Consider the following 57671-nt stretch of genomic DNA (forward strand, 5'->3'; position numbering starts at 1 on the left):
TGCAAGTCACGCGAGATCGAGACGGCGTGCCGCCGGCCTTCGTGCGTGTTTCCGGGCATCTGCCCGAATCTCAACACCAACCACACGCCGCTGATCAATCTGTATCGACGCGCCCGTGCTCTGCCGGGCATCAAGAAGATCCTGATCGGCTCGGGCGTGCGGTATGACCTGGCGGTCGAGTCGCCGGAGTATGTGAAGGAGCTGGTTCAGCATCACGTCGGCGGTTATCTGAAGATCGCGCCCGAGGCGATCGGCGAAGGGCCGCTGTCGAAGATGATGAAGCCCGGTGTCGGCACGTATTACCGCTTCAAGGAGCTGTTCGAGAAGTTTTCCAGGGAAGCGGGCAAGGAGCAGTACCTGATCCCGTACTTCATCGCCGCGCATCCGGGCACGACCGACGAGGACATGCTCGAGCTGGCGCTGTGGTTGAAGCAGAACGGCTATCGCGCCGACCAGGTGCAGGCGTTCCTGCCATCGCCGATGGCGACGGCGACGGCGATGTGGCACTCGGGCAAGAATCCGTTGAGGAAGGTGACTCACGGCAGTGAGGAAGTGCACATCCCGAAGGGATTGAAGGTGCGACGGCTGCACAAGGCGTTCCTGCGGTGGCATGACGCGAACAACTGGCCGATTCTTCGCGACGCGCTCCGACGCATGGGACGAGCTGATCTGATCGGGCCCGGCAAGCAACATTTGATTCCGGCCTGGCAGCCGCTCGGCACGGGCGATGCGCACGAAGGGCGGCGCTCGAAACATTCGCCGAGCCCGGGCCAAACCAGCGTGCCAGGACGCACCAATCAGAGACATGAGTCGGCACGCGCCGGCGCAAGCAATGCGAAGGACAGGCGCGGCTTGCCGGCGGCTGCTTCGAATGCGAACCGTCCGAACGCGCCGCAGGCTGCATTCAACGCGAAGCGCGCGGGCGCGTCGCAGGCAGCGCCAAGCAAAGGCGCGGCTGGCAAGCCGCTGAAGTTCCGAACGCAGCACACCGGCTTGAAAGGCGTGCGCCTGCCTCGCTCCAAATAAGAAAGACCTTTTATTCCCCGTGTGGCGGCGTTATGCGCGGCCCTCGATAAAAAAAGGCCCACCAGAGGTGGGCCGATTGCAGGGGCTGGGTCGAGAAACTGAAACTTAGAAAGCGTGCGTCAGCTGTACCGCGCCCCACAGGGCGTCGCGGGAAGCGGGGCCGTCGCGCAATTCAGCGGTTTGATAGTGCAGGGCGTAGCTGAGCTGCGTCTGGTCCAGGATCTGCGTAACCACGCCAATCCACGCCTCGGCTAGCAGCGGCTGCACCTCACCCGAGGTGTAGCGGACCTCGCTATCGCGAAACTGGCCCTGCAAAAACGCGTTGTAAGCACGAGCTTTGACGCGAGCGCCGGCGAACACATACAGCTCACGGCCACCGCGATAACTCTCGCTCGGCACCGGCGCGGCCATGTAGTCGGTCAGCTCCGGCGCGAAACTCCACCAGGGCGAGTTGAAACGACCGGCTCGCACCGAAATCGAAGCGCTGGTCTCGGTGAGGAAGCCGACGCTTCCCTGCACCGTGGTCTTCACATCGATCTGACCGCTCGGATCGGCGATCCAGAGTTGCTGGCGGGCGAGGGTGTAGCGCGCCGTCGGCTCGCCGCCCGCGGAGATCTGATGATCATACCCAAGCGGTCGTTCCGAACCGACCAGCTCGTGGACGGCGCTATGCAAGCTTTCCGACACCGACAGGCCGAGCACGCCGATGGTCAGGCTGCTGGTCCAGGCGCCGCGATCGTCCGCGTCCACCGTCACCCGGCCGTTGGAAACGAACAGCAGGCTGGCATACGGCCGGTCATCCGGTTGCACTTCGCGGACCAGCGTGTTCTTGGGCGTGAACGCCAACAGGCCGATCTGCCGCGCGTGATGAACGTTCGTTTGCTCGCCGTTGAACGCCAATCGGTCCAGACGAGCCAATAAGGGATCGAGTGACAACAAGCCGTCGCGAGCCCGTTCGCCCGAGATCGTGATGCCCAGGCCGCCGGTGTAATCGCGGTCCTGGTTGCCGCCGGCGAAGAGGTCGTTATCGATCTGCACTCGCACTGCATCAACGCCCTCGAGCCAACCGATGCGCTGATTGGACACGACGACTTCGGCAATCGCGTCTTCGATATCACTTACCGACGCGGCCACCGTTTCGTCGGTCACCGCCAGCACCGGCGTAATTTCCAGCGAAGACAGCTCATCGGCCCGCGCTTCATTGCCAGTAACTGCCAATGCAGCGGTGCCTAACGCCGCGAGGACTGCCCATCGCAGCTGTGCTGCCCATCCTGTCTTGTCCGTTGTCGCCATAACCTTAACCTTCCGACTCGCGCTGCGTTTACTGTCACGCCGCCGCTACCTGTTGCTGTTGTTCCGTGGTGCTACTGTCCTCCAAAGCCGCAGCCTCGATAAACGCGGTGAAGGGAATGACATTCATGAATCGCTGGTCATGAATCACACCTGCCGCTTCCTTCTCACTACTCATGCGGCAACCCCACCGTCGCTTCGTTATTGCAATCACACTGCTGCAAGTGCACTAATCTGCTTGTGATGCACAGAAATTAGCGGGGCGGCGTGAGCATGCTGTTGGCCCAGCCGTGAACGCGCCGTGAAAAATCAAACCGACTGATTGGTGCCGGGGGCGAATGGGATTTCGCTCGCTTATGGAGCGATGCCTGCTGGGCAATGGAATCTTTCCTGGGGGGAAAGAAAGATGGATAAGTTCACCTGCATGGTGGCGTTGGCGAGAGTGGTCGAATTGGGGAGCTTCGCCGAGGCGGCGCGCCGGATGGGAGTTTCTGCGCCGATGGTGACCAAGTACATCGGGCACCTGGAACAGGAACTCGGCTCGCGCCTGCTGAATCGATCGACGCATTCCCTGAGCCTCACCGACGTCGGACAGCTTTATCACCAGCGTTGCGTCCAGATTCTGGAAGATATCGAGGAGGCGGAAGCGGTGGCCGGCGCCAACAGCGCGGTGCCCCGCGGCTCATTGAAGATCTGCGTTTCCGGAGCCTTCGACCTGTCGCATGTCGGACCGGTGCTGCTGGAATACTCGGCGCGCCACGGCGATGTGCGGCTGGAGGTGACGGTCAGTAATCATTTCGTGGATCTGGTGGAGGAAGGCTTCGATCTGGCGGTACGCGCCAGTAGCCATCTGCGCACCAATCTCACGACGCGCAAGCTCGCCACCTCGCGCTTGGTGGCGTGTGCATCGCCGGCGTATCTGAAAAAGAATCCGCAGCCGGAGATCCCGGAGAACCTGCTCCATCACAACTGTCTCGCATTCACCGATACCGCGCCGACGTCGCAGCAATGGCGCTTCGAGCGCGATGGGCGCAATTCGATGGTGCAGGCGTTGGGAACGTTGCGCGCGACCAGCAATGAGTTGCTCAAGCAAGCCGCGCTGCGCGGCCAAGGCGTGGTCCTGCAGCCGACCTTCAATGTTTATCAGGAGCTGCGCGCGGGGACGTTGCAACAGGTGCTGGCCGAGTACGACGCAGGCTCGCTGGGGATCTATTTGATCTATCCGCAGCGTCGGTATCTGGCGACCAAGGTGCGAAGCTTTATCGAGCTGTTGGATGGACGCTGGGGTACGGACCCGGAAGCGGATCCGTTCTGGAACGGCAGCGGCGCCTAGCCGCTGCGCTCCAGTTCCCATTGTCCCCACGGCACGCCCCGGCGCACATGGACACCGAAGCCAGCGTGTTCGAAATGTCGCGCCAGCCGCGAGCGATACCAGCTCGCGCGGCGTAGAGTGATGTTGCTATCGCTCGTGTCGCGATCGGCGTTGTCGCGCCAGTCTTCTTGCGTCGGCGCATGAAAGTACAAGGCGCCGCGTGACAAACGCGCAAGATTCGCCATTGCTTGCGCGCTTTCCCGGTCAGACAAGTACTGCATCACGTCATAACAAACGATCAGATCGAAGCGGCCGCGCGGCCGATAGTCGGCGAGCGATTCGTTCACCCAGCCATGTTCCTGGCAGAGGTGCTCACTCACCTCCAGCCCGATATACGTAGCCTCGGGAAAGGCGTCGAGCAGTGGCGCGCGCAACCACCCAAGTCCGCAGCCCGCATCGAGAATCCGCTTCACCGGCAACTCCAGCTGCTTGACCAGCGCGGCCACCATGCCGGCGCGTCTGGCCATCTCGTCACGGGTTGTAACCCGCGTCTGCGGATTCATATAGAAGCGCTGATAGAAGCGGGCGTCGAAGCGGTTGGACATCTGATCGATGGACCTGGCTGGCGTCGGCGGGAGTTTACTTGGCTTGCGGGTCGTTCTTGATAGTCGTACGCCCGACCCCACCTAGTCCGCTATGCCCTACCTGGAACTCAACCATGGCCTTTCGTAACCCGCCGTCGTGGATGTGGGCCGAAGCCTGCGAAATGTTGGAACGCGCGCAACAACTGCAGCGCCAGTTCTTTCGTTTCGGCAGCACGGTGGCAGCTCAGCCACGCTGGGAACCGCCCATCGACATCCTCGCTTATGGCAACGAGGTTCATGTCGCCGTGGCGTTGCCCGGTGTTGCCCCCGACCGCATCGAGGTCCGCACCGACAGCGGACTGTTGATCGTCAGTGCCACGCGCGCATTGCCGGTGACCAGTCACCACACCGCGGTCCATCGGCTGGAAATTCCATACGGAAGTTTCGAGCGGCGCATCGCGCTGCCTGAAGGACATTATCAATTGCTGGAGCAGGCATATACCAACGGTTGCCTGCTTCTGCGGCTGGCACATCGCTAATTGGCGGGGAGCCTCATTCACATGACCGACGCAAATCGCAAAGATTCTCAGCAGCCACAAAGCAGCGGCGCCGATACGCACACCATCACCGATGACATGCTGGTCATCGTGCCGGTGCGCAACCTGGTGCTGTTCCCTGGCACCGTGGTGCCCGTGGCCATCAATCGCGACCGCTCGCTCGCGGCCGCGCAGGAAGCCGTGCGTAACAATCGCAAGGTCGGCTTCCTGTTACAGCATGATCCCGATCTACAGGCGCCCACCGGCAGCGATCTGTATGCGACCGGCACGGTCGCGAACATCGTGCGCTATGTAACGGGCGCCGACGGCACGCATCACCTGGTCGTCCAGGGTGAGCGCCGCTTCCGTGTGCTCGACTGGCAGAACGGTCTGCCTTACATGGTCGCGCGCGTGGAATATCTGCCGGATCCGAGCAACGTCGGCAGCGACGTTGAAGCTCGCGCGCTCAACTTGAAGCGCCTCGCGGCCGAGGCCATCAGCCTGTTGCCGCAAGCGCCGGCGGAGCTCTCCAATGCCATCCAGTCGGTCGAATCGGCTTCGACGCTGGCCGATCTGGTCGCAAGCTTCATGGATGTGAAGCCGGCGGAGAAGCAGGAACTCCTCGAAACGCTCGATCTGAAGGTGCGCCTGGAGCGCGTCAGCGCCTTGTTACAAAAGCGCATCGAAGTGTTGCGGCTCCAGCGTCAGCTGGAAGAAAAGACGCGCGACGCGATCGACGAGCGTCACAAAGAAGTCCTGTTGCGCGAACAGCTGCGCCAGATCCGCAAGGAGCTGGGCGAAGAAGGCGAGGCCGGCGAAGAGATCGCCGAGCTGCGGGAAGCCATCGAGAAGGCCGGCATGCCGGAAGAGGCCAAGGAGCAGGCCGAGAAAGAGTTGAAGCGGCTGGAGCGCATGAGCGACGCCAGCGCCGAGTACTCGATGCTGCGCACCTGGCTGGATTGGATGATCCAGCTGCCCTGGTCGAAGCTGGATAAGGAGTCGATCGAGATCGAGCATGCCCGCAAGGTGCTCGACGAGGACCACTTCGGCCTGGACAAGATCAAGCGACGCATCGTCGAGTACCTCGCCGTGCGCAAGCTCAATCCGCAAGGTCGCAGCCCGATCCTGTGCTTCGTCGGCCCGCCGGGCGTGGGTAAGACGTCGCTGGGTCAGAGCATCGCGCGCTCGCTGGGCGTGAAGTTCGCGCGCGTCAGCCTGGGTGGCGTGCATGACGAGGCCGAGATTCGCGGCCACCGTCGCACGTACATCGGAGCGCTCCCGGGCAACATCATTCAGGCGATCCGCAAGGCAGGCACGCGCAACTCGGTGCTGATGCTGGACGAGATCGACAAGCTCGGCGCCGGCATCCAGGGCGATCCGTCGGCGGCGTTGTTGGAAGTGCTCGATCCGGAGCAGAACAACACGTTCCGCGACAATTACCTGGGCGTGCCGTTCGATCTGTCGAAAGTGGTGTTCATCGCCACGGCGAACATGCTCGACACCATCCCCGGCCCGTTGCGCGATCGTATGGAAGTGATCGAGCTCACCGGCTACACCGAGGATGAGAAGGTGGAGATCGCCAAGCGCTACCTGATGCGCCGTCAGCTCGAAGCGAACGGCTTGAAGCCCGAGCAGGCGTCGATCACGGACGACGCGCTTCGCCAGATCGCGCGGGATCACACTCGCGAGGCTGGCGTGCGTAGCTTCGAGCGCATGATCGGCTCGGTACTGCGTAACGTAGCGGTAAAGATCGCGGAAGGCACGATTACTCAACAGACCGTCGATGTCGACGATCTGGCGGGCATTCTCGGCGCCCCGCGTTTCGAGAACGAAGTGGCGATGCGCGTCAGCGTGCCGGGCGTGGCCACGGGCCTGGCGTGGACGCCGGTGGGTGGCGACATCCTGTTCATCGAGTCGACGCGTGTACCGGGCAACGGCAAGCTCATTCTCACCGGCCAGCTCGGCGACGTGATGAAGGAGAGCGCGCAGGCAGCGTTGTCACTGCTGAAGTCGCAAGCAGCGCGACTCGGCATCGATACGACGGTCTTCGACAAGAGCGACGTGCACATTCACGTGCCCGCGGGCGCAATCCCGAAGGATGGCCCGAGCGCCGGCGTGTCTATGTTCACGTCACTGGTCTCGCTGTTCACCAACAAGACGGTGCGCAGTGACCTGGCGATGACCGGCGAGATCAGCCTGCGAGGCCTGGTGTTGCCGATCGGCGGCGTGAAGGAGAAGACGGTAGCTGCGCATCGCGCGGGCATCCGCAAGGTGCTGCTGCCGGCGCGCAATCGCAAGGATCTGGAGGATGTGCCGAAGAGTGTGCGCGACGAAGTCGAGTTCGTGTTCTGCGAACGTGTCGACGACGTGGTCCGCGAAGCGCTCGACATCAAGTTGAACGTAGCTCAGGTCAACGCAGCGGCCTGATTCGATGAGCAGATTCCAATGAGCACGCCGAGGGTGGGTCCTCCACCCTCGGCCCTGAACCCGTCCTGAACTCCTGGCACGCGGCGTGCAGACCAATCAGCATGAATCGCATTGCAAGATTGGCGCGAAGGGAGTAATCAGTGAGTCATGTTCCGCACTCAACCGAGTGAGATGCGCAACTTCAGCGCGTTCCAGCGTCGCCTTCCGCGAGCTGCGCAGGTCTTCATTATTCCTTCTTTATCGGCGCCGCCGATCTTTACAGCTCGACGCCATCGTCAGGCGCACCCGCATGGCGCACATGTGTACGGAACATGTTCGGCCATAGCGCAGTCTTTGAGAGTAGGGTTGTCGGCAATCGCCCCAAGGCGCGAGGGGTGCGATGAGAAGCAGCGAAACCCTCAGCAACTCCGAGCGAGGTACCGGAGTATGCTGGTTACGAATCGGGACAGTGTGAACTGCGTGCAAGAGCATGCTGTCGTAACAGGTATATAGATCCCGCGAGCCCTGACATTTCATGGCTCGCTGATTGGAGGGCGGTTCGATGACGTCAGACAGCCCCAGAGGAAGTTCGCAACGCGGCGAGAACTTCGTCGAGGCCTTGAGCGCCTACAGCCGATTCCATCGTGCCCAACACTGGTCGGGCACGTTTGGTGAGTTCCTTCGCACCGTTGTCCCAGGCAATACGCGGCAACTGGCCCGTAGCAGCCATGAATATCTATGGGACATGCTCAATTGGTTCGGCAAAACCTCTCCCGGCGCCAACGGCAGTAACACCGGCAACGGCAATGGCGCCGCGAACGGCAATGCCAACAGCGAAGGCGCCGGCTCCAAGGAGCTGTTCAAGCGCGAGCTGTTCGGCATCGATGAGCCGCTCGGCCGCATCGTCGATTATTTCAAGGCGGCCGCCGCCGGCTCCGATGTCGGCAGACGCTTGTTACTGCTGCTAGGCCCGCCGTCCGGTGGCAAGTCCACCATGGCCATCCTGTTGAAGCGCGGTCTCGAGGAATACAGCCACACCGATGAAGGGGCTATGTATGCCTTGCAGGGCTCGCCGATGCATGAGTCGCCACTGAATCTCATTCCCGCAAGTTTGCGCGGCGAGTTCCGAGATACGTATGGCGTGGAGATCAAAGGTGAGCTGAGTCCGTGGGCACGCGATCGTCTGGAGCGCGAGTTCGAAGGCGACTTCCTGCGCATGCCCGTCGAGCGCATCTTCCTTTCAGAAGCGTCGCGCGTGGGCGTCGGCACTTATGCGCCACACGATCCGACCACCGCGGACCTCGCGGACCTGGTCGGCTCCGTTGATCTGTCCAAAGTGGCTCAATACGGTGACGAAGGCGATCCGCGTGCGTGGTCGTGGTCGGGCGCGGTGTATGCCGCCAGCCGCGGCGTGCTCGAGATGATCGAAATCCTGAAGGTGAAGCGCGAGTTCCTGTATCTGCTGTTGACGCTCACCCAGGAAAAGAACGTCAAGGTGTCGCGCTTCCCGCTGATCTATCTGGACGAGACCATCCTCGCGCACACCAACCTGGCGGAATTCCACAAGTTCCTGCAGGAGAAGGAGAACGAGGCGCTGCTCGACCGCATGGTCATCGTCAAGGTGCCTTACACACTGTCGTACTTCGAGGAATCGCGGATCTACAACAAGCTGGTGTCCGCGGCGCCCGCGTTTCGCGATGTGCATCTGGATCCGCACGCACTCAAGCTAGCCGCGGTGTTCGCGGTGCTGACGCGCCTTTACAAGCCCGAGCGTGAAGGCCTGGACCTGTCGAAGAAGCTGCGTCTGTACGCGGGCGAGAGCGTGGAAGGCTTCCCGGAGACAGAGATCACACGGCTGCGTGCCGAAGCGCCCGAAGAAGGCCTGACAGGTGTCAGTCCCCGCTTTATCGTGAATTCGATTTCCAACGCCATCACGCGCACCGACAAGAAGAGCCTGACCAGCATGGAAGTGCTGCTCGCGCTCAAGGACTCGATCGAAACCGATGCGCGCATGGATGCGAAGGCGAAGAAGTTGTGGATCGATTATCTGGTGCTGGCGCGCAAGGACTTCTACAACCGCTGGGTGAAGGAAGACGTGCACCGCGCGCTGTTCGCTTCGTTCGAGGACGAAGCCCAGCAGTTGCTGGATAAGTATCTGGATGAAGTGGAGGCCTCGCTCGATCACCGCGAAGTCACCGATCCGATCACCGGCGAGTCGCGTCCGGCCGACGAGCGCTTCCTGCGCTCGGTCGAGGACAAGATCAAGGTATCGGAATCGGGCAAGCTGACATTCCGTCAGGAAGTGGTGCGCAAGGCCATGGTGGCGTACAAGGCTGGTGAGAAATTCACCCTCAACAGCCACTCGCGCATGCGCGAGGCCATCGAGCAGTACTTGTTCGAGGAGCGGCGTGACGTGTTGCGCCTGGTGACATCGGCGGCGCGGCCGGACGACGAAGCCCGTAAGAAAATTTCCGCGGTTCAGGACCGCCTGACTTCGGAGTACGGTTACGACGATCACAGCGCCAAGGAAGCGCTGAGTTACGTGACGACTTTGCTCGCCCAAGAGTAGTCCAGGAAGTGAACCGGACGGCGTTCTGAGGAGTAGTCTTTATCTAAAGGCCCATCCATGACGCACTCTCCAGGAGTACTGTAGCTGCAAGGTCGAATGAGACGGGGGTTGCGAGCAACATGAGCGACATCCCAACGGGAAGTGATTCTGGCAATCGCACCCCGGGCGAGGCCGGTTGGTACGACCTCTTCTCGCGCGGCGCGCGAGACTGGCTGCGTCACAACGACAAGGTGCGCGACGCCGTGCGGCAGCATCTGCCTCAGATCGTGGCCGGCGCCGACGTGCTCACGGGTGGTGCAAGCACCGTGCGCGTGCCGGTGAAGATGCTGGAGCACTATCGTTTCCGGTTGCGCAATTCCAACGAGCAACAAGGCGTCGGGCAAGGCCAGGCCAAGCCCGGCGATCGCATCGGCCGGCCACAGCAGGACAGCGAGAATCAACGCGGTCAGGGCGGCAATGAAGACGGCGGCGTGCAATACACGCTGGAGTTCCGCATCGACGACATCGTCGACTGGCTGTGGGAAGAGATGAAGCTGCCGAATCTCGAGGCCAAAGCCGGACGCGCCAAGGAAGATGACTGGACGCGCGAAGGCTGGGACCGGCGCGGCGCGCGCTCACGGCTCGATCGTCGGCGCTCCATGAAGGAATCCATCAAGCGTCGTGGCGTGCAATCCGCCAGCGGCGCCGAGTCGCCTTCATTCACCGATGACGATCTGCGCTATCGCCAGCTCGCGAAGCGCGAGCAGCCGGCCATGCAAGCGGTCGTCGTGCTGTTGCTCGACGTCTCGGGCAGCATGGGCGAGCGCGAGCGGCAGATCTCCAAGACGTTTTTCTTCTGGGCCATTCAGGGCCTGCGCCGGCAGTATCGGCATCTGGAGCTGGTGTTCGTCGCGCATACCTCCGAAGCCTGGGAGTTCGAAGAGGACGAGTTCTTCAAGGTCACCGGCACCGGCGGCACGGTCGCCTCGGCCGGCCTGAAGAAAGTGCGTCAGATCATCGACGAGCGTTACAGCCCGAGCCAGTACAACATTTATTTGTTCTACGCCTCCGACGGCGAGAACTTCCCGTCCGATCAACCGCAGGCGCAGGCCGCCCTGGAAGAGGTGTCCGGCGACTGCAATTACAGCGGCTTCCTGGAAGTCGCACCGTTGGCCGGCTCCGCGCCGGATAGCGAAATCGGCAGGCTGTTCGTCGACCTGTCACGGGATGACGATAGCGTCGGCGCGTATCGGGTCAGCGGCACCGATGACATCTGGAATGCCGTTCGGCATTTCTTCACCCACGCTTCGCAGGGGTCCTGAGTCGCTCATGCCTGAACCGATGCACACAGAAGATTGGCAATCCCACATCTCGCGCATCGAACAGCTGGCTCGTGCGCAGGGATTGAAATACCACCCCGTCGAATTCGAGGTGGTGCCGGAAAGCTTCATGACCGAGATCGCGATCTACGGTCTGCCGGTGCGCATGCCGCACTGGTCTTTCGGAGTTCGCTACATCTATCAGCTGATCCAGCATCGCATGGGGCTGTCACGGCTGTTCGAAGTCGTGTTCCCCGGCAATCCGGGTCGCGCGTATCTCGCGAAGAGCAATAGCGCGGCGGAAAACGTGCTGGTGACTGCGCACGTGCTCGGTCATGCGGACTTTTCCGCGAACAACATGTTGTTCCGTCGCAGCCAGGATCAGGTCGGCGAACACATCGTCGAACAGGCAGCGGCGCATGCGCGCCAGATTGCCATGGCCATCGAGGAGCATGGCCTGGAACGCGTGGAGCTCGTGCTCGACGCGGCGTTGTCGCTGGAACAACACATCGATATCGATCAGGGTCTGCGTCGCCCCCGTTATCCTGAAACCATTGCAGAGCGCGGCCTGCCGGTGAACGATGAGTTCGCGAAACGGTTTGCTTCGCTCGGTCCGGACACGGTGCGCCCGACCCACAGCGGCCCGGCGAAGAAAGCCCCCATCCCGCCGCATCCCGAAAGCGATCTGCTGTGGTTCATCGCGCAGTACGCGCCGGAGATGGAGCCTTGGGAGCGGGACATCTTCCTCGCGGTCCGCGAAGAGTCGTTTTATTTCTATCCCGTGTTCGCCTGCCAGATCATGAACGAAGGCTGGGCTTCGTACTGGCACGCGCGACTGTTACGCGAGGCGGACTTCCTGCCCTCGGCGGCTTACGTGGACGCGATCAAATGTCACTCGGATGTCGTACGCCCGACCGCGAGCGGCGACAACGTGGCGCTCGCGACCAATCCGTATCACCTGGGCTTCTCCATCTGGGAAAAGATCGTCGAGGCACAGGGCCTCGAAGCCGCTCGCCGGATCATGGCCGAAGACGACGACTTCTCGTTCGTGCGCAACCATCTCACTCATGACCTGGCCACGGAATTGAAGCTGTTCCGCTTCAAGGGCCCGGCCACCGGCACGCTGACCGTGCAGGAAATGGATCTGCCGATGCTTCACGAGGCGTTGCTGCATCCGAAGTACGGCTTCGGCGCGCCGCGAGTGAGCGCGTCTCGCATTCATGTGGATGGCAAGCTCGAGCTGGTGCACGACCATGTCACCGACGGCCGCGGCCTCGATCCGGAACGTGCCAGGAAAGTGCTGGAATACGTCGCGAAAGTGTGGCGACGCCCGGTGACCATGGCCACCGTCGACAACGATCAACGCAGTGTCGAGATTTCCGTTTCGCCCGGCCTGACGCCGAGCTTCACTCGCTGAGGAGTGGCGGCGACTTCAGGCCGCGGAAGCTGACAGGAACCGCGCCTTGTAATCCTGCACGAACGCTTCGAGAGAGCGCGGCGGACGGCCGGTCACGTCCTGAACGACGGTATTGGGCGGGACATTGAGCATGTTGGACGCGCACGCGTCCCAATATTCCAGCTTCGCTTCAATCATCACCGGCGACAGACCCTTACCCTGCAGCCACCCACGGGCTTCGTTGGCAGTGATGTCATGGTAGCGGACCGGTTTGCCGAGAATATGACTGAGCCTGTCAGCGATTTGCGGAAAGCTAAGCGACTCCGAGCCGGTCACCGTATAGATGCGTCCCGCATGCGAAGGATCTTTCAAAGCAGCGACCGCGACGGCGGCCACGTCCCGTGCGTCGACCCAGCTCCAGGCATTGGAGCGGAACGGGCCGGCAATCAGCCCTTGCTGGGCGATCGTGGGCGCGAATTCGAACAACAGCTGGAGCATGTAAGCGGGGCGCAGCCGGGTCACGGCAACGTCCGGACAAGCGGCCACGCCGCTTTCGGCCTGGCCCAGCCAGCGGAGCATGCGGGCACAACACATCTGCGGATTGGCGCCGACGCCGGACAGCTGAACGAAGCGTTTGACGCCGGCCGCCTTGGCGGCATTGGCCATTTTCAGATGGGCTTCGGCGATGTGTGGGGAATAGCCCGAGGCCAGGAAGGCAGCCTCGACACCCTCGAAGGCGCGCTGCAGACTGCTCGGGTCATCCGGATCGGGGCGGACTGCCTCGATATTCGAGGCCTTGATCGGCAGATCGACGGGTTCCTGCAATAGGGCACGGACCGCCACGGGCTGATTGGCTAGCTCGGCGAGCACTGCTCGGCCTACATGGCCCGTTACGTCCGTCACCAGAAACATCGTTCAATCCCCCAGTAGCAGGTCTTGATCAAGGGTTGCGAAATTGGGCGATACATTAAGCAAGCTTCGGATTGCGGTAAACCACCGCGAGAGCAAAAACTTCGTGCGTTACGGTCATCAATGGAGAGCCTACAATGCGCCCACGTCACGGTTCCGTGACTGCAGGGAAAGAATTCTTTGAATGAACAATTTCAGTGACATCGTAGCCTTCGTGCGTGTCGTTGAAGCCCACAGCTTCGTCGCCGCCGCACAGACGCTAGGTATGTCCCCTTCGGCGATAAGCAAGGCGGTCAGCCGCCTCGAGGAACGCCTGGGGGCGCGCCTACTCAATCGCACTACCCGTTCGCTGAGTTTGACCGACTTGGGGACCGGCTTCTATGAGCGTTGTCGTGAAGCGCTCGGCCAGCTCGACCAGGCGGAAAACGAGGTCTCGGAATCTCGGGGTGTTCCGCGTGGCAAACTTCGCGTGGACGTGCCCATTTCCCTGGGCCGCAAGATCATCGTGCCGGCGCTGCCGCGGTTCATCGAACAGAATCCCGAGCTGACGGTGCAGATGAGCATGAACGATCGGGTGATCGACCTGGTGCAGGAGGGCATCGACGCGGCCCTGCGGGTCGGCAATCTCAGCGACTCCAGCTTGATCGCGCGGCGTGTCGGCAACTTGCGCGGCGTTACCTGCGCCTCGCCTGAATATATCGAGCGCATGGGCGGTCCGCCGAAATCGCCGGAGGATCTCAAGCCCGAGCAATGCATCGCCATGTTCCGCCCGGGCAGCAATCAGATTCGTGACTGGATGTTCCGGAAGGAGGGGGTCGACCTCACCATCATTCCGGCGGCGCCATTGTCGTTCAGCGATCCCGAATCCGCCGTGGCCGCGGCCGTGAGCGGCGCGGGCTTCGTTCGCACGCTGGACTTCACGGCCGAAGCGCAAATCGCGTCGGGATTGTTACAACCGGTGTTGGAAGATTGGAACGACGGTGCATGGTGGCCGGTCTCCGTGGTCTATCCACAGCATCGGCAGCCGACGGCGAAGATTCGCGCCTTCATTGAATTCGTGAGCGGCCTGTTCCCGCAGGTCACGCCCGATCGAGTGCCGCTCAATGGCGCCGATGCAGCTCCAGCTCGTATCACACGTATGGCGGCCGCCGCGCCGCCCTGACCTCAGACATGCCAGAAGTTCTCATCCGCCATGCAATGGCGGCAATTCTTTTCCTGTTCTCATCGACTTCGTTGGCGCAAGACCTGAAGAAAGTCGACTTCGAGGCGCCCGCGGCTGATGCGTGCGCGTTCGAGAATCTGACGCTCCCGAAAGATTTGCGCGTTTATGCGGCGGGCGCCTATTCCGGCCGGCGACTGGGCTATGCGCTCGATGAGAGCGGACACGAAGCGACTCGTTTCGACATCACCGTGAACAGCCCTTCGCAATCGGTCGCGCTGCTGCTGGGGGCCTACGAGCCGAGCGTTTGGAATATCAGTTGGAGCAAAGGCACCCGAATCGTCGCGGTGATGATCTCCGGTTACCACCACCAGGCGGTCGTCGGCCTGGAAGAGTCGGTCCCGGTCTTGAAGAGCAGCTACGACAATCCGGGTCCCTGCGGATATTTCTATGTGAGCGGTGCGCAGAGCGGTTCGGTCAACCCCATCGCCCGCAAGCTTTTCCAACAGCCGGTCAATCAGATTTTTCCCGGCTACAGCGACGGCACGATATTGGTCGGCGATTCGTTGTCGATCGACTCGGAGCTGCTGACTTCGCCGTGGTCTGGGCAAGCGGCTATCGATAGCGCCGTCGCGAAAGGTTTGCTTCGTCCAGCCACGCCCGCCGATACGGAGGCCTGGGCTCTGCTCACGACAGCAAGATCCCGGCCCGGGCTGGACAAAGCCTATGTCGTGCTCGCGCCCTTCACTTATCCGAGCGGCCTTTCCGGCGCGGATCCAGCGACCTTCTTCATTCTCCGAAACGTCCCTCGGCCCTCGGGCAACCCCGGTCAGTCCGCCGTTTATGATTTCAATTCGCTGACGTGCAGCGGGCCGCGGTGTGTGCGCTGACTGTGCGCGACGTCATCCGAGCTGAAATTTCATCCATTGAACCCTGCGACGCGCTCGAGCGGGCGCATCGTGACGATGCGTTGGCGTGGATCGACTCCGGTGCGGACCTGTGCCGAATTCACAAGCCGGCGACGCCGCCCAAGCATCTTGTTTCGTACTTCGTCCTGGTGGACGGCGATCATGTACTGCTCGTGGATCACAAGAACGCGCGACTCTGGCTCCCCACCGGCGGACACGTCGAGCCGGGCGAGCATCCGCGAGTCACTGTGATACGGGAGTTGGCGGAAGAGCTCGGACTGGAGCTAACGGAAGCTGTCGGCGCTCCCTTGATGCTGACCGTTGCCGACACCGTGGGCATCACAGCGGGGCATACCGATGTATCGCTGTGGTACGTCCTGAACGGAGATCGCCACGCCCCTCTCAATTTCGATACCGAGGAGTTTTACTCGATAAAGTGGTTTCACTTCGATGAAGCGCCGACCTTCCGAAGCGACCCGCATCTGTCACGGTTCTTGGGAAAGCTGGCTGGACGAAGATGAGTCGCAGGAACAAAAGTCATCGCCTTCCTGGCGCTTGCAGTGCCGCTGCCGGCATCGGCATGCGACTGCGAACCACAGAGCGGACCACTTGCAGCCCGGGCAAAGGCCAACTAGCCGTCACTCCTTTGGCGCGAAGTCATACTGCCCGCCGCGCTCCAGCGCGCGTCGATAGGCAGGGCGTGCGTGGATCTTTTGTAGAAAAGCATAGAGCCGCGGTCGGGTCTGATCCAAGCCGCCGCGCACCGCGGCTGCTTCCAGCGGGAAGCTCAGCTGGATATCGGCGGCGGTGAATTCATTACCCACGAACCATTCGCTGCGCCCGAGCTCGCCTTCCAGATAATCCAGGTGCAGCTGTAACTGCGGCGTAATAAACGTCTGCTTCACCTTCTGCGCGATCCCCCGCGCTACCGGACGGATGAAAAACGGCATCGGCCCGCCCTCGATTCGATCGAACACTAACTTTAGTAAGAGCCACGGCATGGCCGAGCCCTCGGCGTAGTGCATCCAGTACCCGTAGCGCAATCGCTCCTCGGAGCCCGCGGGCGGCGCCAATTTTCCGGCACCGTAACGTTCCACCAGATACTCGAGAATCAATCCAGACTCGGCAATGGTGCGTCCGTCGTCGGTAATCACCGGCGATTTACCTAGCGGATGGACCTTCTTCAGCTCCGGCGGCGCCAGCATGGTCCGGGCATCGCGCTGATAACGCTGAATTTCATAGGGCACGCCCAACTCTTCCAGCAACCACAACACTCGTTGCGAGCGTGAGTTGTTCAGGTGATGCACCACAATCATTCGGAGTAACTCCGTTACCTGCGACGTAATTGCCGCCGTGCCCTGATTGTCGCAATTCTGCAGCGACTGGATGCACTTAACGCGTATGTGACAGGGGTCTTTTGATGACGGCATATCGAAATAACCGATCGATTCGAGCGCGATTCCTGATCCGACTTCATCAATGTCGTGCGCTCAACCCGATTTCTCCTCTTGCGTCCGATGCCTAAAGTTGCGCCCCAGTCAGGCAGTGCCGCTGCCACACAGATCTGTCTTGAAGGTTTTAAGGGAGTCTCGAATGAACAATACAACTCGTGACAGCCAGCCCGCCGGTCGTTTTGTGACCGTTGTGTTGCCAGCGCTCGCCGCTGCCGTGCTGACGCTGCTGCTGCAGGGCTGCAGCAGTGAAGCGCAGACGCAAGCTGCCGCTCCGCTGCCGCAGGTTTCCGTCGCTGCCGCACTCGAGCGCGACGTGCAGGAATGGGATGAATTCACCGGCCGCCTCGAAGCGGTGGAATCGGTGGAGATTCGTCCGCGCGTCACTGGATATATCGAAAGCGTGAACTTCACCGAAGGCAGCATCGTAAAAAAGGGCGAGCTGCTGTTCGTGATCGATCCGCGTCCGTACCGCGCCGATCTGTCGAAGGCGGAAGCCGAGCTGGCTCGCGCCGTCGCCCGTGCAGAATTGAGCAATACCGATGTGGTGCGCAGTGAGAAGCTGCTCGGCGTGAAGGCCGTCTCTCGCGAAGAGTATGACCAGCGTCTCAACGCGCAGCGTGAATCGCAGGCCAACGTCGAAGCTGCTCGCGCCGCCGTGACCGCTGCGAAGTTGAATCTGGAATTCACTCGCGTGACGGCGCCGATCACCGGCCGCGTCAGCCGCGCTGTCGTCACTGCGGGCAACCTGGTGACGGGCGGTTCGACTCAGGCGACGCTGCTGACGACGCTGGTGTCGATCGATCCGATCTACGTGACCTTCGAAGGCGACGAGCAGGTGTATCTGAAGTACACCGAACTGGCGCGTCGCGGCGATCGTCCGAGCTCGCGCGACGCCGCCAACCCCGTGTTGATGGCGCTGGCGAACGAGCAGGGATTTCCGCACAAGGGCGCGATGACGTTCGTCGATAACCAGGTCGATCCGCGCACCGGCACGATCCGCGCCCGCGCTTCGTTCGAGAACAAGGACGGCTATCTCACGCCGGGCTTGTTTGCCCGAGTGAAGTTGCTGGGTCACAGCTCGCACAAGACCGTGCTGGTCGACGATCGCGCCATCGGCACCGATCAGAGCCAGAAGTTCGTTTACGTGGTCGATGGCGAGAACAAAGTCTCCTATCGCAGCGTGAAGGTCGGCCGGCTCACCGACGGCCTGCGCATCGTCGAAGACGGTCTGGCGCCCGGCGAGAACGTGGTCGTCAACGGCCTGCAGCGTGTGCATCCGGGCGTGATCGTCGCTCCCGAAAAGGTGGCGATGGATGCGCGGCTGAACGACAACGCGATGCTCGCGTCGACCAAGCCTTAAGTAATCAATCAAGTATTGCCTGGACCTGTTTGGCCGCGGCGCCTCTGGCGCCGCGGCTGTAGGGGACGCTTTCGCCCCCGTTTTGTGGGGAACACGCTATGAAATTCGCTCGCTTCTTCATCGATAGACCGATCTTTGCCGCGGTCGTCTCGATCGTCATCTTCCTGGTCGGCGCCATTGCGATGTGGCAGCTGCCGATCAGCCAGTATCCGGAAGTCGTGCCGCCGACCGTGGTGGTCAACGCCTCTTATCCGGGCGCCAATCCCAAGGTGATCGCGGAAACCGTCGCCGCGCCGCTGGAGCAGGAGATCAATGGCGTCGAGAACATGCTCTACATGTCCTCACAGGCCATGAGCGACGGTCAGATGACCCTGACTGTCACGTTCCGTCTCGGCACCAACATCGACACAGCACAGGTGCAGGTCCAGAACCGCGTGGCGCAGGCATTGCCACGCCTGCCTGAAGACGTGCGACGCGTCGGTGTCACGACGCTGAAGGCGTCGCCCGACTTGTTGATGGTCGTGCACCTCACTTCGCCCGATGGCCGTTACGACACCGTGTATCTGCGCAACTATGCGACGCTGCAGATTCGTGACGTGCTGGCTCGTCTGCCTGGCATGGGCGACGTGCGATTGTTCGGCTCGGGCGATTACTCCATGCGCGTGTGGCTCGATCCGGAGCGTATCGCGAGCCGCGGCTTGACCGCGGGCGATGTAGTCAACGCGATTCGCGAACAGAACGTCCAGGTCGCCGCTGGCGTGATCGGCGCGGATCCCGCGCCGGCGAACGTCGACTATCAGTTGAACGTCACCGCGTCCGGACGCTTGATCACCGAAGAACAGTTCGGCGACATCATCGTCAAGACGCTGCCCGACGGCTCCGTCACGACGCTCAAAGACGTGGCGCGCATCGAGCTCGATGCCGCCCAATATTCGTTGCGCAGCCTGTTGGGGAACAAGTCCGCCGTCGCGATTCCGGTCTCCCAGTCCCCGGGCGCCAACGCGCTCGAGCTGTCCGATGCCGTGCGCGCCACCATGAAGGAGCTGAGCAAGAACTTCCCTGAAGGCGTCAGCTACGAAATCGTGTACGACCCGACGATCTTCGTCCGCGACTCGATCAAGGCCGTGATCAAGACATTGCTGGAAGCGCTGGCGTTGGTCGTCATCGTCGTGATCGTGTTCCTGCAGACCTGGCGCGCCTCGATCATTCCGCTGCTGGCCGTGCCCGTCTCCATCATCGGCACGTTCGCGCTGATGCTCGCCTTCGGCTTCTCCATCAACGCGCTGTCGTTGTTCGGTCTGGTGCTGGCCATCGGTATCGTGGTCGACGATGCGATCGTGGTGGTCGAAAACGTCGAGCGCAATATCGAAAGCGGACTGTCGCCGTTGGAAGCGACCTACAAAGCCATGGATGAGGTCAGCGGTCCCATCATCGCGATTGCCCTGGTGCTGGTCGCGGTGTTCGTGCCGATCGCCTTCATCACCGGCCTGACCGGCGAGTTCTACAAGCAGTTCGCGTTGACCATCGCGATCTCCACGGTGATCTCTGCGATCAACTCGCTCACGCTGAGCCCGGCGCTGGCGTCGCTGCTGCTGAAGCCGCACGGTGCGAAACCGGACGCGCTGACGCGTGGCATGGACAAAGTGCTCGGCCGCTTCTTCCGGGCGTTCAACAACTTCTTCCATCGCTCCGGCGACAAGTATGTCGGCGGCGTGCGTGGCGTGCTCCGTCACAAGAGCATGACGATGGGTGTGTTCGCGCTGTTGCTGGTGGCAACCTGGGGCCTGTTCCAGGTCACGCCCAAGGGCTTCATCCCGGTGCAGGACAAGCAGTACCTGATCACGCTGATTCAGCTGCCGAACGCGGCGTCGTTGAATCGCACGGAACAAATCGTGCGTGAGGTGGGTGAGATCGGCATGAAGGTGCCCGGCGTGCACAACGCGGTGCAATTCCCCGGCTTGTCGGTGGCCGGTTTCACCAACAGCTCCAACTCAGCCATCGTGTTCTTCGCGCTGGACGATTTCGACAAGCGCAAGTCGCCGGAGCTGTCGGGCTTCGCCATTGCGCAGCAGTTGAACGGCGCGCTGAGCTCGATCAAGGAAGCGCAGATCGTGACGTTCCCGCCGCCGCCGGTGAACGGCCTCGGCACGCTCGGTGGCTTCAAGCTGCAGCTCGAGGATCGCGCTGACTTGGGCTACGACGAGTTGTACAAAGCAACGCAGGCGGTGATCGCCAAGGCGCGTCAGGCGCCCGAGCTCACCGGTGTGTTCTCGAACTACGAAGTGAACGTGCCGCAAATCCTCGCCGACGTGAATCGCGTCAAGGCGAAGGAGCACGGCGTGCCGCTCAACAATGTGTTCGAGACGCTGCAGGTGTATCTCGCGTCCCAGTACGTGAACGACTTCAATCGCTTCGGCCGCACCTACAAAGTGATCGCGCAGGCGGACTACGACTACCGCGCGAAGGCTGAAGACATTCTGCGATTGAAGACGCGTAACGAAGCGGGCGAGATGGTTCCGCTCGGCTCCGTCGTGCAGGTGTCGCAGACCTACGGCCCGGACCGCGTGTTCCGTTACAACGGCTATCTGACTGCCGACATCAACGGCGGCCCGGCGCCCGGCTATTCGACTGGCCAGGCGAAGGCGGTGATGGAGCGCATCCTCGCCGAGAATCTGCCGAACGGCGTGAAGTATGAGTGGACCGATCTCACCTATCAGGAAATCCTGGTCGGCAACAGCTCGGTGTTCGTCTTCCCGCTGTGCGTGCTGCTGGTCGTGCTGGTGCTCGCCGCACTGTATGAGAGCTGGACGCTGCCGCTGGCCATCGTCGCCATCGTGCCGATGGCGCTGCTGTCCGCGATCTTCGGTGTGTGGATCACCGGCGGCGACAACAACATCTTCACGCAGATCGCGCTGTTCGTGCTCGTGGGTCTGGCGAGCAAGAACGCGATTCTGATCGTCGAGTTCGCCAAAGACCGCGAGAAGGCCGGCGTCGATCCGTATAACGCCGCGCTGGAAGCCGCGCGTCTGCGACTGCGGCCCATCCTGATGACCTCGATCGCGTTCATCATGGGTGTGGTGCCGCTGGTGCTCGCGTCGGGAGCGGGTGCGGAGATGCGTCACGCCATCGGCATCGCCGTGTTCTCCGGCATGCTCGGAGTGACCTTCTTCGGCCTGTTCCTGACACCAGTGTTCTACGTCCTGCTGCGCGCGGCCGTCGTCAAGAAATTCCGTGCCGGCAACAAATCAGAGGCCATCGAAGGAGCGGCCCATCATGCGTAACCTGAAACAAGTAGCGTTGAGTGTGAGCAAGAAGTTGTCCGTTCTCGCGGTGAGCGCCGTACTCGCCGCCTGCGCGGTCGGGCCGGACTATCAACGGCCCGAGACAAAGTCTCCCGATGAGTTCGTGAGCACCGACGCGACGCAGTTCGCGACGGCCGATGTCGAGGGCGATTTCTGGAAGGCGTTCAACGATGAGCAGTTGAACTCGCTCATCGAAGAGGCGCTGGCCGCAAACCACGACATTCGCATCGCGACTGCCCGCCTGCGAGAAGCGCGCGCGATTCGTGGCGAGGCTCAGTTGGACTTCGCACCGACCGTGACCGCTTCGGCCGGTCAGACCGAATCGCGAGGCAGTTCGCGCCAGGCTCTCGGCTTTGCCCGTGACCAGGACTACTACGATGCGGGCTTCGACGCGTTCTGGGAGTTGGACTTCTTCGGTCGCATCCGTCGCAACGTCGAAGCGAACACGGCGTTGGTGCAGGCTGCAGAGGCGGGCGTGTACAGCACGCAAGTGAGCATCACTGCTGAAGTCGCCCGCAACTACTTCGAGTTGCGTGGCTCGCAGCAGCGGCTCGAGGTTGCTCAGCGTAACGCCGAGAACCAGCGCGAAACTTTGCGAATCACCACCGCTCGGCTCGATGCGGGCCGTGGCACGCAGCTCGACACATCACGCGCGCAAGCTCAGTTGTCCGCGACGCTGGCGACGATTCCGGATTTCGAATCGGACATCACTCGCAGCATCCTGCGTCTGGGCGTGCTGACCGGCAAGTCGCCCGAAGCGCTGTTCCCACAGCTCTCGGCGGTGCAGAAGCTGCCCACGCTGCCGACGACTCAAAACATCGGCACGCCGGAACTGCTGCTGCGTCGTCGCCCCGACATCATGGTTGCGGAACGTCAGCTGGCCTCGGCGACGGCGCAGATCGGTGTTGCGGTCGGCGACCTGTTCCCGCGTATCTCGTTCGTCGGACGCTGGGGCTTCGACGCCATCGACAGCGGCGACCTCGGCAAAGGCAGCAGCGAAAGTTACGCCTTCGGCCCGAGCATTCAATGGGCCGCGTTCGACCTCGGCCGCGTGCGTCAGCAGATCAAACAGCGCGAAGCTGCTACGGATCGTGCATTGGCCGTGTACCAACAAACAGTGCTTCAGGCGTTGGAGGAGACTGACGCGAGCATGACCGCGTACGTGAAGGCCAAGGTGAAGCAAGCTCACCTGCAAGACAGCACCACCGCTTCGCTCGAAGCCGTAACTCTGGCTCGCGCCCGTTACGAAAGCGGCGTCGCCGACTTCCTCACCGTCCTCGACGCGGAACGCAGCGCGCTAACGGCGGAAGATCAGCTGGCGCTGAGTGAAACACAGACAGCGACGGCGCTGCTGGCGACATACAAGGCGCTCGGCGGCGGCTTCCGGCCGTTGGATGCCAAGGCGTCGTTGTAAAGGCGACGCCTCTCGAAGTCCCGCTCTGCCCATGAGAGGCAGAGCGCGATCGAGCCATCTCAGCGTCGAGGTTGCCAGCAAATTCGGGATATTCTTGCTTGCCCTTAACCACATTTCCGTAAACCGGCAGTACTGGTCTTAGTAGTATTATTCAGTGCTAGCATGCCGATGTCGTCACTACCGTCGCTAATCGGGGGTTACTGAATGAGCAAAAAAACTGTCGCTGCTTCGGTCAATCGACAACAGCTCCTTGCCCCGTATGACGCAATCAAGGGTGTGCAAGCGGAGGCCCGAGAGCGCATGGAGCGGGTAAATCGCATCTTGCGCGAATCCAGAAACGCAGTTGCAGCAAAACGAGCTGCCGACCAGCGCCGCTAGTTTTCTGTGGGGTCCATGATGGCCCCGGCTCTGGTCAATGGCATCATATGCCGGAGCTCTACACCGCAAGCGATATCACACGAATAAGTGGCGCAGCGGGCGCCGACGCGACTCGCGAGCATGGTCGCAGCCCGTTTAGAAAAGATTACGGTCGCCTGCTGCATGCACCTTCCTTTCGACGCCTCCAAGGCAAGACGCAGTTATTTCCAGGAACCGAATCGGATTTTTTCCGCAATCGACTGACACACTCGCTGGAGGTGGCGCAGATTGCGGGCGGCATAGCGCAGCGACTGAACGCGAGCAACGCGCAGGACTATCAGATCGACCTCGATCTGGTGCAATTCGCCGGCCTGGCTCACGACTTGGGCCATCCTCCGTTCGGACACAACGGTGAACGGGCGCTCGACGAACTGATGCGCGAGTTCGGAGGCTTCGAAAGCAACGCCCAGACGCTCCACATTCTTGCGCAGGTCGAACGGAAGATTGTTTTGGACCGGGATGGCGTACGCAGGGACGACTGCGGACTCGACCTGTGCTATCGCACGCTCGCGTCGATCTTGAAGTACGACCACGCCATTGCATTCGTGCGCCCTGCGGAGGCCGACATCGACAAAGGCTATTACGCATCCGAAGCCAGCCTGGTCGAGACAGTAAAGGTGGCGTTATCACGGGGACATTCGGGGCAGTTCAAGACCTTGGAATGCCAACTCATGGAGTTGGCCGATGACATCGCGTACTCGACCTATGACCTCGAAGATTCGATGCATGCAGGTTTCGTCACGCCGCTGACCTTGATCGACTCACTGATGAACGACGAAGGAATCTGCGCGACCGTCCTCCGGAAGACCAACAGGAGTCTGCTGCAGAATTCCTATGAGTCAGTTTCATTTGCAGAGCTCTGTGAGGCAGCCGCGGGAATTTTCGGCGACACCGGCTTCGGCAACGGCTGCTCGGGGGCGCCTGATGCAAGCGAGCTGCTGAAAGCTGCACTAGCGGGAGTCCAGTGCTTTACCGTCGATCGCAACCTGAGTACGAACGGCAAGTGGCGAACGCGGTTCACGGCGGAACGTATCGGAGAATTGATAGGCAGCGTCGAGTTCGTCTGCAACGAATCTCATCCCGCCTTCTCGACCGTGCGCCTGACCCGCGATGCCTTGATTCAAGTCGAGATACTGAAGCATCTGAACTTCGAACTGGTCATCCGCTCGCCCCGACTGGCTGTTGTCGAGTATCGAGGCAAAGACATCGTCCGGGACATCTTCAAAGCGCTGCATGGGAGCAACGGCAGCCTGTTGCCAAATGACTGGAAAGGCAGGTACCGCTTGGCAACGAACGTGAGCGGGGCGGCTGCATGCCGCGTCATCTGCGACTTCGTCGCTGGAATGACGGATCGCTATGCCGTCGAGTTCCATTCCGCAATTGCGGGAGAAGGCGCCAGCATATTCAGACCGCTTTAGCGAACCTGAAGCGCACTGAACGGGCATCTTGAGGTTGTAAGATCACCTCATGAATGAGCAAACAACCCCACCGCGGACAAGACGCGGCGGAGGTTTCTATGCGCGTAAGCGAATTCATCGGAAACACCTGTCGAGACCGGAGAGCTGAGCCGAAACAAGACGCTGACTGGCAGGGATCGATAGCATGCTGCGCCGATTCCCCAGACCCGCTCTTGAACTCGCGTCATCGTTCTCAACGTCTGGGGTATGCTCGGCGCTGCCCCCATGAGTCACACCCCTTATTTCCACCCGGCGGTCGACGCCTGGTTCAACACCCGATTTCATGCGCCCACGCCTGCGCAGGCGGACGCGTGGCCGGCGATTCAGTCAGGAAAACATGTACTGATCGCGGCTCCCACCGGTTCGGGTAAGACGCTGGCGGCGTTTCTTGCGGCCATCGATGAGCTGGTGCGCGAAGGCGAGCAGTTCGGGCTGCCGGATGAGACGCGGATTGTCTATGTGTCGCCGTTGAAGGCGCTGTCGAACGACATCAATCGCAATCTCGAAGCGCCGCTCGCCGGCATTCGCGACAAATTGCTCGAGCTGGGCATGCGCGATGTCGACATCCGCACCTGGGTCCGCACCGGCGACACGCCGCAGACCGAGCGCAATCAGATGCGGCGCAAGCCGCCGCACATCGTTGTAACGACGCCGGAGTCGCTCTACATCCTGCTCGGCTCCGAATCGGGACGTGAGATGTTGAGCACGACGCGCACGGTCATCGTCGACGAAATCCATGCGGTCGCCGGCAGCAAGCGCGGCTCGCATTTGTCGCTTTCGTTGGAACGGCTGGAAGCGCTGGTCGGCCGACGACTCACTCGGGTCGGTCTCTCCGCGACTCAGCAGCCCATCGAAGAAGTCGCGCGTTTTCTGGTCGGTGGACGTTACTTGCTGCCGGATGGCGAGGCCGACTGCGCCATCGTCGACAGCGGCCACATTCGCCAACGCGACCTGGCCATCGAGCTGCCGGAAGAGCCGCTGGAAGCGGTGATGTCGAATGAAACCTGGGGTCAGGTCTACGACCGCCTCGTGCAACTCATCAACGAGCATCGCACGACGCTGATCTTCGTGAACACGCGGCGCACGGCCGAGCGGATCTGTCGTCAGCTCACCGAGCGTCTGGACAAGGACAAGCCCAAAGATGCGCCGCCTTCCGTTACCGCCCATCACGGCAGCCTGGCGAAGGAGCTGCGCTTCGATGCCGAGCAGCGTTTGAAGTTCGGTCAGCTCAAAGCGCTGGTGGCGACAGCTTCTCTCGAGCTCGGCATTGATATTGGCGATGTCGATCTGGTCTGTCAGATCGCCTCGCCGCGCACTATCAATGCGTTCCTGCAGCGCGTGGGTCGGTCCGGTCACGCGGTCGGCGCGACACCGAAAGGGCGTTTGTTTCCTCAATCGCGCGACGACCTGGTGGAGTGCACGGCGCTGCTCGACAGCGTGCGTCGAGGCGAGCTGGACCGGTTGAGAATTCCGGTGGCGCCGATCGACGTGCTGTCTCAGCAAATCGTCGCCGAAGCCGCTGCCCGCGAATGCACGGAGCAAGAGCTGTTCGATCTGGTTCGACACGCATATCCGTTCAAGACGGTTACGCGCGAATCGTTCGATGAAATCGTCCACATGCTGGCCGAGGGGTTCACGACCCGACGCGGCCGGCACGGCGCGCTGCTGTATCACGATGCTGTCAATCACATCATCAAGGGTCGCAAAGGCGCTCGCCTGACGGCGATCACTTCCGGCGGAGCAATTCCGGATACGGCCGACTATCAAGTGATGCTGGAGCCGGAAGGCGTGATGGTCGGCACGCTGAACGAAGACTTCGCGGTCGAGAGCATGTCGGGCGACGTCTTCCAGCTCGGCAATTCGTCGTATCGCATCCTGCGAGTCGAGCGCAACACGGTGCGAGTCCAGGACGCGAAGGGCGAAGCGCCGAGCATTCCGTTCTGGCTTGGCGAGGCGCCGGGACGGACCGATGAGTTGTCTGGCGCGGTCTCGCGCTTACGCGAAGAGATCGAAAGCCGCTTCGATGAGCACTCCTTCAATGGCGACGCGGCCAGATCCGCCGCCTACCAGTGGCTGATCGACGAAGTGGGCCTCGGCGAAATCGCCGCCGGCCAACTCGTTGCCTATCTGGCGTCGGCGCAGGCCGCGCTCGGCGCGTTGCCGACGCAGCAGAAAGTGATCTTCGAGCGCTTCTTCGATGAGTCCGGCGGCATGCAACTGGTGATTCACTCGCCCTTCGGCAGCCGGATCAATCGCGCCTGGGGCCTGGCCCTGCGCAAACGTTTCTGCCGCACATTCAACTTCGAGCTGCAGGCCGCGGCCACCGAAGACACGATCATTCTGTCGCTGACCGGCTCGCACAGTTTCGAGCTGTTGGATGTGGCGAAGTATCTGCACCCGAACACTGCGCGCGACATCCTTATTCAAGCCATGCTTGATGCGCCGATGTTCAATACGCGTTGGCGTTGGGGCGCATCGATCGCGCTGGCGCTGCCGCGATTCCGCGGTGGCAAGAAGGTGCCGCCGCAGATCGCACGTATGAATGCGGAAGACCTGCTCGCGTCCGTGTTCCCAGACCAGGTGGCGTGCGGCGAGAACATCGTCGGCGACATCGTGGTCCCCGATCATCCCTTGGTCCAGCAGACGGTGCGCGACTGCCTGGAAGAGGCGATGGATATCGAAGGCTTCGAGCGGCTGTTGCGCGCCCTGACCACCCAAGCAATCAAAGTGGAGGGTCGCGATCTCACCGAGCCGTCACCGCTGGCCCTGGAAGTGCTGAACGCGCGCCCGTATGCCTATCTCGACGACGCGCCACTGGAGGAGCGACGCACGCAGGCGGTGATGAGCCGTCGCTGGATGGACCCTCAATCCGCGTCCGATATCGGCAAGCTGGATCCAGCTGCGATTGCTCGCGTTCGTGAAGAAGCCTGGCCGGATGCAGGCAATGCAGATCAGCTGCACGATGCCTTGTTGTGGCTGAGCTTCATGACGAACGAAGAAGTCGAGAGTCAGCCGAGCTGGCCGGGTCTTTGTCACGAGCTCATGACTCAGCGGCGCCTGACCAGGCTCAACGTCGGCACAGCCAGCATCTTCGTCGCTACCGAGCGCGTGCCTTACTTCGAAGCCCTGTTCCCCAATGTTTCCATGGACCCGCCCATCGTCGTGCCCGCGACCTATGCAGCCAAGCGCGACCGCGACGAGGCGGTACGCGAGATTGTGCGTGGACGCCTGGAGGGACTCGGCCCGACGACCGCCGCACAACTGGCTGCATCGTTCGGTGGAAACGTCGAAGACGTCGACGGCGCGCTGTTGGCGCTCGAAGCCGAAGGCACCGCGATGCGCGGAAGCTTCGACTCGGACGCCTCCGCAGGCACCCTTCAGTGGTGCGATCGCCGCTTGCTTGCACGCATTCATCGCTACACCGTGAAGCGACTGCGTGCCGAGATCGAACCGGTCCAGGCGCGCGATTTCCTGCGCTTCCTGTTCGACTGGCAACGGGTCACGCCGAACCATCGCATGCAGGGTCCGGACTCTGTGCCCGCGGTGCTGGCGCAGCTAGAGGGCTTCGATGCTCCGGCCGGTGCGTGGGAGACAGAAATATTGCCGGCGCGCATCGCCGAGTACGAACCCGCCTGGTTGGATGAGCAATGTCTCGCCGGCCGCATCATTTGGACGCGTCTGGCCACTCGCAGCAGCGACTCAGAACGGGGCGCCGCGCCGGTGCGTTCGACGCCGATTGCGTTGCTGCCTCGGCGCAATGTGAAACAGTGGTCGCAGTTCTCGAACAATATCGAACGCTCACAGCTCACCGACAAGGCACGCCGCGTCGCCGATTACATCGATGACAACGGCGCGTCGTTCTACGACGAGATCGTGGATCACGTCGGCTTGTTGCCGGTACAGGTGGAGGAGGCGCTGGGCGAACTGGTCGCGCTCGGCCTGGTGAACTCCGACAGCTTCGGCGGTCTGCGCGCCTTGTTGATGCCAGCGGATCGACGCCGCAGCAGCGCGCGTGATCGTCGCCGGCATCGACGCATCGCCATTTTCGGCATGCAGGATGCGGGTCGATGGGCGCTGGTCAGGAGGAAAGAAACAAAGCTCGACGAGGTCAAGCCGGTGCCGCCGCGCAATGACGAAGCCGTCGAGCATATCTGTCGCACGTTGCTGAGGCGTTGGGGCGTCGTGTTCTGGAAATTGTTGGAACGTGAGGCGGATTGGCTGCCGCCGTGGCGCGATCTGGTGATGTGCCTGCGGCGACTGGAAGCACGCGGCGAGATTCGCGGCGGGCGTTTTGTGGCTGGGTTCTCGGGCGAACAGTTCGCGCTGCCGGAAGCGATCGGTCAGCTGCGCGAAGTGCGCCGGCGAGATAGTGATTTGCAGTTGGTTTCGCTGTCCGCGGCCGATCCGCTGAATCTGGTTGGCATTCTCACACCGGGCGGACGGTTGCCGGCGCTCACTGGCAATCGCGTGTTGTATCGGGACGGTGTGCCGACGGCGTTGTACGCGGGCGGCGAAGTGAAATTCATCGAACAGCTCGACGCGGCCGAGCAATGGCAGGTGAGAGGCGCGCTGTTGAAGCGGCAGGTGCCGGCGCCGCTGGCCGATCTCGCTTAATCCGGCCGGAAGACCCACCCCCTAACCCCCTCCCGCCGGGAGGGGGAACAAGAAACCGGAGTGGACCCGAAACACCGGGTCGATCAAATCAGATCACGATGATGCGGCCTTCCTTGTGATTCACCGGCTCCTGCTTCGGATCTTCGCGCTCGAGCTCCAGTGAGTCCGGGTCGGCTGGCGGCTGTTCCGGCTCGACCTTCGGCTCGCTGCTCGAGCCGTCGTTCGAATCTTGCCGGGCGATCGTGCCCAAGCCGTTCATGCGTGTGTTCACTTTGCGCGGCGAGCCTGTGTAGAAAATCGCGCCGACGCCGTTCATGGTCGCATCGAGCGATTCCTGAGGGTTCACGATCACGCTGCCGACGCCGTCGACCGTAACTTTCGCGTCGGCGACCGCGAGCTTGCTCAGGTCCGCGTGACCCGCGCCGGCGAGGCGGACAGTGAGTTCGTCTAGCTGACCATCCGCTGTGATGTTGGTCGCGCCGGCCGCCTTGATCGCCGTGTCGCCGCCGTGCAGGCCGGCCACGCTCACATCGTTGCCGCCTTCCACCTCCAGCGACTCGAGCTTGGGCAGAGTGATCTGTACGGTAAGGCGTGTGTTGTTCCGGATCGTCCAGTCGCGCGCTTTGTTCTTGATATGCAACGTGCCGCCGCTGACGTTGGTCTCGGTGCGGCCGACCGTTTTCTCGTTGCCGCTGACCTGCACCGACAGCGGCTCGCCGATCTTGATCTCCAGCTTGGCGGCGCCTTCCAGACTGATGGAATCGAACGAGCCGACATCGCGGCGCTCACTCACCACCGGGCCGCGATCGCCGCCGTCGTGCCCGCCGCAGCCGCTCAGTAGCAACGCCATCGCGGCCAGCATGGGAAGTTTGTTCATGACGCGACCTCGGAATTTTACATAGCCCCTGGTTCATGATGGGCCGAGCCCTCGCCCCGGCGGAAGCCCATGCCGGCGAATCGCGGCCCGCCGCCGGTGAGCCACCAAAGCACCGATTGCTTCCTGGCGGCCGTCCCGACGACGTGCGAACGTGCGCGTCCCCTGCAGCACCCCGGCGCCAAGTGTGACCTGGGTCACAACTTCATCACTCCGCCCCGCTTTTCTGCCGATTTGGGACGCATGCTGTGAGGGTAATGCGAGCAACGTGATTTTCGTCCGTGTCCTCAGAGCACGTACAGGGTTAACCTTACTCCCGTGCACATGAAGCCTCCGTCCCGAACCAAGCACCGCAACACCCTACGCGAGCGCTTCGCGAAGCTGTTGCCGCCGCTGACCTTTGCCGAGCCGCTCGAGAGCCAGTATCGCAACTGGCATACCGATCATGTGCGCGAGCGGGTGAAGTACACGATGCTGCCGGCGATGGGGCTGCTGCTGATCGTGTCGATGGCGGGCGGTCCGTTTCGCGAGCTGCGCGCAGCCTTGTTCGCGCCGGATCAGATGGTCATCGTCGACGTGCTTCGATTCGGCGTGCTGTTGCCGACCTGCACGGCGATGCTGTTGGTGACTTACACCAAACTGTACTCGCGCTGGCTGACGTTCGCGGCGCCGGCCGTGGCCCTATTGCAGAGCCTGTGCATCGTCGCTTGTGACTTGCTCATGCATCGGCAGGGCTATTCGCTCAGCTCGGTGCTGCCCATGCTGGTGCTCTCGGCGTACATGCTGTTCGGCATGATGCAGGGGCAGGCGACCATCACCGCAACCGCCATCGTGGTCGCTTACGGCCTGGCCGGCTGGGTTGCCGGGTTGAACACCGGCCAGCGCTTGTTCGATCTGGCCATGACCAGCGTCGCGCTGGTGCTGGGATTTTTCTTTCATTACAGCTTCTCGCGCACGCAGCGCTTGAACTGGTTCAGAAACATGATGCTGACCGACTCGGTGCATCGTGACGCGCTGACCAACATCGGCAACCGTCGCATGTTCGACGCCCACATCGATCGCTTGTGGAATCAAGCGATCCGCACGCGCGCGCCGCTCGCACTGCTGCTGGTCGATCTCGATCACTTCAAGGCGTTCAACGATCACGCCGGCCATCAGGCTGGCGATCACTGCCTGGCGCGCGTCGCCGAAGCCATCGCGCAGTCGGCACGGCGTCCATTGGACGTCGCGGCTCGTTACGGCGGCGAAGAGTTCGTGGTGCTGTTGTTCGACGTGAAACGCGATCGCGTCGAAGAGTTGTGCCGCGAGATGCATTCCAACCTGGCGGCGCTGCAGATTCCGCATCCGGCGTCGTCGGTCGGCCCGTATGTGACGGTGAGCATCGGCGCCGCGTGCGTCGAGCCGCAAGCCGGCCGCAATCACGATGGCTTGATCCAGCTCGCCGACGAAGCGCTGTACGCAGCGAAAGAAGGCGGCCGCAATCGAACCGTCGTCATGGATCGCGAATACGCGACGCTCAAAACCGGTGCGTTCCGCGTGCCTCGCAAACGCGAGCGCACCGAAGCCGCCTGACGCCATCCAGCGACGTCACAACCTGCTATTTCTCATGTACAGCGTTATCAATCGACGCTGTTCCCCGGCGCGTTGTTTTCTGATGATACATTTCGACTGAGCGCGGCGGATCCAAACGGTCCGCCGGTGCATTACATCGAACTTCAAATCAGAGCCCCATCGCCCGTATGTCCGCCATGATCGATACGCCCGCCGACGCGCCCGCCCGCTCCAACGAGATCGTCACGCTGCAAGCTCACATCCTGCAGCAGCAGACGCGTTATCCCGAGGCGAGCGGTCAGTTCTCCTGGATCCTCTCGGCGCTGGCCATCTCGGCGAAGATGATCGCCTCGCACGTCCGTCGCGCGCGGCTCGACGACGTGCTGGGCACGGTCGGCAATCAAAACGTCCAGGGCGAGCAGCAGCAGAAGCTCGACGTCATCGCCAACGACATCCTGTTACGCACGCTCGGCGGCCGTGAAGGCGTGGCCATCGTCGCTTCGGAGGAGAACGAGGAGCCCGTGATCCTGCGCGCCGACGATGCCGCCGAGCGCAAGTACTGCGTGCTGTTCGATCCGTTGGATGGTTCGTCGAATCTCGACGTCTGCGGCTCGGTCGGCACCATCTTCTCCATCCTACGCAAGGATCGTCGCTCGCCACAACCGCAGTCGTCGCTGTTGCAACCCGGCGCCGAGCAGGTCGCGGCGGGCTATGTGCTGTACGGTTCGTCGACCGTCTTCGTGCTGACCATCGGCCTGGGCGTGGATATGTTCGTGCTCGATCCGGCGTACGGCGCGTTCATGCGCGTGGCGCAGGGCGTGCGGATTCCGAAGTCCAACAAGTGCTACTCGGTCAATGAAGGCAATCGGCTCAGCTTTCCCGAGGGCTACCAGAAGTATCTGTCCTGGGCGCAGGAGCGCGGTTATTCGAGCCGCTATGCCGGCGCGATGGTGGCCGACGTGCATCGCATCCTGTTGCAGGGCGGCGTGTTCATGTATCCGCCGACCCGAAAAGCGCCCAAGGGCAAGCTGCGCCTGATGTACGAAGCCAATCCGATGGCCATGATCGTCGAACAGGCTGGCGGCAAGGCGCTCAGCGCCCCGGGCGAGCGCATTCTCGAGGTGCGGCCCACCGATATTCACCAGCGGGTCCCGGTCATCATCGGCAGCAGCGAGGAAGTGGAGCACGTCGCCGCGCATTTGTGAGACAAGGCGCCGCCCCAGACTCATTTCAGCCGGGCTGGGGTATCCGCAGACCCCAGTAATTCATTGTGGAAGTCCGCGCGTTGCAGCAACCTGTGACGGCGGAGTGTATTCTTCTATCCTGGTGGTTTGGGTCTTTCGGGAAGCTCAGTGCTCACGGCCGATAAAGTTCTAGTCACGGTAGGAACGCCCTGCTCGATCTCAGCAGTGGGGAGCACGGAAACCTATCGCGCGCGCGTGACCAACGCGCCGGAATTCATCGCGCTCGCGGCGTTCGATGCCGGCCTGATCGACATCGACCCGCAAGACGACGGCTCGCTGAAACTGCGCTGGGTCAATGGCGAGAGCACCAGCGCCGAGGAAATCGAGCGGCTGCATGGCAAGCAGCTGCGCGCGTCACTGGGCATCCGTTACATCGACGAACTCACCGCGCTCGGCAACGCCGTCGTCACGGATGTGGCCGCCTCCTTGCCTCATGACTTCGACCGTGGCGGCTTGCGCAAGCTAGCCGGCCTCACCTATCGCGATGTCCGCGAGTCGGCGCTCAAGGACATGTATGGCTTGTTCGACGACGATCCGCGCCTCGGCCCGTCGTTGCAGTCCCAGTTGTTTGCCTACACCGGCTTGGGTGCGCTGGCGGCGCTGCCCGTGTCGCTGGCGGAGCTGATCCCGAATCCGTATGAATTTCGTGTTGCCGGCGCGACTGCCTTTCCCGGCCTGGACGCGCACGGCCAGTTGCGCGCGGCCGGTACAGTCACGCCGGAGAACGACAAGCTGCGAGACAAGTTCGCAATGCGTCTGGCGAACTCGCTGTCGTCGCACGGCCCGGCGCTGCTGTCGACGATGCTTGCGCCGTCGTATTCGCTCAGCAAGTCGCTGAAACATCCTGAACTGCTCGATTCATTGCGCTCGGCCAGCGGCTTCATGCGCGTGCCGCAGACTCCGCTGAACGCGGTCGGTGCGTGTGCATCCAGTTCCATCGTGTTCTCCGAGTTCGCGCCGCAGATGGTGCTCGACTATCCGGGTTATCAGCGTCCGCAGCTGGTGTTGTGGACCGCGGCCGACGCGGCCACCCGTCCGAACTGGCAGATCCTCGACGCCTTCGGTCCCGGCGCGCTGATGACCCGAGGCAAGCTGGAAGCGCTCAACGCCGGCCGCAGCCCCGCTGAACAGCGCTCGATCGCGGACAGCCTCGCGCCGTTCGACATCGACGCGAACGGGACCGTGGTGGGCGAGGGCGGCTCGGGCCTGATGATCACGACGCTCGACTTCGCGTTGCGTAACTTCCTGGATATCACTTCCATCATCGTGGGCTGGGGCCAGAGCGGTGAGGCGGGCGGCAAGGCGCACTTCGCCGGCGTCGGCTTCGGGGGCGAGAACGCGCTGATGCACGCGTTGGAGCTCGCCTACCGCGGTCATGGCTACGGGGTGGCCGATTTCCAATATCTGGTCGCGCACGCCACCGGCACGCGCACGAATTCGAAGACCGATCTGACGACTGCGGCGAACGCGCGTTCAGCGGCCGCGGAGAGACAAGGCATCAAAGGCGCATTGCCGACGGTGGCCGTGGGCACGCCGAAAGCGGTGGGCGATGGCCACACCATGGGCGAGACGGGATTGAAGGCAGTCTCGCAGGCGCTGCAGTTCCTGCTTGGCAAGCCTGCCGTGGGCGTGCCGACATTGCGGCATCTCGATCCGGATCTAGGCACGGTGGCCGAATCGTTCAAGCTGCAGTCAGCGCCGGTGATTGGTAACGGCGATGGCGGCGCGCTGTGCGCAACTCAAGGCTTCGGTGGTTACAACGGCGCCATGGCTTTGCGCGCGGCGCATGCCGAAGCGTTCGCTCGCTACTCGCCCGACAAGAAAGTGCTCGCGGCGTATCTCGAGCGCTGGCCCGAGCTACGCCGTGAACGTGAACAGCGCGAGCGCCACTGGCGCCTGCGCCGTCGCAGCGCCATCGAGCTGGCGCAAATGCATTGCTGGAAAGGGCTGGATTAGCCCGGAAAAAGTCACGCCTTTTTCCGGGCGTATCAAAAGGGCCTCGGCCGCTTTTGATCAGGAAAACCAGTTCCGGAAAAAGTCGCGCCTTTTTCCGGGCGTGTCAAAAGGGCCTTGGCCGCTTTTGACCAGAAAATATGTCAGCTGGTCTTCTTGCCGGTGAAGGTGCCTTCGCCCAGCTCGCCGAGCTTCACGGTGCCCTTCATGCTCGCGCCATCGACGGTGCCGGTGTAGCTCACCGCCAGGTCCGTGCCCTGCGCGTTCACTTGAAAGCTGATGACGATGTCGTTGCCCTTCACGGTGCCGGTGACCGGCGACTCGCCCAGCATGCCCTTGTAGGTGCCGCTGATCTTGGCGCCGTCCTGCTTCAGGCTGAAATGCGGATTGCCGGCGCCGGCCTGGGTCTCGACGGTCAGGTCCCACTCGCCGGCCACGTTGGCGTCGGCGGCGAAAGCGGACGTGGTGAGCATCACGGCGGCGGCGGAGGCGGCCAGAAGCATTCTGCGCAGGCTGTTCATGACGATTCCCTGGAAGTGATTGTTGGGGTCCGTGTGAATTGTGGGTGGTCGCCCCGAGCACCGGCAACTGCGTTGACGTTTCATGACGCTGGTCCGTTTCGGCCTGCGTAATGGAGAGCCCGGAAAAAGTCGCGCCTTTTTCCGGGCGTATCAAAAGGGCCTCGGCCGCTTTTGATCAGAAGACAGGACGCGTTTTGCCCTGCGGTCCCGCCGTGTATGCAACAATGGCCGCCCAGGAATGGACTGACGGACTAAGGACAGCAGCGCTCAGAGTGTTTAAATAGCGAGCTGATGTTCCGCGACTTCCGCAAAATCTCGCCACGCATTTTCTGGCTGGTCACGCTCGCCGCGACGGCCGTGCTGTTGACCGTGGTGGCGGTTCCGCAGTGGCTGTCGAAGAACGCGCGGCTGCAGGTCCTGCGCTCGCACGTCGCTGAAATTGCGCAGATTGCGGCCAGCGTCGTGGACGGCGATCTGCATCGGCAATTGCTCGATCCCGCCAACTACACGCCCGAACTGTACGAGCGCGTGGTCGCGCCGCTGGTGCGCTTCCATTCGGCGGATCCAGAGATCTTTTATGTCTACACGATGGTGGAGCGCGGCGGGAAGAGCCTGTTCGTCGTCGACACCGCCGCGTCCAGCAAGCTGAAGACCACGCGCAAGCTGCGACCTTCGGCATACATGGAGCCGTTCGAAAGCATCGATGTCGAGCCGGATCCGGACTATCTGCAGCGGATCGCGAACGGCGAAACCTACGTCTACCCCAGCTTTCAGCGCGACGTTTACGGCACATTCCTGTCCGGTCACACGCCCATCTACGACAGCCAGGGCCGTTACAGCGGCTTCGTCGGCGTCGACTTCGACATCAAATATTATCTGGCGCTGGAATCGAGTTTCCGCGCGATCTTTTACGGCTCGGTGGCCGGCGCGGTGCTGATCGCGCTGCTGATCGGCTATGTGGTCGCGCGTTATCACTATCACATCCAGGATCGCATCGATGAGCAGTATCGGATCTCGATCCGCGACGAGCTGACTCAGCTGCTGAATCGACGGGGCGCGCTCAGATTCTCGCGCGAGGCGCTGGCGGCGCGGGTGGCCAGTTACGCCGTGATTCTGGTGGATATCGACGACCTGAAGGGCATCAACGATCTGTACGGCCATGCGGCCGGCGACGAGTTCATCGTGAAGGTCGCGGATACAATTCGTAACAGTGTGCGCGAGAAGGACATCTGCGCCCGCATGGGCGGCGATGAATTCCTGATTTTCGCCACCGGCTGCGACCTGGATGCGGCGACGGAGATCGCGCGTCGCATCCTGGGCAAAGTGTTTTCACACGACAGCAACTCGAGCCGCTCGCACTTTGGCGTGTCGATCGGAATCTGTGTATCGCCCGGCGCCGATGCGAGTTTCGAGTTGTTATACCGGCAGGCGGACGAAGCGCTGTACAAGGCCAAGCAGGCGGGCCGCAACCGTTTCGTGATTTTCGACCCGATGGTCGCGGCTTAACGCGGCCACATATTTTTTATTTTTTCTTACAAAGAGCAGTTTTTCCCCGAAGGGGAAAAATGGCTGCTGTCAGGAAGCACCCTGAGCTCGACTCTGCGCCATCAAGCGATGCAGGACGTCGCCCAGCTCTTCCACCGTATTCGGCTTCAATAACAGATCCCGCACGCCGGTCTTCATCACCGACTCCCGGTCCTTGGCGCGCACATAGCCCGACGTCATCACGACCGGCACTTCCGGCCGCAATTGCAGAACATGCGAGGCGAACTCGATGCCCGACATGCTCGGCATCGACAGGTCGGTGACCACCGCTTCATACGCCGCCGGATTGGAACGGAACGCCGCCAGCGCTTCGTTCGCGTCGGTGAAGCCCGCGACCCGGTAACCCAACCGCTGCAACACGCGGGTTACGAGATATACAAGCGATTCCTCATCGTCGACGTAGAGAACGCTCTGGCCTTGGCCACGCGGCACTTGCGAGCCGAGCGACGGATGCTGGGCCGCCGCGTCGTGGAATAACACAACGTCCTTCGAGGTTTCTTCTTCATTGCCGCTGAACGCCAGGATTTGAGTGATGATGCCGGCCGCACGGGCGCTGGCCCGCTGCACTTCGGCGAGCGACAGCTGCGCCGGATGATCGGCCGGGAGGTCTTCCGCCGCGAGCCGGGCATTGCCGCAGATCGCCAGCAGGATGTTGTTGAAGTCATGCGCGATGCCGCCGGCCATGGCCGCGAGCGCGCGGCTCTTCTCCAGCAACTCGCGATCCCGTTCAGCCTGCAGGCGAGCGGTCACGTCGCTGGCGAAGGCGATGACACCCTCGTCGGCAGTGCCACGATCCACCAGCGCCAGGTGCCAGTGACATTGCATATGGCTGCCGTCCTTGCGCCGGGTCTCGAGCGTCACGCCATCGGGAAATTCGGTGCCGGAAAGTAACTTGGGACACACCTCGTCGATGATGGGCATGCTGGCGGGCGTGGCGACCAGCTCATGGATGTGCCGGCCGATGGCTTCCGCTTCCGAATATCCAAAGGTCGCGGCCGCCGCCGGATTCCAGGCGCGCACGATGTGGTCGGTGTCCCAGACAATGCAGGCGAGCGGTGCGCGATCGAGATACAGCTGCAATCGTTTGTTGATTGCCTGCAGCTGCTGCACGCCGCCGTCCGCATCCAAATTGCCACGCCTCGCAGGCCGGCGGCGTTGCCGCCACCACTGCGTGAACCCGAACATAACGCCCCGCTGAAGTCTGAAGTAGGTGACTTATCGCGTCTGCGCTGGACGCGGCTCTTTCTTCTTCCCCGGGGCCAACGTATCACAGCGGACGCATCCGGCGCGTTGAGCAACTCTCCCGGCTATCGCTTAGGAGAATGGAGTAAGCAGCGCGTACCAAGGGAAGCGCTGCAAATATTCCAGTGAATGCGGATTCAGATATTCCAGCGCTCGCGGCACAGCGCCAGGAATCTGGCTCCGGCTTGCGACAATGGCTGATGACGAAGGTGATAGACGCCCACCTGTCGCTCGATACTGGAGAACGGCAGGCCTTCGATGTGCTCGAGCTCGGGCGGCAGCTCGGTCACCAGATTGGAGACATAGGTCACGGCCTTGCCCTCGGCGACCAGCGCCAGCCGCAACTCCATGTGGCTGACCTCCCAAACCGACGCGAAGGCATTGCGCAAACGATCGCCGCTGGGACGCCGGGCCGCTTCGTCGAGATAGGAAGTCACTAGAGGCAGCGTGCGCAGCGTCGCTTGCGGATCGCGCTTGAGCGCTTCGCGGCTGGGGTGGTCGCGGGCAATCATCAAACGGCGGGTCTCGGCGAAGCACGAGTAGACCGTGAAGTAATCCGGCATGGTGTGTTGCAAGGGTCCGAAGCCAACTTCCCAACGGCCGTCGGACACGCCATGGACGATCTCGCGGCTGGGCGCGACCGTCACCTTGAAGCGGGTCAGAGGATTGCGCTCCGAGAACTCGCGCAACAGCGCGATACCGAAACGCGCATTGGTGGCGGGCGAAAGCGCCAGGGACAAAGTGGACAACGCACCTGTCTTGATCTGCGCAATGTCCGCTAATGTCTCGCGCTCTTCGTTCAGCACCGTCTCCGCATAGCGCAGTAACCGGATGCCGGCTTCGGTCAATTGCGGCGGATTGCCCCGACGCAGCAGCACCGCGCCGAGCCGATGCTCGAGGTTGGCGATGGCCTGACTCACCGCCGATTGCGATAAGTTCAATCGTTCAGCGGCGCGACTGAACCCGCCCGCCTCCACCACGGCGTGAAAACAACGGATTTCATTGCGCTCGATCTGCATGTGGTCAATTTTCGCGCAGCAGTCGTGACTACTGCAAATTAGTGAGAAAAGCGCTGCCTGTCAGCGCGGCCGATAAGAGTATCGGATGCGTCGATGCGATCACAGCCGCTGATAAACGCATCGCTGGCGCGGCGTCGTGGAGTGGGGCGCTCAGGCGTAGCTTGAGCAGTCATCGAGGCCGCAGGAACGAGTCATGAGCGAGTCATTGCAACACGTTCACAAGGGTCTGGAAGGCGTGATCGCCGACACCACCTCGGTGTCGTTGATCGATGGCGACGCCGGCCGGCTGTACTACCGCGGCTACGCCGTCGAAGAGCTGGCGCGTAAACGCTTCGCAGAAGTGATGCACCTGGTCGTGTTCGGCACGCTCCCGGACGCCGATCGACTCCAGGAAGTCGAAGACTATTTGTGGATCGCTGGCCGCTTGCCGCCGGAGCTCGCCGCATCTCTTCGTCAGATCGCGCGGCATGGCGAGCATCCCATGGCGACCTTGCAAGCGATCACGACCTTGCTCGCGTTGGAACCTCCGGCAGTCAGCCTGGGCCGGTCGCCGCAGGAAGAAGAGGCGCTCATCGTCGCTGCTCGCATTCCCGCGGCCATCGCCACCATTTACGCAGCGCTGCAGGATCATCCAGAGCATCCCTATCCAGCCTCGCGCCGCTATGGCGAGCGTTACCTGCAACTGTTGCATGGCCGCCAGCCGTCGCCGATCGAAGTCTCGGTGTTTGAAAGCGCGCAGATCTTGCAACTCGATCATGGCTTCAACGCCAGCACATTCACCGCGCGCGTGGTCACTTCGACACTGGCCCCGGCGACTTCGGCCCTCTCGGCCGCCATGGGCGCGTTATATGGACCGTTGCACGGCGCCGCCGATCAACAAGCACTGGAGATGGCGCTCGAAGTCGGCCAGCCTGAACGAGCACGCGAGTTCGTGGCGCAGTGCCTTGCAAGCGGGCGCAAGGTGATGGGCATGGGTCATCGCGAGTATCGCGTGGTCGATCCTCGCTCACGCATGATCCGGGCGCTGGCTCAGCAGGTCGCGCATCGGCCTGAACACATCCAGCTGCTCGATGTGTTGAGCGCCGTCGACGAAGCCTTCATCGAGCAAACTCGTGAGAAACGACGCACGCTGCGCGCCAACCTGGAGTTCTACAAAGGCGTCGTTTATCTGGCGCTGGGCATTCCCAAGGAGTTTTTCACCGCGAGCTTCGCGGCCGCGCGCGTGTTCGGCTGGATCGCGCATGTGATGGAACAGCGACAGGACAATCGCATCATCCGGCCCACCGCGCATTATGTTGGCCCTGCTCCACGCTCGATGACGCAATAAACGACGAGTTGCACGTCAGCGCACTTGTCAGGTTACGCGCCGGGTGGCTATAGTGCAGTCACGTGACTTAAGTGACTAACCCGCACGTGTCCCATACTTCCTCCCCCATCGCCGTGATCATCACCCTGATCAACGTCGTAGTACCGGTCGTAGCCATCAGCGACGCGCCGTAGGGGAACTATTAAATTACGAATCAACGACCCCCGTCGGTGCAAAGCCGGCGGGGGTTTTTCGTTTTATGCGCCGGTTTTGTGTCGATGGGCCCAACAAGGAGCCCTCCGTGATCGCGACACAACCGGCCGCTGCACCGAAACGCACTGGCGCCGACCTCATCATCCATCTGCTGGAGCGGCAGGGGGTCGACATCGTCGCGGGCATTCCCGGCGGCGCATTATTGCCGTTGTATGAAGCGCTGGGCCGCTCGACCCGCATTCGCCACATCCTGGCTCGACACGAGCAAGCTGCAGGCTTCATCGCGCAAGGCATGTCACGCATCACGCGCAAGGCGGGCGTCTGCTTCGCGACTTCTGGCCCCGGCGTGACGAACGTGGTGACCGCGCTCGCCGACGCCAAGCTCGATTCGATTCCGTTGGTGTGCATCGCCGGCCAGGTGCCGCAGTCGCTGATCGGCACCGACGCCTTCCAGGAAGTGCCGACGATCGACATGGTGCGACCCATCACCAAGGCGAGTTTCTTCGTGCGGAATGCGAGCGAACTTTGGCACGTGATCCCGGAAGCCTTCCGTATCGCCGAGGGCGGACGGCCCGGCCCGGTGCTGATCGATGTGCCCAAGGATGTTCAGCTCCAGCTCTCGGAGCATGAGCCTGCGAGCGAAGCACCGCGTGAGCACGCGTCGATCTCCGTGCTCGATACGCGACAACACTTCGATCTTGCGGCTCAACTGATCAACGCGGCCCAGCGGCCGGTGCTCTATGTGGGCGGCGGCATCGTCAAAGCGAGCGCGCATGCGGAAGTTCGCGAGCTGGCTGAACGTGCCGGCCTGCCGGTGACCTCGACACTGATGGCGTTAGGGGCGTTGCCCGCCGGCCACAGTTTGGACATCGGTATGTTGGGCATGCATGGCGCGCGCTACACCAACTTGATCATCGACGAGTGCGACCTGTTGATCGCCCTCGGCGCGCGCTTCGATGACCGCGCCACCGGCGATCCAAAACGGTTCGCCCCGCACGCTCGCATCATTCACATCGACATCGACCCGCGCGAATTCGGCAAGATCAAGGCGGTCGATGTGTCGATCTGCGCCGACGCCGGCTTCGCGACCCGCGAATTGCTGAAACGCGTGCAACCGATGCCGCGAACGCTGTGGCTGTCCCGAGTGGATCAACTGAAGCAGGGTCATCCACTGCGGACACCAGGCAGCCGCGACTTGTGCTCGCCGTACGGGATCGTGCAAGCGGTGGGCGCGCTCGCGCCGGATGACGTCATCGTGACCACCGACGTCGGCCAACATCAGATGTGGGTGGCGCAACGCTTCCCGTTCATGCGCCCGGATCGCTGGCTCACCTCGGGCGGCCTCGGCACGATGGGCTTCGGGCTGCCCGCCGCGATCGGCGCCGCGCTCGTTGAGCCAGAGGCGACCACCGTGTGCTTCACCGGCGATGGCAGCCTGCTCATGAACGTGCAGGAGCTGGCGACGCTGGCCGAACTCGATTTGAATGTAAAAATCGTGCTGCTCGATAATGCCGCGCTCGGCCTGGTCCGGCAGCAGCAGGAATTGTTCTATCGGCAGCGCTACGTCGCCTCGCTGTATTCGCAGCCGAGCCGCTTCGTCGCCATCGCGCAGGCTTTCGGCATTCCGGCGCTGGACCTGGGCGATGCAGACGATCCGCACGATGCGCTGTCTCGCGCGATGGCCGCTCGCGGCCCGGTGTTGATCCGCGTGCCGATCGCCGCCACCCAACATGTGATGCCGATGGTCGCGCCGGGCGCCGCCAATACCGAAGCGCTCGATCATGTAGAGGAAATGTAATGACTCAACCACCGCTCGCGCCGTCCATCGGCTGGGCTGACTTCGAGAAGGTAGAGCTGCGCGCCGGCACCGTTCTGGAAGTGATGGAATTTCCCGAAGCCCGTCGACCCGCGTGGAAGCTGCGCATCGACTTCGGCCCGCAGATCGGCGAGCGGGTCTCGAGCGCACAGATCACCGCGCTTTACGGCAAGGAAGATCTGGTCGGACAACAAGTGATGGCGGTTGTGAATTTCCCGCCCAAACAGATCGGTCCATTCCGCTCTGAAGTCCTGGTCACTGGATTCCACGATGAGGAAGGACGAGTGGTGCTGGTTCGTCCTGAAAGACGAGTGCCGAACGGCGCGAAGCTGCTGTAATGTGCGCCGTCCGGAACAGGGCCCAGCGATGCGTTTCTCTGAAATTCTCGATTCGATTAGTGCGACAGGCGAGCAATGCCAGGTCACGGTCAGCGACGATTGGATGCAGGGTCGCGCCACCTACGGCGGACTGGTCGCCGCGGTAGGAAACGAAGCGATGCGCAAGCTGGTCCCACGCGACCGGCCGCTGCGCTCGTTGCAAACAACGTTCGTCGGTCCGGCGGCAGCCGGGACGTGGCGCATTCGAGCCCGCGTATTGCGTGTCGGACGAGCGGTGACGCTCGCTCAATGCGAAGTGCTCGATGGCGATCAAGTTGCCGCCGTGCAGGTTGGCGTCTACGGCATGGACCGCGAGTCGGCGGTGCTGGTCAAACCCGCTGCAGTCGATTCGCCGCGGAAGGTCGAGGAGATCAACGAGGTTCGTTACTCACCCGATCGCTTCCCTGCCTTCGTACAACACTTCGCGATGCGCTGGGCGTTGGGCGCGAAACCTTTCAGCGGCACGCGCTCGCCTTCCAAAGTGTTCATTCGACATCGCGATCCCGCGCCCCTGACTGAATCGCACATCGTCGGCCTGGTGGATTGCATCCCGACGCCGGCGCTGTCCATGTACCAGGCGCCAGCTCCAGGGAGTTCCCTGGTGTGGATGCTGGAGTTCTTCGAGCACGATCTGGAATTCAGCCCGGAGGCCTGGTGGCGCATCGACAGCGATATCGATGCCGCGACCGGCGGCTATGTGAATCAAACCGGCTTGCTGCACGATCCGAACGGCCGGCCGGTCGCGCTGTCCCGGCAGTTGTTCGCTGTGTTTGGATAGTCGAAAGGGCCTCGGCCGCTTTCGACCAGAAAATCAGACGGCGCGGGCCAGCCGCACCACATCCAGCACGCCGTTGATCATGAACTGCACGCCGATGCAGATCAGCAGGAAGCCCATGATCCTCGCCATCGCGTTCATGCCCGCGATGCCGAGCACCTTCGACAGCTTGGTCGCAGCCCGCAGCGTGATGTAAGAAATCACGCCGACCACGGCGATGCCCAGCGCGATCAACACATGGCCCACCACGATGTGCTCGGTCTGCTGCGCCGAGGCCGATAAGCCGATGACGACGGCGATCGAACCCGGGCCGCTCAAGCCCGGCATGGCGAGTGGCGTGAAGGACACGTCGGCCTTGCCGGCCGCTTCCATCTGCTCCTGCCGCGACATCGCGACGGTATCCGGAAACAGCATGCGAAAGCCCAGGTAGCTCACGATCATGCCGCCGGCGATGCGCAGGCCGGGAATGGAAATGCCGAAGAAGTTCATGATCAGGCCGCCCGCGACCAGGAACGACGTGAGAATGAAGAACATGTAAATGCAGGCGCGCCGGATCTGCTCGGTGCGCTCGTGCTCGTTCAAGTTGGCGGTGATGGTCACCACCATGCCGACCGCGGACAGCGGATTGACGATGGGCAACAGCGCCAAGATCGTACTCAGCACCAGGGTGAAGCCTTGGGCAAACCAATTCATGGGCCGACGTTGTACCTGAAACCGCGCGGCTTCAGGTGGCCTTTTTACGTTTCGCCGCCTGCGGTTTGCACAGACGCTCGAAACCGCTGGCGATGAACGGCGCCATGCGCCGGCCGATGGCTTCGAAATCGCTGGATTTACATAGCCCCTCGGACAGGCGGTCGATGCGCCCGGTCTGCGACAGCGTGAGCGTCAGCGCACCGGACAGGAAGTGATAGCTCCAATACAGCTCTTCTTCGCTCACATCGGGCAGGGCCTTGCGAAGCGCGTCGATCAGGTGATGAATCACGTTGTCGAAGGTGCGGCCCATGGTTTCGCCGCCCCAGGCCGGTGTGTTGTTCACCTGGGCAATCAATGCAAAGTAATTGTGCCAGCGCTGATCGCCGGTGGCGGCCCGCTGCAGGATGGGCTGTAAGAACGCATCGATCACGCCTTCCACGGTGATGGCGCTGCCGGCCGACTTCACATAGGCGTCGATGGACTCGATGCGCTCCTCGTTGATGATCTCCGCCCGGCGCTCGAACACGGCGTCGAACAAGCCGCGCTTGGTGTTGAAGTAGTAATGCAACAGGGCGGTGTCGACCTTCGCTTCCTGCGCCACCTCGCGCACTGTCACGCCCCAGAAGCCATGGCGCGAAAAGTGATCTTCGGCGGCGTCGAGGATCCGCTCCCGCATGTCGGGCGCGGCGTCGGTCTTCAAGGGCCGGCCCCGACGGACCTTGCGGCGTTTGGTGCTCATGTTTGTGGGTTAGGTAAAAACCCTAACAGGATACATGGTTGGCGCGCGACAAGTATTCATCAACTGCTGAATAATTGACAGCGAGCCCGGCCGGAGGCAATCTCGCCAATAATCATCAACTGATGAATAAATCCAGGCCTGCATTGCACGACGGGTCAGTTAGGGGGACTTGAGCATGACTGCCTATGCTTCTCGGGGCGCCTTGCGCCTGTCGATCGCCGCCATTCTCGCTGCACAGCTGCCGACGCCGGCCAGCGCGCAATCGAGCAATGACGCAGCCGTTACCAGCATCGAAAGCGTCGTCGTCACCGCACGCCGGCGTGAAGAAAGCCTGCAGGACGTGCCTGTAGCGATCTCCGCGCTCACAGCGGATCAGCTGCAGACACAGAACGTCCGCACTCTCGAAGACATGACGGCGTTTGCACCGAACATCAAAGTGAACGCCGGCCGCGCCACCAGCAGCACGATCAACGCATACATCCGTGGCGTCGGGCAAAACGACCCGCTGTGGGGCTTCGAGCCCGGCGTCGGCATTTACATCGATGACGTTTATATCGCCCGCCCGCAAGGCGCGCTGCTCGACGTTTACGATGTGGAGCGCATCGAAGTCCTGCGCGGTCCGCAAGGCACGCTGTACGGCAAGAACACGATCGCCGGCGCCATCAAATACGTGACGCGCGACATCGCGACGGATGAGGCGGCGCTGAATGTTTCGGCGACCGGCGGCAGTTACAACCAGCGCGAAGTCAAAGTTGGCGGCTCGATGCCAGTGATCGATGAGCATGTCTTCCTCGGCGCCGCGGTGGCCTATCTGAGACGGGACGGCTATGGCGAGATCGTCGATGACGGCCGGGCACGCTCGTACAACCGCGTCGGCCAGGACGTTTCAGACAAAGACGTGCTCGCCGCGCGCGCCAATGCGACGTTTGTCTGGGGCGAGAGCTCCAGGCTGCGCATTCTGGCCGATACGGTGCAGGACAACTCGAACGCCACCGGCGGCCAGCGTCTCAACAATCTCACGATCGCCGCCGGTCCGGCAGCCGGCACATATCCGCGCTTGAACGATCGTTACGATCAACGCACCGACATGCCGGTGGACCGCGATCGCTTCATCAACAAAGGCGTCGCGGCGACGTACACCCAATCGCTCACTGACGCGTTGGACCTGAAAGTCGTCGGCGCGTACCGCGAAGGCGAGGGCCGCCAGTTCATCGACTTCGACGAGTTGAACGCCAACCTGTTTCAGGTGCCGGCACAGTACAGCGACGATCAGACCAGCGGCGAAGTGCAGCTGACCTATACCAGCGATCTGGTGAAGGGTGTCGCGGGTGTTTATTACTTCACCGGCCAGGCCACGGGCGCATTCGATGCGTCGTTGGGCTCGCTGGGCCTGACTTCGCTCACCAAAGGCAGCGTCGATACCGACAGCATCGCGGTGTACTTCGATACGACCTGGTCGCTCACCGATCGTTTGAACCTGAACGTCGGCGCACGCTGGAACGAGGACGACAAGGAGGCGACGGTGTTCGTCGCCCAATATGCCGGCGTGCTCGCGCCGAACGCCACGCTGTTCGATGAGCGGAATGTTCCCGCCGGCTTCACGCTGGTGGCCGTACAGAGCGACTACACCAACGACCGCAGCTTCTCCAACGTCTCGCCGCGGCTTGGCATGGACTTCAAGCTCAACGACGACCTGATGCTGTATTTCAGCTACGCCGAAGGCTTCAAGAGCGGCGGCTTCGACATGCGCGGCAATCAGCTCCTCAATCCGAACACAAGCAACGGTTACGACTCGGAGACTGCGGACAACTTCGAGGTCGGCATGAAATCGGCCTGGTTCGACGACACGCTGCAGCTGAATCTCACGGTGTTCTACACGCCGTACGAGGACATTCAGATCACCACGCAAGAGTTCGTGGTGCGCAATGGCACTCCCACCAACGCCACGGCCGTGCTGAATGCCGGCAAGCAGGTGAACCAGGGCGTGGAACTGGAAACGATGTGGCGACCGCTGGCGGGGCTGACGTTCGTGGCGAATGTGGGTTACCTGGACGCGGAATTCGAGGAGTTCTTCACCTCCTGCGTGCCTGCGGCGCCTGGCTGCCGTCTGGATCTGAGCGGCTTCAACGAGCCGATCAATTCGCCCGACTGGACGACGTTCCTCGGCGGCACCTATGAGTGGTCGCTGGGCGCCGGCGACATGAGTATTCATGCGGGTTATCAGTACCGCAGCGCTACGAAGGTGGCGAACACGACTGCGAGCATCACGGATCAGGATGCCTATGACATTCTCGATCTGGGCGTTGCCTACACGACTGCGGATGAGACCTGGCGCTTCGCCGTCGAGGGAAAAAATATTCTAGACGAGGAATACCGTGTCGCCGGTTATGACTTCGGCGCGACCGGCCCGACGGGTGGGTTCAGCCAGATCGGTTTCTACGGACCGCCCCGGACGGTGTCGGTGACGGCGACGTATCGGTACTGATTGCACATCGAACGTTTCAGGTGTCGTGTTGACGCACGACATCTGGACAGCTGCTTGCCTGGGCTCATGGCTTCCAAACATCGCATCCTGATCACCGGCGCGGCCAGCGGCATTGGCCTGGCGCTCACCGAGCACTTCTCAGCTCTCGGTCACGAGGTTATCGCCTGTGACTTGCAGCCTGGAGCATTGGATTCACTGCAGAAAAGGCTGCCGAGGATTCGTACGCTGGCGTTCGATTTGTCGGATGCGAAGCAGATCGATGCGGCGTTTGCGTCTTTGGGGGATGACACGCCGGACATCCTGATCAATAACGCCGGCCTGCAGTTTGTGTCGCCGCTCGAGGAGTTTCCACCGGAGAAGTGGCAGCTGCTGATTGCGGTGATGCTGACGGGAACGGCTTTGCTGACGCGAGCTGTGTTGCCATCGATGCGGAAACGGAACTATGGCCGGGTTGTGAATATTGGATCGATTCATGCGCTGATCGCGTCGCCGTTCAAGAGTGCGTACGTCGCGGCGAAGCATGGGCTCGTGGGCTTCAGCAAGGCGATTGCACTGGAGACGTCTGACGCCGATATCACGATTAACACGGTGTGCCCAGGGTATGTGAAGACGCCCCTCGTCGATGCGCAGATCGCCTCGCTGGCGAAGACGCATCACATGACTGAGCAGCAGGTGGTCGAGGAGATCATGCTAAAGCCGATGCCGAAGGGGGAGTTCATCACGACGGAAGAGTTGGTTGGGTGCGTTGAGTTTCTGCTGAGCCCGTCGGCGCGGAATATTACGGGTCAGTGTTTGGTGCTCGATGGAGGGTGGACGGCACAGTAGCGTTCAAGAGGTTTGCCAAGGGGAAGAGGGGCCAGACCGGAGTTCAGCGCTGTCGCGCGCGAGCTGACGCGCCATTTCTCACAAGAGGCCCGGGGTACGCTAATCCGCAGCCGCCGCCCCCAAAACTTTACCCCCTCTCGCGCCCAGCGAAGCGCATGGCGCCCGCGAGAGCGCAGCAGGCGCGAAGCGCCCCCGCTCAATGCTGACCAACGCGGCCCGCGCTACAAGGCATCGAGTCGCGCATCTTCGAGCTGGGGAAAGGTGGGGGTCTCGGGAAGTTCGCAACCACGGTGACTCGGCCACCGCCGCCATTCGAGCAAGCCTTGCACGTTGGCAGTACAGCTGACGACGCGCGTTGCAGCTCGCAACGCGAAGCGCAGCGCGAAGCGAGCGAAGCACACTAAACTACCGGTCACCGCAGATGGATCGAGGCCGAGTGGCGGATGACTCGTAGCTACAAAATCACCCTGCTGATCGCCCTCTACATGGCGCAAGGCCTGCCGTTCGGCTTCTTCACCCTCGCACTCCCAGTGCTACTCCGCGAAGCCGGCTACTCGCTGACACAAATCAGCCTCCTCAGCTTCGTAGCCCTGCCATGGGTGCTGAAGTTCCTCTGGGCGCCCATCCTCGATCACACCGGCACACGGCGCGCCTGGTTGCTCGGCTTTCAGTTGGCTTCCATCATCGGCGCACTGCTATTGACGCAGGCTGATCCAAGCCACGGTTTGATGGTGCTGATCGTCGCCGCCTTCGCCTTCAACATCCTGGCCGCCTCGCAGGATGTGATTACTGACGGGCTGGCGGTCCGGATGCTCGATACCAAGGAGCGCGGGCTCGCCAACGCCATTCAAGTGGGCGCCTATCGTTTCGGGATGATTCTCGGCGGCGGGCTGCTGCTCAGCGTCTTCGCCCGCACTAACTGGCAAGTCACCTTCGTCTGCATGGCTGGCCTCCTGGCAGTCACCGTGCTACCCACCTTCTTCCTGAAAGAAACAACGACAACGGCAGACGGCGCAAAATACAGCGCCAGCGACCTGCTCATCGGCTGGGCACGCAGGCTGATGCAGCCAGGCATTCTGTGGTTTGCCGCCATCATCTTTCTATATCGCTTCGGCGATCAGATGGTGGCCACGCTGCTCGGCCCGTTTCTCATCGATCAGGGGATGAACAAGGAAGCCATCGCCTTGATGAAAGGCACGGTCGGCTCCGCGACCAGCCTGTTCGGCGCAGTGATTGGCGGCTGGCTCGCCTACATCGCCGGCCGGCGAACGGCCGTTCTCACGAGTGGCATTGCTCAGGCGGCGTCGTACACGCTCTACATCGTCGCCGCGTTAGGCATGGGCGGCGTGCCGCTGCTATGGGTAGCGACGATCTGCGAAGGCGTCATTGGCACAATGGCGACAGTCGCCTTGTTCACCTTGATGATGGACGCGTCCGACCCCGAACACGCCGGCACGGACTACACCTTGTTCGCTAGCCTCGTGGTCGTCATGAGCCCGATCGGCAATCTCTCGGGCGCAGCGGTTGCCGACGCAGTCGGCTACGCACCGGCCTTCACGCTGGGATCGATACTGGCACTGCTAGGCACATTGCTCGTGGTCCGCATGCTCGATCACAAGCCCGTGCCCGCTCGCATCGAGCAGGTGTGGCGACGGGCGGCGGCGAATTAGGGCAGTTCGATCGTGAAGGTCGAGCCTTCGCCCGGCTTGCTCTGCGCCCACACCTTGCCGCCCAGGCGTTCGATGGCCTTGCGCACCAGGGCGAGTCCGATGCCCGTGCCGGGATATTGATCGTCGCGGTGCAGGCGCTGGAACAGTTTGAAAATGTGATCGTGGTATTGCATGTCGAAGCCGATGCCGTTGTCGGTCACCGCTAACAGCACGCCGCCCTCTTTGCGACGACAGACAACCGCGATGCGTGGCGTCTTGGTGTCGCGCGTGTACTTCAACGCATTCTCCACGAGATTACGCAGCGCCAACGACAGGCCGCTGGCATCGACACGCACCGTCATCGGCTCGACGACCACCGTCATCACAATCCCGCGCCGTTGAATCTCGTCCTGATAGGGACTCAACACCTGATCCACCAGCGACGGCAGGCTGATGACACTCGCCTGCATGCCGCGGCGGTCGATATGCGAATACGACAGCAGATCGTCGATCAGCGTCGACATCTTCAACGAGCCGTTACGAATGCGTGACAGATGCTCCCGCGCGCGCTCGGTCAGCTGCCCTTCCATCTCCTGCTCGAACAAATGCGCGAAGCCGTTGATGGCACGCAACGGCGCCTTCAGGTCATGAGCGACGGCGTACGAGAAGCCTTCGAGCTCCTCATAAGCGCGCTTGAGCTCGGTGGTGCGCTCGCCAACGCGTTGTTCGAGTGCCGTGGTCAGCTCGCGATAGCGCTGCTCGCTATGGCGCAACTCGATATTCGCGTCCTGCAGCTGCTGATTGGCGCTCATCAGCTGGTCTGTCAGCTCCTGCGACTCGCTCTGAATCCACGCCTCGCGCGCGCCGAGAATCACCGCGAACAGGATGAAGATCGTCGCCGACAGCCAGATGACTCGAGGGGTGAAGGTCGCCGAGCTGCTCAACGCCACACCGATCATGATGACGATCAGCAGCGCCGGCATCACGGCCTCGAGCCAACGCTCGCGCACCTGCGTCTTCTGCGCGATGTCAGCCTGCTCGCGTTTGCTCAGCCACGCCTGCTCATGAGCCGCGCTCGCCACCAGTCCGAACATGAGCAGCCAACTGACGTTGACGACGTCATCCGGCAGATAGCTTTCGGTGAGAAGGGCATGCGCATACGCGAAGTTCGACACCGCATAGATGCAAGTGCCGATGACGATCAACAGCATGGGCGTCCACGACGGCCCCCAGCGGAAGGTCCACAGCGCGCTCAGCGTGAACAGGAATGTGCCGGCAACCAGCACGGTGTGGGCAACACCAATCCAGAGAAACGTGGGCGTAACACTCGGGTTCTGCAGCGCCGGCTCGAGCATGCCCAGCACCACCGTAACTGCCAGGCAGCAAGTGACGAGCCCGAGGTTACCGACATGCTTGAGAGTAAACGGCTCGCGATTGCGAGCCTCGGGCAGCTGCATGACCCCGACCATGATGAAGAGCGCGAAGCCGGTGTAGAAGATCTGGTTGAGGCTCGGAAAGGGCTGCTGCACCTCGAGGATCAGGTGCACATAGTTCCAATGCAGTTGCCCTAACAACCAGCTGGTGCAGGCGACGGTGATCCACAACCAGGCCCGGCGTCGCTCGAGCTCGACCTGTCGGGCGGCGCGGAAGCAGCAATACGCAGCGGCAGCGGCCGCAACGGTCCACGCCAGGTCGTTGATCCAGCGCTGGACGTCGTTGCTCGCGATGTAGATGGCGACGGCGTAAACGACCAACCCCGCGAGCCACGCGTACGCGAGCGCCCAACGCGAACGCGTTGTGTCGATCTCCGTGTTGATCTTGTCTGCTTCGGCTGCCACGGCCGATAGTATGCCTGCCGAAGCGGGCTCAGGTCAGTTTGATGCGCTCTTCGCCGCAGCGCTTGCAGCGCTCGGTGCTCACCAGACGCCCTTGCTTCACGTCGAAACGACGACCGGACAGCACTTCCCACTTGTGAAAGCCCGAAGAGCACAGCGTCTTGCCCTCGGCGCGCTGCTGTTTGGCTTTTTTAAGATTGATGACGTTGGTCATGGTCGCGTGGAGCTCAGTGCGTCATTGCATACACAACCACGTTGACGCCGACCATATAGGAGCGCGTCGAGAAGGTCTCGAAGTACCACTCGCCATAGGCCTCGCGCTCCCAGCCGTCGCCGACATCGGTGTTGTGGGTGGCGAGCACCATGATACGGCCATCGTCGTCCAGCCATGCGCGCATCTGCGGCGTGTCGAGCGAGCCGGCCGGAAACTTGTGTGCGCCCGGCGATTCGGCCGTGCTGCCGCCGGGGCTGGCGAACGGCAGCGCCGGGATCTGCGGCATCTCCTTGAGATCGAACACGGTATGAAAGATGGGATGATCGAGCGAGAGCACGCGCCATTCGCGATTCGGCAGCACGGTGCGCATCACGTTGGCGAACTGCTGCCACTCGGCATCGCCCCAGAAGTCGTCGACCCACACGAAGCCGCCGCGCTTCAAATAGTTCGCGAACGCGGTGCGCTCCTCTTCCGTAATCACCATGTAACCGGGATCGGACATATAGAGCATGGGAAAGTCGCCGAGGTCGGGCGCGGTGAGCAGGCGGCTCGCGGCCTTCGGTGCGACATTGATACGAGTCAGCTGTTTGAGCCGATGACCGAAGTTGTCGTCGCCTTCGGGAAAGTCCGTCTCCCAACGCGCCCACACGCGGCCGTCATAGGCGTAGTAAGCCTCGCCCATGCCGCCTTCGCTGTCGTAGATGGCGCGAACCAGATTGAGTCGCGACAGATCGGCCGGAGCGGACGCGCGTCCGCCATCGCCAGTGATGAGATTACTGCCCGCGAGCGCGCCCAGCGTCGCGAAGGCGCCGGTGGCGAGCATCGAGAGGTGAAGGAGGTTCCTCATGGGCGACCGTCACGTTCAGCGATTCCCCAAGCGACGGTAGTACTCGGCCACAGCCTCGCGATAACGCGGCGAATCCGGCGACGGCAATGTTGCGTGCGCCGGTGTATCGCCCTTGGCGCGAGCCGCGGCATTCAACGCAGTCAGTTCGATTTGATCGATGACTCGCAGCATGGCCTCGCCCTGGTCGGCCAATGGATCGCCATTGAGCCGTCGCAATTGATTGGCGTGACGGCGCAGCGCTTCGAGCTCGGCATCCGTCAGCTCGCCGCCCGTCATCCGATTCGTGATCTCGCGAATGCGCTGACTGATGGCGCTGGTCTGTCGAGCCAACGAGCCGCGACCATCTTCGAGCGTGTTGAGTCCGCGCGCGGGGATGATTGGATTCCAGGCGGCGAGGCCATTCTGAGCACCGGCCGTACCGCCGCGCGTGCTCTGCGACTGTGACGTGCCGCCCTGGCGCGAGCCCGGCGAACCTTTGCTGCCATCGGCCTGCTGACCTTCGCTGTTGTCGCCGCCTTTCTGATTCTCGCCCTTCAGACTCGCACTACGGGCGTCGTTGTTGCCGGCCTGGTCGCCTTGACCTTGGTTCGCTTCGCCTTGCTGGCCCGCTTGACCGCCTTGTTCCTCGCCCGAGCGCTGCGCACTCCTCACAGCACGACGCAGCTCGGCGACTTCCGCAAGCAGATCGTCTGTCGTCACCGAGTCGCGCTTCTGCGAACGTTCGGTGGACGCTTGAGTCGCCGCCTCGCGCAGGTCGTGCTCGAGCGATTCGAGCGCATCGGTGATCAGCCCCTCACGAGGCGCGGCCTCGCGGGCCCGGCCGTAGTAAACCTCGGCGGCGCTGCGATTGAGCCGGTACATCACGTCGGAACCTTCGATATCCCGCACGATCTCGCTCAGACGCTGCGTGGACTTAGGCGTCTTCGTACGATGCTCATGGACGGCGCCGCGCATATCGCCTTGCAACTCCGACAGCTCGGAGGCCAGGCGCTGCTTCGCTTCGACCAGGTCTTTGACTTCGCGTTGGCTCAAGCCGCCACGCCCGCTGGAACGGAACGTCGACTCCGTTCCCTGCGACATGGCTTTGTACAACTCGCTTTCGATGCGGCGCTGGTTCTCCAGCATCTGGTCGCTCCGGTCCGCGAAGCGCTCGAGCGTTTCATCCAGCCGTGAGCCATCGGGCTTGTCGATCTGCTTCAGCGCCTGGCGCAGATGTTTGCTCGCTTCCTGCGCCGATTGCGCGTTCGCTCCGTTCTCGCCTTGCGACTGATTCGCCGCGCGCATCTGCTCCAGCGCCTGCTCGACCGACTGCAATGCCTGCTCGACTTCGGAGCGCTCTTGAGAATTGCTGCCGCTGCTGCGCTGGCCTTTATCGCCAGCGTTGGAGCCGCTCGAACCGCTGGAGCCGCCGCCCTGACTCTGCCGTGATGAGTTGTTGGCTTGCTGCTGCTGCTGCGACGACTGCTGCTGACGATTCAATTCGTTGAGGCGACGGCGCAGATCTTCCGCCTCGCGGCGCAACTGTTCCTGCTGCCAGCGCTGCTCTTGCAGAGCCTGGGCATTGCGCTGCTGTTGCGCGAGTTTCTCCTGTCGCTCGGCCAGCTCCTTCAGTTTGCGGATGGCCTCGTTCAATTCCTGCTGACTGTTCTGCTGTGACAGCTGCGATTCGCTTTCGTACTGGCTCTTCTCGACATCCATCTCCAGCTCGAACATTTCGCTGAAGTTGCGGGCGGCCTGCGAGCCTTCGCCGCCGCCGTCCTGCTGCATGGAGACCTGCACTTCCCGGAACGCCGATTCGGCGCGCAGCAGTTGTTGAAGCGCCTGCTGTTCGGGAGTGACGGCCTCCTGCAAACGGAAGGCGGACAGATGTCCGGCCGCGGGCTCCATCAATCCCGCCGCGCGTTCCAGGCTCTCGACGAACGTCTTCACTCGATCGTCGGAATCGACATCCATGCGTGCGCGCGTTCTTTGCGCCAGCGTGCGGGCCTGCGTGGATAGTGTTGTCTGGAAGTCCGCCAGCATCCGAGCGCTGTCTTCGAGCTGTTCGCGAGAGCGATTGTTGCGTTCATCGCTTCGCTGCAAATTCCACGTCGCCAGCAGAATCTCACGCTGACGCTCGGAGATCGCGCCCTGCTCATCGGCCATGCCGCCACCGCCGCCGCCGCCTCCTTGTCCCTGCTTGAAGGTCCGCTCGAACGGCTGGACCTGCACCATGAACAGATCGGTCTGCACGGTCTGCTTGCGATCCTTGGCCACGGCGTAATACGACACCAGATCGCCCGGCACGAGCCGCTGCGCCTCCGCTGCCTTCGCGCCCAGGTCTTCCATGCTCAGCAACGATTCGTTCTCGGAGCGCTTGGCGCCGCCGCCCACCGGCATCTTCTTCCACTCGCCGCCGTTGACGGAGTAGAGCAATGAAACGTCGCGCAGCTTGAAATCGTCTTCGGCCTGGATGTGTACCGGCACCTCTTCGATGCTGGTGGCGCGCCAGTCGCGACCGGGCTTGCGAATCTCGATGGTGGGCTTTTCGTCGGCGACGATTTCGATCGTGTACTCGTCGCTCAGCGCCACGAACTCATCTGCGACACGCGCCCCGATCTGATACTTGCCTGGGTCCTTTACCGCGATGGTGCCGATGCTGGCCTGGCCGTCCTGCTCCAGTTCCTGGCTGAGCCCATCGACGATCAATGCCGGCGCATCGAGAGGCGCATCGGCGAACACTTCGACTTTGACGTCCGTTCCCGCGACCGCGCGGATGTCACGCGACTCCTCATCCGTGGTCGCGTCCAGTCCAGTCCACTCCGGATACTGATATGTCAGCCGCACCCGCTCGATTTTCGGCAGGTCGACGACGCCAATGTTGTGCTCGGCGCTGCGTACGCCATCGGCCTCGACGTAATAGGAGAGCGGGCCACGCACGGCGTACAGCTTGAAGTCGAACAGGCCTTCCTCCGCCGAGCGCATGGGAGCAGCTTCCCATTGCTGTTGATCCGCGAAGCGCACGAAGACCTGCGTCTGATCGGGCCGGAAGCCTTCGATGGTCGCCTGAATCGCCACGTCGCTGTTACGCCGGACAGTTGCATTGCCCGGCTCGACCGTCACGCGCTTCAGCGTGATGGCTGCACGCGGCAGCTCCGCGCCCAATAACAAGTGACGACTGCCAAAACCCCAATACGATGGGCCGACGCTCAACAGCAACGCGAGCGCGACGACCGCGACAACGGCAATCGAAGCCGCGAGCATGAACCGACGCTGCGAAACGATGACCGACGGGGGAGTTTTCTCGGCGATTTCCGCCGCATCGGCGGCGAGCAGCTCGATCAGCGGCGACGCATGTCCTTCAGCTTCACGTCGTTTGCTATCGAGATAGGTTTGAATGCGGCCGTGCTCGGCCGGCAGGTGCTGCTCGAACACTTTCGAGCCGTCGTCTCGTTTCAGCCGACGCAATGGCAACCAGAGCAGCATCAGCCCGACCAGCAGCAGCAACACCACCAGGGCAATGCGAGCGGAAATCGCAATCGACGCGGCGAAGCCTTCCTGATTGAACAGCCAGACGGCGATGCAGGTCAGCAGCAACGTGCCGGCGGCGCCAACCGCGCCGGCGCGCAGATAGATATGTGCGCGCAGCCGGCTGCGTAATTCAGCCAGATAGCTTTCGAGTCGTTCACGTGAGGTCATTGCGGCACCTCGCGGCGAATGGCCAGGTGCCGATTCGCCAACAGTGTTTCCGCCAACAGCAGGATGGCGGCCAACCACAGCAGCCAGGGGCCGAGCGATTCCGGCTTGGCTTCGGCAGCAGGCGCCGAAGCAACCGCCGGCGTCGGTTCCTGTGCACGTAACGCCTGCCAGCGGGCGACGAAGTCCGGAGGCAACGTGGCGAGATCCGATTCACGCGCATCCACGTTCACCGCCAGCCAGCGCGCCCCTTCGCTGCCGCGAATCTCGTAAAACCCGGCCTGGTCGGGAATCAGACGGTCGGTCGTACTCTGCGCCAGCGCCAACACCCGACGGCCCCGTGGATCGAATATCTGCCCGCCGCCGCCCGCGGTCAATCCGGTGGTCACGGTCGAGCCGACCAATGCGCTGGTCGTGGTCGCCTCGGCCTGCGTGAGGTAACTCGCGGCCGCGCCGATGAAATGAACGAATAGCGGATGGATCGCCATGTCGCTCCAGCGTCGGTCGACCGGCACCGTCAGGATCAGCATCCGGCCAGCGCCGAGCGTGCGCTCGATCAGCAGCGGCATGCCGTCGTCCAGCGCAATCAGGACCTTGTCGTCGGCGGTCGGCTGAATGTCGCGGTGTCGGAAGAATCGCACCTGGTTCCAATCCGCCGCTTCGCGCAGGACTGGATGCGTGCTCGCAACTTCACCGACCTTGCCGGTCCGGTTCTTGACCTCACCGCTGTGCAGATCGCCGAGCAGCGGATCGTCTTTCTCCTGCGCCTCGCTCAACGTAGCCAGCACCGCACCACCGGCGGCCACATAGGATTGAATGCGTCGAGCCGCGGCACTGGACAGCGAGCTCGGATCGGAGACGA

43 protein-coding genes (2 of these 43 only partly in view) are annotated in these 57671 nt (G+C 62.3%); 27 read left to right on the forward strand and 16 right to left on the reverse strand.

The genetic code is table 11. The features are described 5' to 3' along the window. A protein-coding gene (locus GYH35_RS30965) for a YgiQ family radical SAM protein (RefSeq protein WP_161830420.1) crosses the window boundary here: on the forward strand, positions 1-1026 show its 3' end. The gene continues 1521 nt to the left of window position 1, outside the view; only the last 1026 of its 2547 coding nucleotides appear in the window; the start codon falls outside the window, past its left edge; the stop codon is at positions 1024-1026. A gap of 105 nt (positions 1027-1131) precedes the next feature. Here the strand turns inward: GYH35_RS30965 and GYH35_RS30970 are convergent, their stop codons facing one another. Both GYH35_RS30970 and GYH35_RS30975 read right to left on the reverse strand, forming a co-directional pair. Beyond that, positions 1132-2319 carry a lipid A deacylase LpxR family protein gene (locus GYH35_RS30970; RefSeq protein WP_161830421.1) on the reverse strand — a complete coding sequence of 396 codons (1188 nt, stop codon included), beginning with the start codon at positions 2317-2319 and terminating at the stop codon, positions 1132-1134. A 34-nt stretch (positions 2320-2353) separates the two neighbouring features. Beyond that, on the reverse strand, positions 2354-2494 hold the full coding sequence (locus GYH35_RS30975) for a hypothetical protein (RefSeq protein ID WP_161810124.1): 141 nt from the start codon (positions 2492-2494) through the stop codon (positions 2354-2356). Positions 2495-2722: 228 nt separating this feature from the next. Here GYH35_RS30975 and GYH35_RS30980 point away from each other — a divergent pair, with 228 nt between their 5' ends. Further along, positions 2723-3649, forward strand: coding sequence for a LysR family transcriptional regulator (locus tag GYH35_RS30980; protein ID WP_161810125.1), 927 nt, complete (start codon positions 2723-2725; stop codon positions 3647-3649). Here the strand turns inward: GYH35_RS30980 and GYH35_RS30985 are convergent. Further along, positions 3646-4233: a class I SAM-dependent methyltransferase gene (locus tag GYH35_RS30985; RefSeq protein ID WP_161830422.1), complete on the reverse strand. Its 588-nt coding sequence runs from the start codon at positions 4231-4233 to the stop codon at positions 3646-3648. The genes GYH35_RS30980 and GYH35_RS30985 overlap by 4 nt on opposite strands. A gap of 113 nt (positions 4234-4346) precedes the next feature. On the opposite strand from GYH35_RS30985, the gene GYH35_RS30990 reads away from it, so the two are divergent. From GYH35_RS30990 to GYH35_RS31010, 5 genes are all read left to right on the forward strand, one after another. Next, the gene (locus GYH35_RS30990) at positions 4347-4751 is read left to right on the forward strand and encodes an Hsp20/alpha crystallin family protein (protein WP_161810127.1); all 405 of its coding nucleotides are present in this window, start codon (positions 4347-4349) and stop codon (positions 4749-4751) included. Positions 4752-4772: 21 nt separating this feature from the next. After that, on the forward strand, positions 4773-7175 hold the full coding sequence (gene lon / locus GYH35_RS30995; RefSeq protein ID WP_161830423.1) for an endopeptidase La: 2403 nt from the start codon (positions 4773-4775) through the stop codon (positions 7173-7175). 541 nt (positions 7176-7716) lie between these two features. Further along, positions 7717-9723 (forward strand): PrkA family serine protein kinase, encoded by a 2007-nt coding sequence (locus tag GYH35_RS31000; RefSeq protein ID WP_161810129.1) that lies wholly within the window; start codon positions 7717-7719, stop codon positions 9721-9723. Between the two features lie 119 nt (positions 9724-9842). Continuing rightward, positions 9843-11024 carry a DUF444 family protein gene (locus GYH35_RS31005; RefSeq protein WP_161810130.1) on the forward strand — a complete coding sequence of 394 codons (1182 nt, stop codon included), beginning with the start codon at positions 9843-9845 and terminating at the stop codon, positions 11022-11024. Between the two features lie 7 nt (positions 11025-11031). Further along, entirely contained in the window at positions 11032-12438 is a 1407-nt protein-coding gene (locus GYH35_RS31010) for a SpoVR family protein (protein ID WP_202624882.1), read from the forward strand. A 15-nt stretch (positions 12439-12453) separates the two neighbouring features. On the opposite strand, the gene GYH35_RS31015 is transcribed toward GYH35_RS31010, so the two are convergent. Further along, positions 12454-13329, reverse strand: a complete 876-nt coding sequence (locus tag GYH35_RS31015) for an NmrA family NAD(P)-binding protein (RefSeq protein ID WP_161810132.1) — start codon at positions 13327-13329, stop codon at positions 12454-12456. Positions 13330-13510: 181 nt separating this feature from the next. On the opposite strand from GYH35_RS31015, the gene GYH35_RS31020 reads away from it, so the two are divergent. Genes GYH35_RS31020 through GYH35_RS31030 form a run of 3 tightly spaced genes read left to right on the forward strand, consistent with a single transcriptional unit; the run spans position 13511 to position 15914 of the window. After that, positions 13511-14488, forward strand: a complete 978-nt coding sequence (locus GYH35_RS31020; RefSeq protein ID WP_161810133.1) for a LysR family transcriptional regulator — start codon at positions 13511-13513, stop codon at positions 14486-14488. 8 nt (positions 14489-14496) lie between these two features. Further along, complete coding sequence (locus GYH35_RS31025; RefSeq protein ID WP_161830424.1) at positions 14497-15375, forward strand: hypothetical protein; 879 nt, start codon at positions 14497-14499, stop codon at positions 15373-15375. 2 nt (positions 15376-15377) lie between these two features. After that, positions 15378-15914 carry an NUDIX domain-containing protein gene (locus GYH35_RS31030; protein WP_161810135.1) on the forward strand — a complete coding sequence of 179 codons (537 nt, stop codon included), beginning with the start codon at positions 15378-15380 and terminating at the stop codon, positions 15912-15914. 117 nt (positions 15915-16031) lie between these two features. Here the strand turns inward: GYH35_RS31030 and GYH35_RS31035 are convergent, their stop codons facing one another. Beyond that, positions 16032-16709, reverse strand: coding sequence for a glutathione S-transferase (locus tag GYH35_RS31035; protein WP_161810137.1), 678 nt, complete (start codon positions 16707-16709; stop codon positions 16032-16034). A 277-nt stretch (positions 16710-16986) separates the two neighbouring features. Between GYH35_RS31035 and GYH35_RS31040 the strand changes: the two genes are divergently transcribed. From GYH35_RS31040 to GYH35_RS31065, 6 genes are all read left to right on the forward strand, one after another. Beyond that, entirely contained in the window at positions 16987-18207 is a 1221-nt protein-coding gene (locus GYH35_RS31040) for an efflux RND transporter periplasmic adaptor subunit (protein WP_161810138.1), read from the forward strand. A gap of 98 nt (positions 18208-18305) precedes the next feature. Continuing rightward, positions 18306-21488 carry an efflux RND transporter permease subunit gene (locus GYH35_RS31045; protein WP_161830425.1) on the forward strand — a complete coding sequence of 1061 codons (3183 nt, stop codon included), beginning with the start codon at positions 18306-18308 and terminating at the stop codon, positions 21486-21488. Next, complete coding sequence (locus tag GYH35_RS31050) at positions 21481-22923, forward strand: efflux transporter outer membrane subunit (protein WP_161830426.1); 1443 nt, start codon at positions 21481-21483, stop codon at positions 22921-22923. The genes GYH35_RS31045 and GYH35_RS31050 overlap by 8 nt, the downstream gene beginning before the upstream one ends. 204 nt (positions 22924-23127) lie before the next feature. Further along, complete coding sequence (locus GYH35_RS31055; protein WP_161830427.1) at positions 23128-23301, forward strand: hypothetical protein; 174 nt, start codon at positions 23128-23130, stop codon at positions 23299-23301. A 47-nt stretch (positions 23302-23348) separates the two neighbouring features. After that, positions 23349-24758 (forward strand): dGTP triphosphohydrolase, encoded by a 1410-nt coding sequence (gene dgt / locus GYH35_RS31060; RefSeq protein ID WP_161830428.1) that lies wholly within the window; start codon positions 23349-23351, stop codon positions 24756-24758. Between the two features lie 264 nt (positions 24759-25022). After that, a complete protein-coding gene (locus GYH35_RS31065; protein WP_161830429.1) occupies positions 25023-29411 on the forward strand; it encodes a DEAD/DEAH box helicase in 4389 nt (1462 codons plus the stop codon). 88 nt (positions 29412-29499) lie between these two features. Here the strand turns inward: GYH35_RS31065 and GYH35_RS31070 are convergent, their stop codons facing one another. After that, complete coding sequence (locus GYH35_RS31070) at positions 29500-30288, reverse strand: head GIN domain-containing protein (RefSeq protein ID WP_161810143.1); 789 nt, start codon at positions 30286-30288, stop codon at positions 29500-29502. 321 nt (positions 30289-30609) lie between these two features. On the opposite strand from GYH35_RS31070, the gene GYH35_RS31075 reads away from it, so the two are divergent. From GYH35_RS31075 to GYH35_RS31085, 3 genes are all read left to right on the forward strand, one after another. Then, complete coding sequence (locus GYH35_RS31075) at positions 30610-31857, forward strand: diguanylate cyclase (protein ID WP_161810144.1); 1248 nt, start codon at positions 30610-30612, stop codon at positions 31855-31857. A gap of 167 nt (positions 31858-32024) precedes the next feature. Then, on the forward strand, positions 32025-33041 hold the full coding sequence (gene fbp, locus GYH35_RS31080; RefSeq protein ID WP_235936890.1) for a class 1 fructose-bisphosphatase: 1017 nt from the start codon (positions 32025-32027) through the stop codon (positions 33039-33041). Between the two features lie 204 nt (positions 33042-33245). Next, complete coding sequence (locus GYH35_RS31085; protein WP_161810145.1) at positions 33246-35036, forward strand: beta-ketoacyl-[acyl-carrier-protein] synthase family protein; 1791 nt, start codon at positions 33246-33248, stop codon at positions 35034-35036. 140 nt (positions 35037-35176) lie between these two features. On the opposite strand, the gene GYH35_RS31090 is transcribed toward GYH35_RS31085, so the two are convergent. Beyond that, a complete protein-coding gene (locus GYH35_RS31090; protein ID WP_161830430.1) occupies positions 35177-35554 on the reverse strand; it encodes a hypothetical protein in 378 nt (125 codons plus the stop codon). A 291-nt stretch (positions 35555-35845) separates the two neighbouring features. On the opposite strand from GYH35_RS31090, the gene GYH35_RS31095 reads away from it, so the two are divergent. Beyond that, positions 35846-37060 carry a GGDEF domain-containing protein gene (locus GYH35_RS31095; protein ID WP_161830431.1) on the forward strand — a complete coding sequence of 405 codons (1215 nt, stop codon included), beginning with the start codon at positions 35846-35848 and terminating at the stop codon, positions 37058-37060. Between the two features lie 69 nt (positions 37061-37129). Here GYH35_RS31095 and GYH35_RS31100 read toward each other — a convergent pair whose 3' ends face one another. After that, positions 37130-38284: an ATP-binding response regulator gene (locus GYH35_RS31100; RefSeq protein WP_161810148.1), complete on the reverse strand. Its 1155-nt coding sequence runs from the start codon at positions 38282-38284 to the stop codon at positions 37130-37132. A gap of 194 nt (positions 38285-38478) precedes the next feature. Then, on the reverse strand, positions 38479-39360 hold the full coding sequence (locus tag GYH35_RS31105; protein ID WP_161810149.1) for a LysR family transcriptional regulator: 882 nt from the start codon (positions 39358-39360) through the stop codon (positions 38479-38481). Positions 39361-39553: 193 nt separating this feature from the next. Here GYH35_RS31105 and GYH35_RS31110 point away from each other — a divergent pair, with 193 nt between their 5' ends. The 4 genes from GYH35_RS31110 to GYH35_RS31125 all read left to right on the forward strand — a co-directional run bounded on the left by GYH35_RS31110 (position 39554) and on the right by GYH35_RS31125 (position 43850). Then, positions 39554-40687 carry a citrate/2-methylcitrate synthase gene (locus GYH35_RS31110; RefSeq protein ID WP_161810150.1) on the forward strand — a complete coding sequence of 378 codons (1134 nt, stop codon included), beginning with the start codon at positions 39554-39556 and terminating at the stop codon, positions 40685-40687. Positions 40688-40970: 283 nt separating this feature from the next. Continuing rightward, complete coding sequence (ilvB, locus tag GYH35_RS31115; RefSeq protein WP_407700238.1) at positions 40971-42677, forward strand: biosynthetic-type acetolactate synthase large subunit; 1707 nt, start codon at positions 40971-40973, stop codon at positions 42675-42677. Then, positions 42677-43033 (forward strand): tRNA-binding protein, encoded by a 357-nt coding sequence (locus GYH35_RS31120; protein ID WP_161810152.1) that lies wholly within the window; start codon positions 42677-42679, stop codon positions 43031-43033. Before ilvB ends, GYH35_RS31120 begins: the two co-directional genes overlap by 1 nt. A 28-nt stretch (positions 43034-43061) precedes the next feature. Then, positions 43062-43850 carry an acyl-CoA thioesterase gene (locus tag GYH35_RS31125; protein WP_161830433.1) on the forward strand — a complete coding sequence of 263 codons (789 nt, stop codon included), beginning with the start codon at positions 43062-43064 and terminating at the stop codon, positions 43848-43850. Between the two features lie 33 nt (positions 43851-43883). Here the strand turns inward: GYH35_RS31125 and GYH35_RS31130 are convergent, their stop codons facing one another. Beyond that, positions 43884-44540, reverse strand: coding sequence for a MarC family NAAT transporter (locus tag GYH35_RS31130; RefSeq protein WP_161810154.1), 657 nt, complete (start codon positions 44538-44540; stop codon positions 43884-43886). A 31-nt stretch (positions 44541-44571) separates the two neighbouring features. Beyond that, on the reverse strand, positions 44572-45279 hold the full coding sequence (locus GYH35_RS31135) for a TetR/AcrR family transcriptional regulator (protein WP_161810155.1): 708 nt from the start codon (positions 45277-45279) through the stop codon (positions 44572-44574). Between the two features lie 175 nt (positions 45280-45454). On the opposite strand from GYH35_RS31135, the gene GYH35_RS31140 reads away from it, so the two are divergent. From GYH35_RS31140 to GYH35_RS31150, 3 genes are all read left to right on the forward strand, one after another. After that, positions 45455-47764 carry a TonB-dependent receptor gene (locus GYH35_RS31140; RefSeq protein ID WP_161810156.1) on the forward strand — a complete coding sequence of 770 codons (2310 nt, stop codon included), beginning with the start codon at positions 45455-45457 and terminating at the stop codon, positions 47762-47764. A gap of 66 nt (positions 47765-47830) precedes the next feature. Further along, the gene (locus tag GYH35_RS31145) at positions 47831-48589 is read left to right on the forward strand and encodes a 3-hydroxybutyrate dehydrogenase (protein ID WP_161830434.1); all 759 of its coding nucleotides are present in this window, start codon (positions 47831-47833) and stop codon (positions 48587-48589) included. Between the two features lie 443 nt (positions 48590-49032). After that, positions 49033-50259, forward strand: coding sequence for an MFS transporter (locus GYH35_RS31150; RefSeq protein ID WP_161830435.1), 1227 nt, complete (start codon positions 49033-49035; stop codon positions 50257-50259). On the opposite strand, the gene GYH35_RS31155 is transcribed toward GYH35_RS31150, so the two are convergent. The 5 genes in view from GYH35_RS31155 to GYH35_RS31175 are tightly spaced (at most 28 nt apart) and all read right to left on the reverse strand, a layout consistent with a single transcriptional unit that may run on beyond the window. Next, on the reverse strand, positions 50256-52076 hold the full coding sequence (locus GYH35_RS31155; RefSeq protein ID WP_161830436.1) for a sensor histidine kinase: 1821 nt from the start codon (positions 52074-52076) through the stop codon (positions 50256-50258). The two genes, GYH35_RS31150 and GYH35_RS31155, sit on opposite strands and share 4 nt — an antisense overlap. Before the next feature lie 28 nt (positions 52077-52104). Next, entirely contained in the window at positions 52105-52287 is a 183-nt protein-coding gene (locus GYH35_RS31160; RefSeq protein ID WP_129641600.1) for a hypothetical protein, read from the reverse strand. Positions 52288-52300: 13 nt separating this feature from the next. After that, a complete protein-coding gene (locus GYH35_RS31165; RefSeq protein ID WP_161810160.1) occupies positions 52301-53134 on the reverse strand; it encodes a DUF4159 domain-containing protein in 834 nt (277 codons plus the stop codon). A 15-nt stretch (positions 53135-53149) separates the two neighbouring features. After that, a complete protein-coding gene (locus tag GYH35_RS31170; protein WP_161830437.1) occupies positions 53150-56812 on the reverse strand; it encodes a coiled-coil domain-containing protein in 3663 nt (1220 codons plus the stop codon). Beyond that, positions 56809-57671, reverse strand: the final stretch of a protein-coding gene (locus GYH35_RS31175) for a vWA domain-containing protein (protein ID WP_161830438.1). It continues 1216 nt past the right edge of the window; 863 of the gene's 2079 nt are visible here — the last part of the coding sequence; the start codon falls outside the window, past its right edge; the stop codon is at positions 56809-56811. The genes GYH35_RS31170 and GYH35_RS31175 overlap by 4 nt, the downstream gene beginning before the upstream one ends.

The sequence above is a fragment of the Steroidobacter agaridevorans genome (genome assembly GCF_009932555.1).
Lineage (GTDB): Bacteria > Pseudomonadota > Gammaproteobacteria > Steroidobacterales > Steroidobacteraceae > Steroidobacter > Steroidobacter agaridevorans.

Coding starts and splice junctions, on each gene's coding strand:
- GYH35_RS31150 (WP_161830435.1), top strand. CDS start 49,033: ATGACTCGTAGCTACAAAATCACCCTGCTGATCGCCCTCTACATGGCG.
- GYH35_RS31065 (WP_161830429.1), top strand. CDS start 25,023: ATGAGTCACACCCCTTATTTCCACCCGGCGGTCGACGCCTGGTTCAAC.
- GYH35_RS31125 (WP_161830433.1), top strand. CDS start 43,062: ATGCGTTTCTCTGAAATTCTCGATTCGATTAGTGCGACAGGCGAGCAA.
- GYH35_RS31000 (WP_161810129.1), top strand. CDS start 7,717: ATGACGTCAGACAGCCCCAGAGGAAGTTCGCAACGCGGCGAGAACTTC.
- GYH35_RS31010 (WP_202624882.1), top strand. CDS start 11,032: ATGCCTGAACCGATGCACACAGAAGATTGGCAATCCCACATCTCGCGC.
- GYH35_RS31025 (WP_161830424.1), top strand. CDS start 14,497: ATGCCAGAAGTTCTCATCCGCCATGCAATGGCGGCAATTCTTTTCCTG.
- GYH35_RS31170 (WP_161830437.1), bottom strand. CDS start 56,812: ATGACCTCACGTGAACGACTCGAAAGCTATCTGGCTGAATTACGCAGC.
- GYH35_RS31050 (WP_161830426.1), top strand. CDS start 21,481: ATGCGTAACCTGAAACAAGTAGCGTTGAGTGTGAGCAAGAAGTTGTCC.
- GYH35_RS31095 (WP_161830431.1), top strand. CDS start 35,846: ATGTTCCGCGACTTCCGCAAAATCTCGCCACGCATTTTCTGGCTGGTC.
- GYH35_RS31070 (WP_161810143.1), bottom strand. CDS start 30,288: ATGAACAAACTTCCCATGCTGGCCGCGATGGCGTTGCTACTGAGCGGC.
- GYH35_RS31165 (WP_161810160.1), bottom strand. CDS start 53,134: ATGAGGAACCTCCTTCACCTCTCGATGCTCGCCACCGGCGCCTTCGCG.
- dgt (WP_161830428.1), top strand. CDS start 23,349: ATGCCGGAGCTCTACACCGCAAGCGATATCACACGAATAAGTGGCGCA.
- GYH35_RS31005 (WP_161810130.1), top strand. CDS start 9,843: ATGAGCGACATCCCAACGGGAAGTGATTCTGGCAATCGCACCCCGGGC.
- GYH35_RS31100 (WP_161810148.1), bottom strand. CDS start 38,284: ATGTTCGGGTTCACGCAGTGGTGGCGGCAACGCCGCCGGCCTGCGAGG.
- GYH35_RS31020 (WP_161810133.1), top strand. CDS start 13,511: ATGAACAATTTCAGTGACATCGTAGCCTTCGTGCGTGTCGTTGAAGCC.
- lon (WP_161830423.1), top strand. CDS start 4,773: ATGACCGACGCAAATCGCAAAGATTCTCAGCAGCCACAAAGCAGCGGC.
- GYH35_RS31055 (WP_161830427.1), top strand. CDS start 23,128: ATGAGCAAAAAAACTGTCGCTGCTTCGGTCAATCGACAACAGCTCCTT.
- GYH35_RS31120 (WP_161810152.1), top strand. CDS start 42,677: ATGACTCAACCACCGCTCGCGCCGTCCATCGGCTGGGCTGACTTCGAG.
- GYH35_RS31035 (WP_161810137.1), bottom strand. CDS start 16,709: ATGATTGTGGTGCATCACCTGAACAACTCACGCTCGCAACGAGTGTTG.
- GYH35_RS31075 (WP_161810144.1), top strand. CDS start 30,610: ATGAAGCCTCCGTCCCGAACCAAGCACCGCAACACCCTACGCGAGCGC.
- GYH35_RS30970 (WP_161830421.1), bottom strand. CDS start 2,319: ATGGCGACAACGGACAAGACAGGATGGGCAGCACAGCTGCGATGGGCA.
- GYH35_RS31130 (WP_161810154.1), bottom strand. CDS start 44,540: ATGAATTGGTTTGCCCAAGGCTTCACCCTGGTGCTGAGTACGATCTTG.
- GYH35_RS30990 (WP_161810127.1), top strand. CDS start 4,347: ATGGCCTTTCGTAACCCGCCGTCGTGGATGTGGGCCGAAGCCTGCGAA.
- GYH35_RS31135 (WP_161810155.1), bottom strand. CDS start 45,279: ATGAGCACCAAACGCCGCAAGGTCCGTCGGGGCCGGCCCTTGAAGACC.
- GYH35_RS31090 (WP_161830430.1), bottom strand. CDS start 35,554: ATGAACAGCCTGCGCAGAATGCTTCTGGCCGCCTCCGCCGCCGCCGTG.
- GYH35_RS30975 (WP_161810124.1), bottom strand. CDS start 2,494: ATGAGTAGTGAGAAGGAAGCGGCAGGTGTGATTCATGACCAGCGATTC.
- GYH35_RS31145 (WP_161830434.1), top strand. CDS start 47,831: ATGGCTTCCAAACATCGCATCCTGATCACCGGCGCGGCCAGCGGCATT.
- GYH35_RS31110 (WP_161810150.1), top strand. CDS start 39,554: ATGAGCGAGTCATTGCAACACGTTCACAAGGGTCTGGAAGGCGTGATC.
- fbp (WP_235936890.1), top strand. CDS start 32,025: ATGTCCGCCATGATCGATACGCCCGCCGACGCGCCCGCCCGCTCCAAC.
- GYH35_RS30980 (WP_161810125.1), top strand. CDS start 2,723: ATGGATAAGTTCACCTGCATGGTGGCGTTGGCGAGAGTGGTCGAATTG.
- GYH35_RS31015 (WP_161810132.1), bottom strand. CDS start 13,329: ATGTTTCTGGTGACGGACGTAACGGGCCATGTAGGCCGAGCAGTGCTC.
- GYH35_RS31160 (WP_129641600.1), bottom strand. CDS start 52,287: ATGACCAACGTCATCAATCTTAAAAAAGCCAAACAGCAGCGCGCCGAG.
- GYH35_RS31140 (WP_161810156.1), top strand. CDS start 45,455: ATGACTGCCTATGCTTCTCGGGGCGCCTTGCGCCTGTCGATCGCCGCC.
- GYH35_RS30985 (WP_161830422.1), bottom strand. CDS start 4,233: ATGTCCAACCGCTTCGACGCCCGCTTCTATCAGCGCTTCTATATGAAT.
- GYH35_RS31105 (WP_161810149.1), bottom strand. CDS start 39,360: ATGCAGATCGAGCGCAATGAAATCCGTTGTTTTCACGCCGTGGTGGAG.
- GYH35_RS31040 (WP_161810138.1), top strand. CDS start 16,987: ATGAACAATACAACTCGTGACAGCCAGCCCGCCGGTCGTTTTGTGACC.
- GYH35_RS31045 (WP_161830425.1), top strand. CDS start 18,306: ATGAAATTCGCTCGCTTCTTCATCGATAGACCGATCTTTGCCGCGGTC.